This is a genomic window from Neisseria brasiliensis (genome assembly GCF_009671065.1).
Taxonomy (GTDB): domain Bacteria; phylum Pseudomonadota; class Gammaproteobacteria; order Burkholderiales; family Neisseriaceae; genus Neisseria; species Neisseria brasiliensis.
The window spans coordinates 455350-513020 of sequence record NZ_CP046027.1 but is presented as its reverse complement, the minus strand read 5'-3'; the positions used below and the strand labels follow the sequence as shown (position 1 = coordinate 513020).

Annotated in this window: 49 protein-coding genes and 1 pseudogene (2 of these 50 only partly in view); 31 read left to right on the top strand and 19 right to left on the bottom strand. The window is 49.7% G+C overall.

Features of this window, described 5'->3' with window-relative positions:
* Positions 1–1418 carry the end of an aminomethyl-transferring glycine dehydrogenase gene (gene gcvP, locus GJV52_RS02655; RefSeq protein WP_100562433.1) on the top strand. Its footprint begins 1432 nt before the window's first position, so the window shows 1418 of its 2850 coding nt (coding positions 1433–2850); its start codon lies off the left edge, out of view; the stop codon is at positions 1416–1418.
* A gap of 256 nt (positions 1419–1674) precedes the next feature.
* Positions 1675–2424 carry a glycosyltransferase family 2 protein gene (locus tag GJV52_RS02650; RefSeq protein ID WP_369832049.1) on the top strand — a complete coding sequence of 250 codons (750 nt, stop codon included), beginning with the start codon at positions 1675–1677 and terminating at the stop codon, positions 2422–2424.
* A gap of 76 nt (positions 2425–2500) precedes the next feature.
* On the opposite strand, the gene GJV52_RS02645 is transcribed toward GJV52_RS02650, so the two are convergent.
* Positions 2501–3643 (bottom strand): extracellular solute-binding protein, encoded by a 1143-nt coding sequence (locus GJV52_RS02645; RefSeq protein ID WP_095503344.1) that lies wholly within the window; start codon positions 3641–3643, stop codon positions 2501–2503.
* A 309-nt stretch (positions 3644–3952) separates the two neighbouring features.
* Between GJV52_RS02645 and rpsT the strand changes: the two genes are divergently transcribed.
* From rpsT to lpxH, 5 genes are all read left to right on the top strand, one after another.
* The gene (gene rpsT, locus GJV52_RS02640) at positions 3953–4216 is read left to right on the top strand and encodes a 30S ribosomal protein S20 (RefSeq protein ID WP_096294658.1); all 264 of its coding nucleotides are present in this window, start codon (positions 3953–3955) and stop codon (positions 4214–4216) included.
* Positions 4217–4455: 239 nt separating this feature from the next.
* A complete protein-coding gene (locus GJV52_RS02635) occupies positions 4456–5601 on the top strand; it encodes a phospholipase A (protein WP_100562437.1) in 1146 nt (381 codons plus the stop codon).
* A gap of 160 nt (positions 5602–5761) precedes the next feature.
* Positions 5762–6460 carry a DUF502 domain-containing protein gene (locus GJV52_RS02630; RefSeq protein WP_095503347.1) on the top strand — a complete coding sequence of 233 codons (699 nt, stop codon included), beginning with the start codon at positions 5762–5764 and terminating at the stop codon, positions 6458–6460.
* A 78-nt stretch (positions 6461–6538) separates the two neighbouring features.
* Complete coding sequence (gene aspS / locus GJV52_RS02625; protein ID WP_100562439.1) at positions 6539–8347, top strand: aspartate--tRNA ligase; 1809 nt, start codon at positions 6539–6541, stop codon at positions 8345–8347.
* A 111-nt stretch (positions 8348–8458) separates the two neighbouring features.
* Positions 8459–9166: a UDP-2,3-diacylglucosamine diphosphatase gene (gene lpxH, locus GJV52_RS02620; protein ID WP_095503368.1), complete on the top strand. Its 708-nt coding sequence runs from the start codon at positions 8459–8461 to the stop codon at positions 9164–9166.
* Between the two features lie 294 nt (positions 9167–9460).
* Here lpxH and GJV52_RS02615 read toward each other — a convergent pair whose 3' ends face one another.
* The 3 genes from GJV52_RS02615 to secA form a co-directional block, all read right to left on the bottom strand.
* On the bottom strand, positions 9461–9922 hold the full coding sequence (locus GJV52_RS02615) for a ProQ/FINO family protein (protein WP_095503349.1): 462 nt from the start codon (positions 9920–9922) through the stop codon (positions 9461–9463).
* A gap of 155 nt (positions 9923–10077) precedes the next feature.
* Positions 10078–11175, bottom strand: coding sequence for a chorismate synthase (aroC, locus tag GJV52_RS02605; protein WP_100562441.1), 1098 nt, complete (start codon positions 11173–11175; stop codon positions 10078–10080).
* Between the two features lie 104 nt (positions 11176–11279).
* The gene (secA, locus tag GJV52_RS02600; protein ID WP_100562443.1) at positions 11280–14036 is read right to left on the bottom strand and encodes a preprotein translocase subunit SecA; all 2757 of its coding nucleotides are present in this window, start codon (positions 14034–14036) and stop codon (positions 11280–11282) included.
* 152 nt (positions 14037–14188) lie between these two features.
* On the opposite strand from secA, the gene GJV52_RS02595 reads away from it, so the two are divergent.
* The 7 genes and pseudogenes from GJV52_RS02595 (at position 14189) to argF (ending at position 19707) form a co-directional block, all read left to right on the top strand.
* Positions 14189–14617, top strand: a complete 429-nt coding sequence (locus tag GJV52_RS02595; protein ID WP_095503352.1) for a DciA family protein — start codon at positions 14189–14191, stop codon at positions 14615–14617.
* A gap of 219 nt (positions 14618–14836) precedes the next feature.
* Entirely contained in the window at positions 14837–15418 is a 582-nt protein-coding gene (azu, locus tag GJV52_RS02590; RefSeq protein WP_095503353.1) for an azurin, read from the top strand.
* Between the two features lie 120 nt (positions 15419–15538).
* Positions 15539–16048: a hemerythrin domain-containing protein gene (locus tag GJV52_RS02585; RefSeq protein ID WP_095503354.1), complete on the top strand. Its 510-nt coding sequence runs from the start codon at positions 15539–15541 to the stop codon at positions 16046–16048.
* Between the two features lie 98 nt (positions 16049–16146).
* The gene (locus tag GJV52_RS02580) at positions 16147–16764 is read left to right on the top strand and encodes an HI_0552 family protein (RefSeq protein WP_100562445.1); all 618 of its coding nucleotides are present in this window, start codon (positions 16147–16149) and stop codon (positions 16762–16764) included.
* A 149-nt stretch (positions 16765–16913) separates the two neighbouring features.
* Positions 16914–18047 carry a succinyl-diaminopimelate desuccinylase gene (dapE, locus tag GJV52_RS02575; RefSeq protein ID WP_100562447.1) on the top strand — a complete coding sequence of 378 codons (1134 nt, stop codon included), beginning with the start codon at positions 16914–16916 and terminating at the stop codon, positions 18045–18047.
* A 75-nt stretch (positions 18048–18122) separates the two neighbouring features.
* Positions 18123–18629 (top strand): annotated as a pseudogene (locus GJV52_RS02570) (methylated-DNA--[protein]-cysteine S-methyltransferase); the annotation flags it as partial.
* Between the two features lie 82 nt (positions 18630–18711).
* Positions 18712–19707: an ornithine carbamoyltransferase gene (gene argF / locus GJV52_RS02565; RefSeq protein WP_100562449.1), complete on the top strand. Its 996-nt coding sequence runs from the start codon at positions 18712–18714 to the stop codon at positions 19705–19707.
* A 79-nt stretch (positions 19708–19786) separates the two neighbouring features.
* Here argF and GJV52_RS02560 read toward each other — a convergent pair whose 3' ends face one another.
* The 5 genes from GJV52_RS02560 to GJV52_RS02540 all read right to left on the bottom strand — a co-directional run bounded on the left by GJV52_RS02560 (position 19787) and on the right by GJV52_RS02540 (position 26587).
* Positions 19787–21442, bottom strand: coding sequence for a multidrug ABC transporter permease/ATP-binding protein (locus GJV52_RS02560; protein WP_100562451.1), 1656 nt, complete (start codon positions 21440–21442; stop codon positions 19787–19789).
* A 56-nt stretch (positions 21443–21498) separates the two neighbouring features.
* Positions 21499–22752 carry a glutamyl-tRNA reductase gene (hemA, locus tag GJV52_RS02555; RefSeq protein ID WP_100562453.1) on the bottom strand — a complete coding sequence of 418 codons (1254 nt, stop codon included), beginning with the start codon at positions 22750–22752 and terminating at the stop codon, positions 21499–21501.
* Between the two features lie 188 nt (positions 22753–22940).
* A complete protein-coding gene (rpoH, locus tag GJV52_RS02550) occupies positions 22941–23804 on the bottom strand; it encodes an RNA polymerase sigma factor RpoH (RefSeq protein ID WP_095503369.1) in 864 nt (287 codons plus the stop codon).
* 294 nt (positions 23805–24098) lie between these two features.
* A complete protein-coding gene (gene lnt / locus GJV52_RS02545) occupies positions 24099–25643 on the bottom strand; it encodes an apolipoprotein N-acyltransferase (protein WP_100562456.1) in 1545 nt (514 codons plus the stop codon).
* A gap of 71 nt (positions 25644–25714) precedes the next feature.
* Positions 25715–26587: a DUF808 domain-containing protein gene (locus GJV52_RS02540; RefSeq protein ID WP_095503362.1), complete on the bottom strand. Its 873-nt coding sequence runs from the start codon at positions 26585–26587 to the stop codon at positions 25715–25717.
* Positions 26588–26876: 289 nt separating this feature from the next.
* On the opposite strand from GJV52_RS02540, the gene GJV52_RS02535 reads away from it, so the two are divergent.
* A complete protein-coding gene (locus GJV52_RS02535) occupies positions 26877–28607 on the top strand; it encodes a potassium/proton antiporter (protein ID WP_195690061.1) in 1731 nt (576 codons plus the stop codon).
* A 218-nt stretch (positions 28608–28825) separates the two neighbouring features.
* On the opposite strand, the gene nagZ is transcribed toward GJV52_RS02535, so the two are convergent.
* From nagZ to nth, 4 genes are all read right to left on the bottom strand, one after another.
* Positions 28826–29878: a beta-N-acetylhexosaminidase gene (gene nagZ, locus GJV52_RS02530; protein WP_195690076.1), complete on the bottom strand. Its 1053-nt coding sequence runs from the start codon at positions 29876–29878 to the stop codon at positions 28826–28828.
* An 86-nt stretch (positions 29879–29964) separates the two neighbouring features.
* On the bottom strand, positions 29965–31488 hold the full coding sequence (locus GJV52_RS02525) for a Na+/H+ antiporter NhaC family protein (RefSeq protein ID WP_100562460.1): 1524 nt from the start codon (positions 31486–31488) through the stop codon (positions 29965–29967).
* Positions 31489–31836: 348 nt separating this feature from the next.
* Positions 31837–33351, bottom strand: coding sequence for a DegQ family serine endoprotease (locus tag GJV52_RS02520; protein WP_100562463.1), 1515 nt, complete (start codon positions 33349–33351; stop codon positions 31837–31839).
* Positions 33352–33569: 218 nt separating this feature from the next.
* Entirely contained in the window at positions 33570–34208 is a 639-nt protein-coding gene (gene nth, locus GJV52_RS02515; protein WP_095501942.1) for an endonuclease III, read from the bottom strand.
* Positions 34209–34420: 212 nt separating this feature from the next.
* Between nth and catA the strand changes: the two genes are divergently transcribed.
* On the top strand, positions 34421–35044 hold the full coding sequence (gene catA, locus GJV52_RS02510; protein ID WP_064083394.1) for a type A chloramphenicol O-acetyltransferase: 624 nt from the start codon (positions 34421–34423) through the stop codon (positions 35042–35044).
* A 210-nt stretch (positions 35045–35254) separates the two neighbouring features.
* Here the strand turns inward: catA and hemC are convergent, their stop codons facing one another.
* Positions 35255–36190: a hydroxymethylbilane synthase gene (gene hemC, locus GJV52_RS02505; RefSeq protein ID WP_095501941.1), complete on the bottom strand. Its 936-nt coding sequence runs from the start codon at positions 36188–36190 to the stop codon at positions 35255–35257.
* A gap of 237 nt (positions 36191–36427) precedes the next feature.
* Here hemC and ybeY point away from each other — a divergent pair, with 237 nt between their 5' ends.
* Both ybeY and GJV52_RS02495 read left to right on the top strand, forming a co-directional pair.
* The gene (gene ybeY / locus GJV52_RS02500) at positions 36428–36943 is read left to right on the top strand and encodes an rRNA maturation RNase YbeY (RefSeq protein WP_095501940.1); all 516 of its coding nucleotides are present in this window, start codon (positions 36428–36430) and stop codon (positions 36941–36943) included.
* A 1-nt stretch (position 36944) separates the two neighbouring features.
* Entirely contained in the window at positions 36945–37775 is an 831-nt protein-coding gene (locus tag GJV52_RS02495) for an HlyC/CorC family transporter (protein ID WP_095501939.1), read from the top strand.
* 66 nt (positions 37776–37841) lie between these two features.
* Here the strand turns inward: GJV52_RS02495 and GJV52_RS02490 are convergent, their stop codons facing one another.
* Complete coding sequence (locus tag GJV52_RS02490) at positions 37842–38297, bottom strand: type IV pilin protein (RefSeq protein WP_095501938.1); 456 nt, start codon at positions 38295–38297, stop codon at positions 37842–37844.
* Between the two features lie 81 nt (positions 38298–38378).
* Positions 38379–38870 (bottom strand): type IV pilin protein, encoded by a 492-nt coding sequence (locus GJV52_RS02485; RefSeq protein WP_095501937.1) that lies wholly within the window; start codon positions 38868–38870, stop codon positions 38379–38381.
* Positions 38871–39224: 354 nt separating this feature from the next.
* Between GJV52_RS02485 and GJV52_RS02480 the strand changes: the two genes are divergently transcribed.
* From GJV52_RS02480 to GJV52_RS02420, 13 genes are all read left to right on the top strand, one after another.
* Positions 39225–40400, top strand: a complete 1176-nt coding sequence (locus GJV52_RS02480; protein ID WP_095502704.1) for an efflux RND transporter periplasmic adaptor subunit — start codon at positions 39225–39227, stop codon at positions 40398–40400.
* Positions 40401–40488: 88 nt separating this feature from the next.
* The gene (locus tag GJV52_RS02475; RefSeq protein WP_100562465.1) at positions 40489–42423 is read left to right on the top strand and encodes a MacB family efflux pump subunit; all 1935 of its coding nucleotides are present in this window, start codon (positions 40489–40491) and stop codon (positions 42421–42423) included.
* A gap of 56 nt (positions 42424–42479) precedes the next feature.
* Entirely contained in the window at positions 42480–43862 is a 1383-nt protein-coding gene (locus tag GJV52_RS02470; RefSeq protein WP_100562467.1) for a TolC family protein, read from the top strand.
* A 125-nt stretch (positions 43863–43987) separates the two neighbouring features.
* Positions 43988–44776 carry a DNA repair protein RecO gene (gene recO / locus GJV52_RS02465; protein WP_100562493.1) on the top strand — a complete coding sequence of 263 codons (789 nt, stop codon included), beginning with the start codon at positions 43988–43990 and terminating at the stop codon, positions 44774–44776.
* Between the two features lie 83 nt (positions 44777–44859).
* On the top strand, positions 44860–45591 hold the full coding sequence (gene pdxJ / locus GJV52_RS02460) for a pyridoxine 5'-phosphate synthase (protein WP_095502701.1): 732 nt from the start codon (positions 44860–44862) through the stop codon (positions 45589–45591).
* A 58-nt stretch (positions 45592–45649) separates the two neighbouring features.
* Positions 45650–46027 carry a holo-ACP synthase gene (gene acpS, locus GJV52_RS02455; RefSeq protein ID WP_100562469.1) on the top strand — a complete coding sequence of 126 codons (378 nt, stop codon included), beginning with the start codon at positions 45650–45652 and terminating at the stop codon, positions 46025–46027.
* A 118-nt stretch (positions 46028–46145) separates the two neighbouring features.
* Entirely contained in the window at positions 46146–46952 is an 807-nt protein-coding gene (locus GJV52_RS02450) for an NUDIX domain-containing protein (RefSeq protein WP_095502699.1), read from the top strand.
* A gap of 2 nt (positions 46953–46954) precedes the next feature.
* Positions 46955–47380, top strand: a complete 426-nt coding sequence (locus GJV52_RS02445) for a hypothetical protein (protein ID WP_100562471.1) — start codon at positions 46955–46957, stop codon at positions 47378–47380.
* Between the two features lie 314 nt (positions 47381–47694).
* Entirely contained in the window at positions 47695–48837 is a 1143-nt protein-coding gene (locus GJV52_RS02440) for a THUMP domain-containing class I SAM-dependent RNA methyltransferase (protein ID WP_095502705.1), read from the top strand.
* Positions 48838–49132: 295 nt separating this feature from the next.
* Positions 49133–49660 carry a thioredoxin family protein gene (locus tag GJV52_RS02435; protein WP_095502697.1) on the top strand — a complete coding sequence of 176 codons (528 nt, stop codon included), beginning with the start codon at positions 49133–49135 and terminating at the stop codon, positions 49658–49660.
* Between the two features lie 289 nt (positions 49661–49949).
* Positions 49950–53066, top strand: a complete 3117-nt coding sequence (gene fdnG / locus GJV52_RS02430) for a formate dehydrogenase-N subunit alpha (RefSeq protein ID WP_100562473.1) — start codon at positions 49950–49952, stop codon at positions 53064–53066.
* Between the two features lie 11 nt (positions 53067–53077).
* On the top strand, positions 53078–53992 hold the full coding sequence (gene fdxH / locus GJV52_RS02425) for a formate dehydrogenase subunit beta (RefSeq protein WP_100562475.1): 915 nt from the start codon (positions 53078–53080) through the stop codon (positions 53990–53992).
* Complete coding sequence (locus GJV52_RS02420) at positions 53992–54663, top strand: formate dehydrogenase subunit gamma (RefSeq protein ID WP_154143208.1); 672 nt, start codon at positions 53992–53994, stop codon at positions 54661–54663. The genes fdxH and GJV52_RS02420 overlap by 1 nt, the downstream gene beginning before the upstream one ends.
* A gap of 92 nt (positions 54664–54755) precedes the next feature.
* On the opposite strand, the gene GJV52_RS02415 is transcribed toward GJV52_RS02420, so the two are convergent.
* From GJV52_RS02415 to GJV52_RS02405, 3 genes are all read right to left on the bottom strand, one after another.
* Positions 54756–55547, bottom strand: coding sequence for a formate/nitrite transporter family protein (locus tag GJV52_RS02415; RefSeq protein ID WP_100562477.1), 792 nt, complete (start codon positions 55545–55547; stop codon positions 54756–54758).
* Between the two features lie 143 nt (positions 55548–55690).
* Entirely contained in the window at positions 55691–57076 is a 1386-nt protein-coding gene (gene pntB / locus GJV52_RS02410; RefSeq protein ID WP_100562480.1) for a Re/Si-specific NAD(P)(+) transhydrogenase subunit beta, read from the bottom strand.
* Positions 57077–57087: 11 nt separating this feature from the next.
* On the bottom strand, positions 57088–57671 hold the 3' end of the coding sequence (locus tag GJV52_RS02405; protein ID WP_095502691.1) for a Re/Si-specific NAD(P)(+) transhydrogenase subunit alpha. It continues 958 nt past the right edge of the window; the window shows 584 of its 1542 coding nt (coding positions 959–1542); its start codon lies off the right edge, out of view; it ends in the stop codon at positions 57088–57090.

Here is a 57671-nt window from a genome sequence, read left to right as displayed (position 1 = left end):
GCTACCTGAAAAAGCTGGAAGAGCGCGATTTGGCGATGAACCGCGGCATGATTTCGCTCGGCAGCTGCACCATGAAGCTCAACGCCACCAGCGAGATGATTCCGATTACCTGGCCGGAATTTGCCAATCTGCATCCGTTTGCACCGAGCGAACAAACCGAGGGCTACCGCGAATTGCTGCAAGGTTTGCAAACCCAGCTTGAAGCGATTACCGGTTTCGATGCCATCAGCCTGCAACCCAATTCCGGCGCATCAGGCGAATACACCGGCTTGTTGGCCATTCGCCGCTACCACGAAGCCAACGGCGACACTGAACGCAACGTCTGTCTGATTCCGCAATCAGCACACGGCACCAACCCTGCTACCGCCGCCATGCTCGGCATGAAAATCATCGTGGTGAAAACTGATGAAAACGGCAACGTCGATGTCGCCGATTTGCAGCAAAAAGCCGAGCAAAACAAAGACCATCTCGGCGCGCTGATGATTACCTATCCGTCCACCCACGGCGTGTACGAAGAAGGCATCCGTGATATCTGCCGCATTATCCACGACAACGGCGGCCAAGTGTATATGGACGGCGCGAACATGAACGCCCAAGTCGGCATCATGCAGCCGGCAGAAGTGGGGGCGGACGTGTTGCACATGAATCTGCACAAAACCTTCTGCATTCCACATGGCGGCGGCGGCCCGGGCATGGGGCCAATCGGTTTGAAAGCCCATCTGGCACCGTTTGCGCCAAGCCATGTTGTCGCGCCGGTCGAAGGTGCAACCGAAGGCATGAGTGCCGTATCTGCCGCGCCGTATGGTTCGGCCGGGATTTTACCGATTACTTGGATGTACATCACCATGATGGGCAAACAAGGTATGCGCCAAGCCACTGAATGGGCGTTGCTCAATGCCAACTACGTCGCCCAAGCCTTGAGCGAAGATTATCCGATTCTCTACACCGGCAAAAACGGCCGCGTGGCGCACGAATGTATCGTTGATTTACGCCCACTCAAAGCCGAAAGCGGCATCACCGAAACCGACATCGCCAAGCGCCTGATGGACTACGGTTTCCACGCACCGACCGTTTCCTTCCCCGTGGCCGGTACACTGATGATCGAGCCGACCGAATCAGAAAGCAAAGCCGAACTCGACCGCTTCATCGCCGCACTCAAAGCCATCAAGCAGGAAGTGTTGAAAGTACAAAACGGCGACTGGCCGAAAGACGACAATCCGCTGGTCAATGCGCCGCATACCTCGTTTAACGTCACCGCCGAAGAATGGACGCACCCATACAGCCGCGAAGAAGCCGTGTTCCCACTGGCGTATGTGCGTGAAAACAAATTCTGGCCGAGCGTGAACCGTGTGGACGATGTGTATGGCGACCGCAATTTGGTGTGTTCTTGCCCACCGATGGAAGCGTATGAGGATTGATTCGGGTAGGGCAGGTGTGAACCTGCCTTATGTTGAATCATAGAAAATGCCGTCTGAAAAATGTTTTTCAGACGGCATTTTTTCATTATTTGATTTTATCATTGAATTTATTTTAATTTGGTAATCAATTGATTTTTATTAAGAATAATCTTCTATGGGTATGTAGGGTATAAATATTGAGGAGAAACAATAAAACGGTTAAAATCCAAACAATTATTTTAGAGATGGAAAAAGTGCAATACCTGCAATTAGTGTATTGATTTTGGCTAAAAATGAAGAAAACAATATCCAAGACTGTATTGAAAGTTGTAATTTTGCTCAAGAAGTTGTCGTAATTGATGATTTTAGTACAGATAAAACAGTTGAAATTGCAGAAAAATGTGGTGCCAAAGTCATACAGAGAGCAATGAATGGTGATTGGGGCGGGCAACAAACGTTTGCAATTGAGCAGGCTGAAAGTGAGTGGATATTTTTTATTGATGCTGATGAGCGCTGTACACAGGAATTAGGTCAAGAAATTATTCAAACAGTGGCAAGAGGAGAAGAATTTGGATTTTGGGTTAAACGAATAAACCATTTCCAGCGTAAAATCGTGAAGCATGGGCCGTTGAGTCCCGATTGGGTTTGCCGTTTGATGCCACGTCAGGGTAGTAGGGTTGAAGGATTTGTTCATCCTAAAATTATTCATCAATTTGCCGATCGAAAACTCAATGCACCGATGTTGCATTTTACTTATGAGACTTGGGAGCAATATTTACGGAAAATGAATCAATATTCAACATTGTCCGCTGAAAAATATAAAAAAGAAGGAAGAGAATACCATTTTTTGATAGATATAGTATTACGCCCATTATTTGCATTTGTGAAGATGTATATCTTGAAACGTGGATTTTTAGATGGGGTGCTTGGTTATATTCTGGCAAAAAATTATGCAAATTATACAATGAATAAGTATGTCAAATTAAAGTATTTGAATACAAGTGCTCCCAAAAATAGAAATTTTTAAAGTGTTGATAATAAAAGAAATGCCGTCTGAAAAATATTTTACAGACGGCATTTTTAGTAAACAAAACCAAAGCGGATTAGTTGGTACCCACTTTAATTTTTTGCCACAGGCTGACGGTCAGTTTCTTCGCGTCAGAACCCATTTGCGGCATCACGAAACCGTTTTGCATGTCTTCCGCAGTTGGGAAGATTGAGCGGGTTTCCACCAACTCTTTCGGCATTTTTTCACGCGCCGGCAAGCTGGCCGGGGCGAAGGTTACGGCGATGCCGTTTTTTGCTGCGATGTCGGCATCCAAAGTGTAGTTGATGTATTTGTGGGCGTTGTCAATGTTTTTCGCATCGGCAGGAATCAACCAAGATTCAATCCAGAAGCCCATGCCTTTAGGGGTCAAGACTTCGATGCCGACATTGTTGTTGACTTCTTCTGAACGGGCTTTGGCCAAGTTCAAGTCGCCACCGTTACCAGCTGCCAAACACACGTCGCCGCGTGCCAATTCGTCAATCACTGAAGGGCTGAAGCGTTTCACGTCAGGGCGAACGGCTTTCAATACTTCGGCTGCGGCATTGATGTCGTCAGTGCTGGTGCCTTTAGGGTCTTTGCCCAAGTAGTTCAATACAATCGGGAACATTTCAGACGGCGTATCCCACAAGGCGATGCCGCATGATTTCAGTTTGTTGGTGTATTCTGGTTTGAACAATAAGTCCCAGCCGTTTTCAGGCAATTGGCCGCCCAGCAGTTCTTTACCCTTGGCGGTGATGGCCAAAGTGTTCACACCTGAGAAGTAAGGTACGGCGTATTCGTTGCCCGGGTCGGCTGTTTCCAGCATTTTCAACAGCTCAGGGTCGATGTTTTTATAGTTTGGAATCAGGTCTTTATTGACTTTTTGATAAGCACCAGCTTCAATTTGGCGCGGCAAAAAGGCGATACCCGGTACAACGAGGTCGTAGCCTGATTTGCCGGTCAGCATTTTGGCTTCGAGAGTTTCGTTGTTTTCATACAAATCATAGGTCAGCTTCAAATTGTTTTGTTTTTTGAAGTCTTCAACAGTGGTTTCGTCCACGTAGTTTGACCAGTTGTAGATATTTAAGGTATCGGTAGCGGTTGCTTCAGCATTGGCAGCAGGCGCGCTGCCTGCTTGAGGTTGCTCGGCTTGTTTCTCGCCACCGCCGCACGCGGCCAGTGAAAATGCGGCCAATACGGCTAATACGGATTTTTTCATACGGGTTGGTTTCCTGATGAAAGAGTTAAAATTAAAAAGAAACAGACTTGCCCCATAAACACCCCGGCAAGCTGCAAGGTCATTGTAATGTAAGCTTAATCAAAATCAAAGCCATATCGGGAAATTTATGCAAAAAAATTCTATCGGCAGCTTTGGAAAGGTGGGGATGTGGCAGGTGGGTGGTGTGGTTTTTGGGCGAACACACGGCGCGAATCGGTAAGTTTGCAGAGAAAAGACTTGCATATAGGGGCAATCGTCTTTAAAATTGCGCGTTTACAGAATTTATTTTTCATTCAGGAGATATTCAATATGGCAAACAGCGCACAAGCCCGTAAACGTGCCCGCCAGTCGGTTAAACAACGCGCCCACAACGCTAGCTTGCGTACTGCATTCCGCACTGCAATCAAAAAAGTGTTGAAAGCTGTTGAAGCTGGTGACAAAGCTGCTGCTCAAGCAACTTACCGCGAATCAGTAAAAATTATTGACCGCATTGCTGATAAAGGCGTGTTCCACAAAAACAAAGCTGCTCGTCACAAGAGCCGTTTGTCTGCTAAAGTAAAAGCCTTGGCTTAATCTTTTGCAGCCAGCCGCATAAGGCGGCAACTCTGTAGGTGGCGACACCTGCACTAAGCGATTGCCCCTGACCGCGAAGGTATTTCAGGGGCATTGCTGCATCTTACAGACAGTGATTATTTTTCAGACGGCCTAATTAAATCCATGCCGTCTGAAAAATAAGAACGCATATCGGGTGAATTCGAATAATCCAGCCAAGCAAAAGCCGGTGGGTTAGCGGATTGACGTAAACGGTGAACATGATGTTGAAACATTATTTATGGGTAGGGGCAGGTTGCGTATTGGCCACGCCTGCTGCTTGGGCTTTGGATACGGCAGCCTTGCAATGTGCTGCTATGACCGATAACGCCATGCGTTTGGCTTGTTACGATAAGATTTATGCGGCGCAGTTGCCGCCTGCACAACCGGTGGCAACTTTGGATACCTTAGAAACCAAGCAGCCGGTGGATTTGGCGCAGACGGTCAATGCCAGCATTGAAAATAAAGAAACCACCATTGTTTTCGATGAAAAGGCCAATGAGAATTTGCTTTCCGAATCCGCTTTGCGCGATGCGGCTGAAGCCTATACGCCGTTGAGCATAATGTATGATTTGGATGTCAATGACGCGCGTGGCATTTTGACGGTGCGCGAACATAACCCAATGTATCTGATGCCTGCTTGGTATAATTCTAGTCCGAATTACTATCCGGAATCGCCTTCGCGTGGTGTGACCACGGCAGAAAAGTTTACCGAGCAAAAACGGCTTGAGACCAAAATGCAGGTTTCGTTTAAAAGCAAGTTGATGGAAGACGTGTTTAAAACTCGTGCGGATTTGTGGTTTGGCTACACGCAAAAATCCGATTGGCAGTTGTATAACCAAGGGTGGAAATCGGCGCCGTTTCGTAATACCGATTACGAGCCGGAAATTTTCCTGACCCAGCCAGTGAAGCTTGATTTGCCGTTTGGCGGTAAATTGCGCATGGTTGGTGCCGGTTTTGCCCATCAATCCAATGGTCAAAGCCGACCAGAATCGCGCTCGTGGAACCGTATTTACGCCATGGCCGGTATGGAATGGGATAAATTGACCGTGATTCCACGCGTTTGGGTGCGCACTGATGCCAATGGTGATGAAGACGATAATCCGGATATTTCCGATTACATGGGTTATGGCGATTTGAAAGTGCAATACCGCTTAAACGACAAGCAAAACATCTATTCTGTGTTGCGCTACAATCCGAAAACCGGCCATGGTGCGGTGGAAGCGGCTTACACCTTCCCGATTAAGGGTAAACTCAAAGGTGTGGTACGCGGTTTTCACGGCTATGGCGAGAGTTTAATCGACTATAACCACAAGCAAAACGGCATTGGTTTCGGTCTAATGTTTAATGATTGGGACGGCATTTAAACCGAGATTGGCGAAAGCAGTTCAACAGGTTTGTGTGCATAGCTCGTGCAAGCATAAGCGTTTATGCCACAAACCATGAAAAACACTCGTTTCTTACCGCCCAAACGCGTATAATAGTGCGTTTGGGCGGTCATATTGCGTATTTGACGGATAGGAAAACATGGCAGAACAACCAGCGGAAAGCGGTAAAATTGCTAAATCATTGAAAAGATACCTGATTACGGGTGTTTTGGTGTGGCTGCCGATTGCGGTCACCATTTGGGTGATTACCTACATCGTCACCGCCGCCGACCAATTGATTAATCTCTTGCCGGCGCATTGGCAGCCACAGCATTTCTTAGGCTTCAATATTCCCGGCTTGGGTGTGATTGTGGCGATTGTGGTGTTGTTTGTCACCGGCCTTTTTGGTGCCAACGTTTTGGGCAAACGCATCATTTCCGCTTGGGATGGCATACTCGGCCGCATTCCGGTGGTGAAATCGATTTATTCCAGCGTGAAAAAAGTGTCGGAATCTTTGCTGTCCGACAGCAGCCGTTCGTTTAAAACGCCCGTACTCGTGCCTTTTCCGCAGCCGAATATTTGGACGCTGGCCTTTGTTTCCGGCCATATTCCCGATTCGGTCAAAGCCTCGCTACCGCAAGGGGAAGAATACGTTTCAGTATATGTGCCGACCACGCCCAACCCAACCGGCGGCTATTACATCATGGTGAAAAAAAGCGATATCCGTGAGCTCAGCATGAGCGTGGACGAAGCCCTGAAATATGTGATTTCGCTGGGCATGGTGATGCCTGATGAGCATGTGCCAGAAGTATTGGTAGATGATGCGGGCAAGCCTTTATCGGAACCTAATCAACATTAAGTAATTCAGGCCGTCTGAATCTTTCAGACGGCATAACCATTTCAAACCAAATTAAATCAAACACAAAAAGGTGATTTTATGCGTACCAACTATTGCGGCTTAATCAGCGAGCAATATTTAGACCAAACCGTAACCGTCAAAGGTTGGGTGCATCGTCGTCGCGACCACGGCGGCGTGATTTTTATCGACTTGCGCGACCGCGAAGGCATCGTTCAAGTCGTGATCGATCCAGATACCAAAGAAGCATTTGAAACTGCCGATTCTGCGCGTAACGAATACGTTTTGAGCATTACCGGTCGCGTGCGCAACCGTCCGGAAGGCACGACCAACGACAAAATGGTATCAGGCAAAATCGAAATCTTGGCCAAAGAAATCGAAGTATTGAATGCTGCTGCCACGCCACCGTTCCAAATCGACGATGAAAATATCAGCGAAAACGTACGCCTGACCAACCGTGTGATTGATTTGCGCCGTCCGGTGATGCAAAACAACCTGAAACTGCGCTACAAAGTCGCTATGGGCGTGCGCCGTTTCTTGGACGACCAAGGCTTTATCGACATCGAAACACCGATGTTGACCCGCTCGACCCCTGAAGGCGCGCGTGACTATTTGGTGCCAAGCCGTGTGCATCCGGGCGAGTTTTTCGCCTTGCCGCAATCACCGCAATTATTCAAACAATTGCTGATGGTGGCCGGTTTCGACCGCTATTACCAAATCACCAAGTGTTTCCGCGATGAAGACTTGCGTGCCGACCGTCAACCTGAATTTACCCAAATCGACTTGGAAACCTCGTTTTTGAACGAGGACGAAATCATGGACATCACCGAAGCGATGGCCAAAAAAGTATTCCAAGACGCCATTGGCGTAGAATTGGGCGATTTCCCACGCATGCCGTTTAGCGAAGCCATGTTCTATTATGGTTCCGACAAACCGGATTTGCGCATCAGCCTGAAATTCACTGAATTGACCGACTTGATGAAAACGGAAGAATTCAAAGTATTCCGTGGCGCAGCCGACATGAAAGGCGGCCGCGTGGTGGCCTTGCGTGTGCCGGGCGGTGCCAAATTGAGCCGTAAAGAAATCGACGATTACACCAAATTTGTCGGCATTTACGGTGCCAAAGGCTTGGCTTACATCAAAGTAAACGATGTGACCAACTTGAGCAACGGCGAAGACAGCGGCTTGCAATCGCCGATTGTGAAATTCCTGTCTGAAAACGCGTTGAAAGAAATCATCGCCCAAACCGAAGCACAAAACGGCGACATCATTTTCTTCGGTGCCGACAAAGCCAAAATCGTGAACGAAGCCATCGGCGCATTGCGCATCAAAGTGGGCTTGGAACACGGTAAAGAAAACGGCTATTTCACCGATGAATGGAAACCGTTGTGGGTGGTTGACTTTCCGATGTTCGAATACGACGACGAAGCAGACCGCTACATCGCCGTGCACCATCCGTTTACCGCACCGAAAGAAGGTCATGAAGACCTGATGGAAAGCCAGCCGGAAAACTGCTTGGCACGCGCTTACGATATGGTGTTGAACGGCTGGGAAATCGGTGGTGGCTCAATCCGTATCCATCGCGCTGATGTACAGGAAAAAGTGTTTGCCGCGCTGAAAATTACGCCGGAAGAGCAGCAAGAAAAATTCGGCTTCCTGCTGGATAACCTGAAATTCGGTGCGCCGCCGCATGGTGGTTTGGCCTTCGGTCTCGACCGCTTGGTAACCTTGATGACCGGTGCCGAATCGATTCGCGACGTGATTGCCTTCCCGAAAACCCAACGTGCGCAATGTCTGCTGACCAACGCGCCAAACGTGGTGGACGACAAGCAGTTGCGCGAATTGAGCCTGCGTTTGCGCCAAAAAGCGACCGAAAACAAAGAAGCTTAATATTCGCTTAGATCAAAGGCCGTCTGAAAGAGTGATTCTTTCAGACGGCCTTTATATACACAGGCCATCTGAAAATTTATAATGGCTGAAATTGATTTAATGAACCATTCTATGCCGATTTATTTTATTGCTGACTTACATTTGAGCGAATCACGCCCCGAGCTGACGGCGCTGTTTCTGCGTTTTATGCAAGAAAAAGCACCGCAGGCGCAGGCGGTGTATATTTTGGGTGATTTGTTTGACTTTTGGGTCGGCGATGATGAAACGTCGCCCTTGATTGATTCGGTGCAACAAGCCATTCGCAAGGTAAGCGACGGGGGTGTGGCCTGTTATTTTCAACATGGCAACCGTGATTTCATGATTGGTGAACGCTTTGCGCGTGCGTGCGGCATGAAGCTGCTGCCCGATTATCAGGTGGTGGATTTATTCGGCCAGCAAGCTTTGCTGTGTCATGGCGATACTTTGTGTATTGACGATGTGCGCTATCAGCAATTTCGCAAAAAAGTGCATCAAAAATGGCGGCAGAAGCTGTTTCTAATGCTGCCGTTGTCGGTACGCTTGAAAATCGCCCATAAAATCCGCCACGCCAGCAAGCAGGACAAACAGCAAAAATCGGCTGAAATCATGGACGTGAATCCTGAATTTACGGCACAAATCGTCAAGCAATATGGTGTGCCGCTGTTGATTCATGGGCATACGCATCGGGAAAATATCCATGTAAATGAGGATTTTACCCGCATTGTGTTGGGTGATTGGAAAGCCGATTATGCTTCGGTATTAAGCGTGGATGAACAAGGGTTTCGGTTTGTCAGAGAGTAATAAAAAGAGTGGCACAATCTGAGACCTTTGCAAAACTCTTTCAAAAGCTAGCCCCCAAAACCGACGTCATTCCCGCGCAGGCGGGAATCCATTTTTTAACGTAGCAAGCTTTTGAATAAAATAGGTTTCTTAGATATTGCGATGGATTCCCGCCTGCGCGGGAATGACGGCCTTTAGAGTTTTTATGGGTGGTTCTTGATGTTTTGAAAAGGTTTCAATCTGCGTAAACCATAAAAAGGCCGTCTGAAATCGAAAATTTTCAGACGGCCTTTTTGATATATCGAAAACACGTGATTATGCTTCAGTTTGCGTTTCAGTAGTGGGTGCAGTTTCGGCGGCAGCCACTTCAGCAGCAGGTGCTTCAGCCTGTTCAGCAGCTTTGGCTGCTTGGCGTTCTGCTTGCGTGGCCATGGCTTGTTGCACGGCAGGGTGTTGTTGCGCAATGGCTTGTTCTTCCGGGCTCACTTCGCCTTTAAAACGGTTGTTCAAATCAAAGCGTTTACCGCCGCGAGCCAATGCTTTCAGATAACGCGGGCGGCGGCAGTGGTTTGCCAATACGCGGGCAATCAGACTGGCGTCGTATTGCGGCAGGGCGGCAACTAAGTCTTGGTCGATACCGACAGCCAGCGGTTTGAAGCGCTTGAATACGTCGTATTTGCTGTAAATATGATCGGCAATCATGTCGGTTTGTTTCTTTTTGCTCATGGTTTGGACGGCGGTTTTGAGTGCGGCGCCCAAAGCGGTTTCTTGTGTCATGTTGTCTGTATTCCTGTCAGTCTGAAGCCGTGCGCTCCCTAGTACACGGCGAATGCTTGCCATTGTAGTATAAAGCGGCTGATTTGGCGAAGCTTTTGTGTGTGAATTTGTTCAGACGGCCTGATTTATCTTGATAGGCCGTCTGAATATGTGGATTATTTGAAACGGGCAATGTCGGGCGTGTTGACGCGAACATCGGCATTTTGGGCGCGGTGGCGCAAGGCATGATCCATTAGCACCAAAGCCAACATGGCTTCGGCAATTGGCGCAGCACGCAAGCCGACGCAAGGGTCGTGGCGGCCGTGGGTGGCGATTTCAACCGGATTGCCGTCGATGTCGATGCTGCGGCGTGGTGTGGCAATCGAGCTGGTCGGCTTGATGGCGATGTTAACGTGAATGTCTTGTCCGGTGGAAATACCGCCGAGGATACCACCGGCATGGTTGCTCAAAAAGCCTTGTGGAGTGAGTTCGTCACCGTGTTCGCTGCCGCGTTGTGCCACGCAATCAAAACCGGCACCGATTTCCACGCCTTTAACGGCATTGATGTTCATCATGGCGTGGGCGATATCGGCATCCAAGCGGTCGAACACCGGTTCGCCTAAGCCGACCGGAATGTTTTTGGCTTCGATGTGCAGCTTCGCACCAACGGAATCCAGCGATTTGCGCACGCTGTCCATATAGTTTTCTAATTCTTCGATTTGGTTTTGGTTGGCCGCGAAGAACGGATTTTGGCTGATGAATTCCAAGCTTTCAAAGCGGATGGCTTTTTCGCCGACTTGGGTCACATAGCCAATGATCTCTGTGCCAAATTGTTCTTTCAACCATTTTTTCGCCACGGCACCGGCGGCCACGCGCGCGGCGGTTTCGCGGGCGGAAGAGCGACCGCCGCCACGGTAATCACGCGTGCCGTATTTGTGCCAGTATGCGTAATCGGCGTGACCGGGGCGGAATTGCTGCGCGATGTTGCCATAGTCTTTGCTGCGCTGGTCGGTGTTGCGAATCAGCAGGGCAATCGGTGTGCCGGTGGTTTTGCCTTCGAACACGCCGGACAAGATTTCCACTTGGTCGGCTTCGCGGCGTTGGGTAACGTGGCGGCTGGTGCCGGGTTTGCGGCGGTCAAGATCGGCTTGAATGTCGGCTTCGGTCAGCGACAATCCGGGTGGGCAGCCGTCAATAATGCAGCCCAAAGCGGGGCCGTGGCTTTCGCCGAAGGTGGTGACGGTGAAGAGTTGTCCGAAAGTGTTGCCTGCCATAATTCTGCTCTAAAAATGTTGTTAAACGAATGGGCTGAATTTTAACATAAAGGCCGTCTGAAACGGATTTTGTTTTCAGACGGCCTTGATTTATTTTTAATCAATCAGCTCAATTTGCCGTGGCATTGCTTGTATTTCAAGCCGCTGCCGCATGGGCATGGGTCGTTGCGGTGAATGATTTGACCTTTGGCAGCAAGGGCTTCGGGGCTGAAGTCGTTGCCGGCCGGATTGAAGGCGCCAGCAGCCAAGTCGCTCTTCGATTCACCGAGCAATTCTTCGATATCAGGCGCATCGGAATGCATTTCCTGCATATCGGTGATTTGTTGGGCAGAAAAGTCTTCGGCAGGGGTATCATTGCGCTCGATTTGCACCGAAGTCAGCAGCGACGCAATGTTGTGCTTGATGCCGCTCCACAGGTTTTCAAACATAGCAAAAGCTTCGCGTTTGTATTCTTGCTTCGGATTTTTTTGCGCGTAGCTGCGCAAGTGAATGCCTTGGCGCAGGTAATCCATCGCCGCCAAGTGTTCTCGCCATTGGTTGTCGATGACTTGCAGCATAACATTGCGCTCAAAGTCGGCCATTTGCTGTTTGCCGACCAATTCGACTTTTTCCGCGTATTCGGTTTCGATGTGGTCAATCAAACGCTCTTTCACATCTTGGCCGTCTAAGGTGTTGTCGGCTTGCAACCAGCCGGCGATGTCGGCATTCAGGCGGAAATCGGCCAGCAATTTGCTTTGCAGCGTCGGCAAATCCCATTGCTCTTCCATAGTATCCGGCGGCATGTGGGCATCGACCAAATCGCTGATGACTTCGGCGCGGATGTCTTTGGTTAAGTCGGTAACGTCTTTGTTGGTCAGGATTTCGTTGCGTTGGTGGTAAATCACTTTACGCTGGTCATTGGCCACGTCATCGTATTCCAAAACTTGTTTACGCATGTCGAAGTTGCGGCCTTCGACTTTGCGTTGTGCGCCTTCGATTTGGCGGGTCAGCATGCCGTGTTCGATAGCAACGCCACGTTCCGGTGCCAAGCGGTTGAGAATGGCGGCGGCGCGGTCAAGCGCGAACAGGCGCAATAATGGGTCTTCAAACGACAAGTAGAAACGGCTCGAACCCGGGTCGCCTTGACGGCCAGCACGACCACGCAACTGGTTGTCGATACGGCGGCTTTCGTGGCGCTCGGTGCCGATAATGTGCAAACCGCCCGCAGCAACCACTTGGTCATGCTCGGCTTGCCAGCCGTTTTCCAAAGCGGCGATTTGTGCGGCTTTGTCTTCATCGCTCAAGCTTTCGTCGGCTTGGATGGCATCGGTTTGGTGTTTCAAGTTGCCGCCCAACACGATGTCGGTACCGCGGCCGGCCATGTTGGTGGCTACAGTAATCGCCCCCACTTTACCGGCTTGCGCCACGATTAAGGCTTCGCGTTCGTGTTCTTTGGCGTTCAAGACATTGTGCGGCAGACCGGCTTCGGTCAGCATGCGCGACACCAATTCGGAATTTTCAATGCTGGTGGTGCCGACCAAGACCGGTTGGCCTTTGTTGTAGCATTCTTGAATGTCTTTGACCACGGCTTCAAATTTTTCGTCGGTCGAACGGAAAATCTGGTCGTTGAAGTCTTTACGCTGAATCGGGCGGTTGGTCGGAATAATCACCGTTTCCAAGCCGTAAATGCTTTGGAATTCAAATGCTTCGGTATCGGCGGTACCGGTCATGCCCGATAATTTGGTGTACAGACGGAAATAGTTTTGGAAGGTGATGGATGCTAGCGTTTGGTTTTCGCGCTTGATTTCCACACCTTCTTTGGCTTCAACGGCTTGGTGCAAGCCTTCAGACCAGCGGCGGCCGGCCATCAGACGGCCTGTGAATTCATCGACAATCACGATTTCGTCGTCTTGAATCACATAATGCTGATCCAAGTGGAACAAAGTATGCGCGCGTAATGCGGCCATCAGGTGGTGCATCAGCGCGATGTTGCCGGCAGAGTAGAGCGAGTCGTTTTCGGCCAGTAAGCCCATTTGGGTGAGGATCTGCTCGGCGTGTTCGTGACCTGCTTCGCTCAAAATTACTTGGTGCGCTTTTTCATCGACCCAGTAATCGCCTTCGCCGTCTTCGGTTTCTTGGCGGATTAAGTGCGCCGGAACGCTGTCCATCACTTGATAAAGCTGCACATTGTCGTCGGCTTGGCCGGAAATAATCAGCGGGGTACGCGCTTCGTCAATCAAAATGGAATCGACTTCATCGACCACGGCAAAATTCAAATCGCGCTGAACTTTGTCGTATTGGTCGGTAACCATATTGTCGCGCAGGTAGTCGAAACCGAATTCGTTGTTGGTGCCGTAGGTGATGTCGGATCCGTAAGCGGTTTGGCGGTAGAAAGGCTCCATGTCGGACACAATCACGCCCACGCTTAAGCCTAAGAAGTTATACAAAGGCTCCATAATGCCCGCGTCGCGTGCGGCCAAGTAATCGTTGACAGTCACGACGTGAACGCCTTTGCCGGACAGAGCATTGAGGTAAACGGCCAGCGTGGCGACCAAGGTTTTACCCTCGCCGGTACGCATTTCGGCGATTTTGCCGTTGTGCAGCACCATACCGCCGATGAGCTGCACGTCAAAGTGGCGCATGCCCAAGACACGGCGGCTGGCTTCGCGGCAGACGGCAAACGCTTCGACCAAGATGTCGTCTAAAGTCGCGCCATCGGCCAAGCGTTGTTTGAATTCTGCGGTTTTCCCTTGTAATGCCTCATCGCTCAAAGCCTGCATGTCAGCTTCAAGGGCATTGATTTTCGCAACGGATTTACGGTATTGTTTCAGCAAGCGGTCGTTGCGGCTGCCGAAGATTTTCTTTGCAATGTTTGTCAGCATGAATGGTTCCTGCGCCTGATATAAAATAGTGGCGAAAGCTGGATTTTAACACAAGCGATAGTGTAAGGTAGTCATGCCGTCTGAAATAGAGACAGTTTTACCGTATTTCAATATTCGTTGACAAAATCACCGATAAAAAGGCCGTCTGAAACATGAATTTAGAACAATTGGGCAAACGCGACCGGCATTTGCAGGCATTGTTGCAACAAGCGCAACAGTGGCATAGGTTGGATCAGGAAGTGAAAAATATCCTGCCCGCCAACTTGCGCGCGCATTTTCAGACGGCCTGTGTTGAAAATGGCAAACTGGTTTTGCTGGCGGCCAATAATATGGCTTCTTCGCGCCTGAAAATGATTTTGCCCTCGCTGCTGCCGCAATTGAAGCTGTTGCACGCAGATATTGCCGATGTGCAAGTAAGAGTATTGCCCAAACCGCCCAAGCCCGAGCGTAAAAATACATTGCAATTAAGCGATGTGGCTTTGCAGAGTTTTGAAGACACCGCTGCTAAACTGCAGGAACAGCATCCAAAATTGGCCGAACGCTTAGAACAGTTGGCTAAAAAGCATTATCGACAAAGATAATTTGTTAAATAATGTTAGTGTGACAATGAAAAAATAGCCTAATTAAATAGAATGAATTCTCATTTTGTAAGCAGGTGTAAATCTTCATTTAAACTTTGATTTAAATCAAAGTTTATAGCAGAATAAAGTCGCATACTTCTCTTTTGTCACAGAAGGCATGGCGCCTTTTGGCACAAATATTTTGGATAACTGAAACATTCTCATCATTAGGAGATATACATGAAAGCTTATTTGGCTCTGATTTCTGCCGCTGTTATCGGTTTGGCGGCCTGCTCACAAGAACCTGCTGCTCCGGCTGCCCCTGCTAGCGAGCCTGCGCCTGCTGCCGAAGCCTCTGCCCCTGCAGAAGCCGCACCTGCTGAAGCTGCTCCGGCTTCTGAAGCGGCTGCCCCAGCTGCCGACGCTGCTGCTGCCGGTAACTGTGAAGTCGTGGTTGAATCAAACGACGCTATGCAGTTCAACACCAAAGATATCCAAGTTAGCAAAGCATGTTCTGAATTCACCATCACATTGAAACATGTTGGTACTCAGCCTAAAGCCAGCATGGGTCACAACTTGGTGATCACCAAAGCTGAAGACCAAGACGGCGTATTCAAAGACGGCGTGGCTGCAGGTCCTGATGCTGAATATGTAAAAGCTGGTGATGAGCGTATCGTAGCACACACCAAATTAATCGGTGGCGGTGAGGAAGACACCATCAAAATCGACCCTGCTAAATTGGCAGACGGCAACTACAAATTTGCTTGTACCTTCCCAGGCCACGGTGCTTTGATGAACGGTACCATCACTTTGGTTGACTAGTCTTTTTGCACAACCGATATGAATCGAACAGCCTGCCTAGTTGCGGGCTGTTTTACTTTATCGCGCAACAAAAAGCGTAGAATAAAACAACAAGGCCGTCTGAACATAAGGAACCTCATCATGAATCCCTTCAACACCCAAAGTGTGACCTTTGCCGAACCCATCGACATGCTCTATGCCTGCCACGACAAAGTGCGCCGTTTTTGCAGCCAAGTAAAAATGCTGCCCGAATATATTGCTGAAAACGGCCGCAATGATGTGGTGCTGCAGGCGACGCGCCAAATCAGTCAATATTTCAACGTGGCCGCGCCGTTGCATCATGAAGACGAAGAAGAAAATTTCTTTCCGTTGCTGTTGCAATACGCCCCACAAGCGCAGGAAAGCATTGACGAATTATTGCGCCAACACGAAAGCCTGCATGCCAACTGGTCGGCAGTGGCAGAGGAGTTTGCCCGCTTGGAAGAAGATGCGGATTATCCGTTAAACACCGACGTATTGCAGCGCTTTACCGCCGGATACGATGTGCATTTGGATATTGAAGAACCCTTATTTGAAATGGGCAAAACCTTTATCCCGAAAGAAAAGCTGACCGAAATCGGCGAGATTATGGCGGCGAGAAGACGCAAATAATGCTTAGAAATGATTGTTTGATGGTTTCAGACGGCCTTAACACACGCTAGGCCGTCTGAAAGCGCAAACCGTTTATTTATCCCATAAAGAGAATCCCCATGCTCACCCCGCAAAGCAGCGAACTTTTCGACATTCCCTTTTATCAGTTTGCCCAAATGAAAAAACACGCGCCGGAAATGATTGAGCCGACCAAAGCCGCGTATAAACACCATTGGCAGATTTGGCGCGAACTTATCGGGCGCGTGGCCGATGATTTGGGCGAACCCTTCGCACCGCCACACATCGAGCGCTGGTGTAACGGCTGGCAGGTGCGCGCGCACTTTTTCGCCTATTTCAAATACGCGCAATACCAAGATTCCGCCGCGATTATTTCCGTGTTGCTCAACCGCCGCCGCCTTACCGTCAGCCTCGATTGGCATTGCTACAAAGCCGGCGTGTCGCCCATTGCTTTGCCGCAGTACAACCAATGGCTGGACGAATTAGACGCGCAAAAATACGCTGCTTTCGATATTTGGCACGGTGCAGAAGACGAATACGCCGATTACGCCACCGTGGCCGACACGCCGTCTGAAAACATCAGCCTGCAGCATCAAGATGATTTTTTCTGCATCGGCAAACACATTGAGCGCGCGGATTTGGGCAAGCAAGATGTGCAGCAATGGATTGTGAATGCGATAGAAGAATTGATTCCGTTGTATGAAGCCTGTTTTAAATAAAGAAAGTCATTTCAGACGGCCTGTTGCGAGTTGCCAGATAAAGCGCATCTCGTTATCATCACAAGCATTCTCAGGCCGTCTGAACAGCGGAATGCGTTTTCTTTCAGATGGCCTCAATCTAAAAAATACCATTGAAAATAAAGCACAAAATGACTGAAACCCAATCCCTAGACCTTGCCAAGCAACTCATTGCCCGTCCGTCTGTCACTCCCGATGACCAAAATTGCCAGCAGCTTTTGGCCGAACGCCTGCAAAAAATTGGTTTTACCATTGAAGAAATGAATTTCGGCGACACCAAAAACATCTGGGCGCGCCGCGGTACCACTGCGCCGGTGTTGTGTTTTGCCGGACACACCGATGTGGTGCCGACCGGTCCTTTGGAAAAATGGGATTCGCCGCCGTTTGAACCGACCGAGCGCGAAGGGCGTTTATATGGGCGCGGTGCGGCTGATATGAAAACCAGCATTGCCTGTTTCGTCACCGCTTGCGAGCGATTTGTGGCCGAGCATCCCGACCATCAAGGCAGCATTGCGCTGCTGATTACTTCCGATGAAGAAGGTGACGCGCACGATGGCACTACTAAGGTTGTGGACATATTGAAAGCCCGAGGCGAGTTGATTGATTATTGTATTGTCGGAGAACCGACCGCGACGAAAGTATTGGGCGATATGCTGAAAAACGGCCGTCGCGGCTCGCTTTCGGGCAATTTGACCGTTAAAGGCAAACAAGGCCACATCGCTTATCCGCATTTGGCGGTGAATCCCGTGCACACCTTTGCCCCGGCCTTGCTCGCGCTCACAAAAGAAGTATGGGACGAGGGCAACGATTATTTCCCACCGACCAGCTTCCAGATTTCCAACATCAACGGCGGTACCGGCGCCACCAACGTGATTCCGGGCGAACTCAACGTCAAATTCAATTTCCGTTTTTCGACCGAGTCCACCGAAGAGAACCTGAAACAGCGTGTGCACGATATTCTCGACCATTGCGGCGTGCAGTACGATTTAGCATGGTCTTGTTCCGGCCAGCCGTTCCTAACCCAAGCCGGCCGCTTAACCGACGTGGCACGCGCTACGATTCAGCAAATCTGCGGCGTGGAAGCCGAATTGTCCACCAGCGGCGGCACTTCAGACGGCCGTTTCATCAAAGCCATTGCGGCTGAATTGATTGAATTGGGTCCGAGCAACGCCACCATTCATCAGCTTAATGAAAATGTGTTGTTGGACGATATTCCGAAATTATCCGCGATTTATGAAGGCATGATGGCGGAATTGTTGAGATAATGAAGGCCGTCTGAAATGAACCCTGCCGATTTGCGTTTTGCCCATTGCGACGATTACACCGCCACCTTAAACGTGGCACGGCTGGACACGCCCATCGGCAAAATCTTGGCCGTGTTCAGCAGCGAAGGTTTGTGTTTGCTTGAATTTGCCGATCAAGACCAATTGCAGCGCGAATTGAACCATCTGCATCAAGCTTTGTCAGCCAATTTCAGTTGGCAAAAAAGCGCGTATCATGATGAATTTCAAAAGGAATTGGCTGAGTATTTCGCAGGCCGTCTGAAAACATTCAACACGCCGCTGCACATGGTCGGCACCGATTTTCAAAAGCAGGTGTGGGAGGTGTTGCTGACCATTCCCTACGGCGCAACCTTAAGCTACAAAGAGCAGGCGCAGCAGTTGGGCAATGTGAAGGCCATCCGCGCGGTCGCTGCGGCCAACGGGCAAAACAAAGTGTCGATTCTGATTCCGTGCCACCGCGTGATTGGCAGTGACGGCAAGTTGGTCGGCTACGGCGGCGGCATGACGCGCAAACGTTTTTTGCTGGATTTGGAAAGCGGCATGGAGCAGGGAACGCTGTTTTAAAGTTTCAGACGGCCTTGTTTGCAATCAGGCCGTCTGAAAAAAGATTTGAATCATTTGAAAACATAACGATAGAGAGAGTGCCATGAATCTCAAAAACCGCCATTTTTTAAAGCTGCTCGATTTCAGCCAAGATGAAATCCTGCATTATTTGAAGCTTGCCGCCGAACTCAAAGCCGCCAAAAAAGCAGGCAAAGAAGTGCAGCAGATGAAAGGCAAAAACATTGCGCTGATTTTTGAAAAAACATCCACCCGCACACGTTGCGCTTTTGAAGTAGCGGCGCGCGATCAAGGCGCGGGCGTGACCTATCTCGAGCCGACCGGCAGTCAAATCGGCCATAAAGAAAGCATCAAAGATACTGCGCGCGTGTTGGGTCGCATGTATGACGGCATTGAATACCGCGGTTTCGGGCAGGAAATTGTCGAAGAATTGGCCAAATACGCCGGCGTACCCGTGTTCAACGGCTTGACCAACGAATTCCACCCGACACAAATGCTGGCCGATGCGCTGACCATGCAGGAACACAGCGACAAACCGCTTCATCAAGTGGCTTATGCTTATGTCGGTGACGCGCGTTACAACATGGCCAATTCATTGTTGATTCTGGGCGCGAAACTCGGCATGGACGTGCGCATCGGTGCACCAAAAGCCTTGTGGCCGTCTGAAGACATCGTGGCGCAAGCCAAAGCCGTGGCAGCGGAAACCGGTGCGAAAATCTTGCTGACCGAAAACGCCAAAGAAGCCGTCAACGGCGTGGATTTTATCCACACCGACGTATGGGTGAGCATGGGCGAGCCGAAAGAAGTGTGGCAGGAGCGCATCGATTTGCTCAAAGCCTACCGCGTCACGCCTGAGCTGATGGCCGCTTCAGGCAATGCACAAGTGAAATTCATGCACTGTCTGCCTGCTTTCCACAACCGTGAAACCACCGTCGGCGAATGGATTTATGAAACTTTCGGCCTTAACGGCGTGGAAGTAACCGAAGACGTGTTCGAAAGCGAAGCCAGTATTGTGTTTGACCAAGCGGAAAACCGCATGCACACGATTAAAGCAGTGATGGTGGCTGCACTGGGTGAGTAAGGTTTAAGAATAAAATCAAGGCCGTCTGAAACATGATTGTTCAGACGGTCTTTTGTTGTTGATTGGTTTTCAGAAGAAATCAACCTTCACGGCTGTGTTCATCAGCTACTTTCACCGCTTCTTCAGCATTAAATTCGCTCAACACGCCTTGTTTCATCGAGATAATCCGTTCGGCGTGATGGAAATATTTGTCATCGTGGCTGATGGCGAAGACAGTGTAGCCTTGTTGCTGCAAAAGCGGCAGCAGTTCTTCGTAAAACACGCGGCGGAAATGCGGGTCTTGGTCGGCTGCCCATTCGTCGAGAATCAGCATGCTGCGGTTTTCTAATGCTGCCGCCAACAGGCCGAGACGTTTCTTTTGCCCCTGCGATAATTTGCTGTTGAGAATGCGGTTTTTTTCAAGTTTTACTTTGTCGCTCAATTGCAGGCGGTCGAGCCAGCGGGCAATCATTTCGGCAGAAGCATCTTCGCCCATGTTGTCGACCAGTTGGTCGAATAAATGAAAATCGGTGAATACGCTGGCAAAAAGTTGGCGGTAGGCATCGCGGTTGTGTTCGGTGATTTCGATGTCGTCCACAAAGATTTTGCCCGAAGTCGGGATGTACAAACCGGCCAAAATCATCGACAGCGTGGATTTGCCTGATCCGTTGCCGCCGATGAGAAAAACGGTTTCATGGCGACGAAGTGTGAGATTCACCGGCTGCAATGCGAATGATTGCCCGCCTTGTTCGGGGTAGGTGTAGGTGATATTTTCCAAACGGATGGTCTGCCATTCAGATGGCATGTGATGATGGCTGTGAAACTTTGGGTGGTATGCCGTTAAACCGAGATTGTTCAGTGCTTCGAGTGCCACTTTGCTGTTCATCAGCATGGGAAACGCGCCGATGGCTTGCGACAGCGGCGAGCGCATAAACAAAACAGTCATGGTGACGGTTGCTGCATCGGTCAGGCTCGCCCACTGATGATACACCGATAAATAAAAAATAATGCCGACTGCCGCCAGCATGGCGGTGTTGCCCCAGTTAATTGCCAAGGCATGCAGACTATCGGCACGCACCGCCCAGCTACGGTTATTTTGTGCGGCGGTAGTGAAGTCTTCGCGATAGAAGCGCTCGGCGCGGTAGCGGTTGAGCGTTAGCTCTTTATGACCGTCGAGGCTGGTTTCATAATGGGTGTAAAGCTCGTCTTCAAAACCACGCATTTTACGGAAGCTTTGGAACACGTGTTTGACAATCAGATTGGTGCCGACAATCATCAGCAGCAACACGACAGCGGTAACCAGAAAAAGCTTGGGTGACAGCCACGCCAAATACAGGCTACAACCGACGGTAAACAATACGCCTTGTGTAAACTCGGGCAAGCGGGTAAATGCCATGCTCAACGAGCGGATGTCGTTCGACAAGCTGGCCAGTAGTTTTGGTTTGCCCGTCAGCTGGATTTGCGCTTCTTGCGAATCCATAATCCGCTTCAAAAGCTGCGTGCGCATTTCAAACACAAACTGATGACCAATACGCGACAGGCGGATTTGCGACCAAGTGGCCACTACCAAATAAGCCAGTAACAGTAAGCCGAACGGCCACATCAAGCCACTGATCGCGCCGGCTTCACTTTGCAGCAGATAAGTGTTGATAAACATTAATACGCCGATGCCGAACAGGCCGGACAGCAAGGTCAGGCCGAACATAATCAGAAAAGGCTTACGGTATTGCCGGTAGATAAGGGAAATGATGTTCATGTATAAAGCAGTAGGAATGCCAAGGCCGTCTGAACGATTCAGACGGCCTTGATGATTTATTCATGATTGTCCAAATGGTAAATTTGGGCAACAGTGTCGATGATGTCGTTGTCGGAAGAGCCGGCTTTGTTGAGCGCACGGGTAGGCGAGTGAAGCAATTTATTGGTCAATTGAATGGATAAACGCTCCAATACTTCTTCGGCCGACGTGCCTTTGGCCAATTGTTTCATGGCGTTTTCCAATACTTGGCGGCGGGCGCGTTCGCCTTCGTCACGCAATGCGCGAATCAGCGGCACGCTTTGGCGGCTTTTCTGCCATTCGACAAATTCACCGACTTTTTCTTCCACCATGGCTTCGGCAGCGGAAGCGGCTTTTTGGCGTGCTTCTTTGCCGCTTTGCACGATGTCCTGCATATCGTCCACGGTGTAGAGATAGGCATCGTTTAATTCGCTGACTTCTTCTTCAATGTCGCGTGGCACGGCTAAATCGAGCATGAACACAGGCATGTGGTAACGTTTTTTTAATGCACGTTCGACCATGCCTTTGCCGACAATCGGCAATTGGCTGGCGGTGGACGACACAATCACGTCGTACTCATGCATGATGTCCGGCAGTTGGCTCAATAAGCACGGCTCGGCGTTGACGCTGAGTTTGTCGCACAATTCCTGCGCGCGCGGCAGGGTGCGGTTGGCGACGGTAATCAGACGCGGATTTTTGGCGGCAAAATAAGTGGCCACTAATTCAATCATTTCGCCCGCGCCGATAAACAAGACATTTAAATCGGCAATGTCGGGGAAGATTTGTTCGGCCATTTTTACCGAAGCAGACGCCATCGATACCGAATTTTCGCCCACGGCGGTATCGGTACGCACTTCTTTGGCGACGGCAAATGTTTTTTGGAACAAGGCATTCAGGTTGCTGTTGATGCTTTCTTGTTCTTGCGCGATGCGCACGGCATCTTTGATTTGGCCGAGAATTTGTGGTTCGCCCAATACCATCGAATCTAAGCCACAGGCTACGCGGAAGGCATGGCGCACGGTTTCGTTGCTGTCGAAGGTGTAGAGATAAGGGCGGATTTCATCGGCGGGCAAGTCGTGGTATTGCGCCAGCCATTCGATGATTTCTTCGGTGTCGCCGACGCAATAAAGCTCGGTGCGGTTGCAGGTGGACAAAATTACCGCTTCTTTGGCCGCATCGCTGCTGGCCAAGCTTTGCACGGCATCAGGCAGGCTTGCCGCAGCAAAAGCCAGCTTTTCGCGTATGCTCAAAGGCGCAGTTTGATGGTTGAGTCCGACGGCGGTAAGTTGCATGGGAATGTTAAGAATAGGGTAGTGTGCGTGAAGGCGTTATTATAGCGTAAGTTGGTTTTAAAAAGAATGTTTTGCGGCTTATGCAATCTGTTTGATTGCTAAATTTTAGCAGAAAATGGTTGGGCTAAATGATTGAACGGATAGAAAAAGGCCGTCTGAAATGATTCAGACGGCCTTTGATTTTGGTTTTAAACTGCTTCGGCTTCTTCAGCCAAGAAGCCGCGCAATTTTTGCATGGCTTTGGCTTCGATTTGGCGGATGCGCTCGGCCGATACACCGTATTCGGCAGCCAATTCGTGCAGAGTCAAACCGCCATCGTCTTGCAACCAGCGGCTTTCAACGATGTGACGGCTGCGGTCGTCCAGTTGTGCCAAGGCATTTTGCAGGCCATCGGTTTGCAGCGCGTAATGGGCTTGCTTGGCGATTTGCTGGGTCGGCTCGGTTTCGTTATCGGCTAACCAGTCGATTGGGGCGAAGTTGTCTTCGTCATCGTTACTGTCGGCCAAAATGCCAATATCGTGGCCGGTCATGCGTTGTTCCATTTCCAATACTTCGGAAAGTTTTACGCCCAAATCATCGGCGATGTCTTGCGCTTCTTTCGGCGACAAGGCATTCAGGCTTTTACGCATGCTGCGCAGATTGAAAAATAGTTTGCGTTGCGGCTTGGTGGTGGCTACACGCACCAAGCGCCAGTTGCGCAGAATAAATTCGTGGATTTCGGCTTTAATCCAATGCACGGCAAATGAGAACAAGCGCGCGCCACGGCTTGGTTCGTAGCGTTTCACTGCTTTCATCAGGCCGATGTTGCCTTCTTGAATCAAGTCGGCTTGGTTCAGGCCGTAGCCATCGTAACCGCGGGCGATGGACACCACCACGCGCAAGTGGGAAAGAATCAATTGTTTAGCGGCGTTTAAATCGCCTTTTTGTTGGCGTTCTGCCAGTTGGGTTTCTTCTTCGGCAGAAAGCATTGGAATATTGTTCACGGTATGAATGTATTGCTCCAAGCTACCGTTACCGCTGTGGATTACTGGTAATGCAAAAGCGTTATTCATCATTAAGTGGCTTTCCTTGTTATGCGCGCCAGCCGGTAATCAGCAAGCGCTTAAGAATGTGTGGCGAAGTAGTATAACACTACTGTTTTGATATGGCTATTAGACCGCTTTTTTGTGTTATGTTGTATGTGCGATAGGTTAAATTTTGTATTTTTAAAAATATGATTAATTTTTAATATTTGAGTGTTTTTCTCGGGAATAGATTTATTATAGAACAATTTATGGGTGATGTAAATTCAGACGGCCTGATAAACAATCAGTCTATCAGGCCGTCTGAACAGTGTAGTGAAGGGCTTATTCTTGCTTGTTGCGCAGGGCGAAAAGCAGTAAGGCTGCGGCGCTGAGTAGGCCAATGAGCCACCAAGAGCCGCCCATTTTCATGTAAGGCGTTTCACCGATATGGCCTTTAATATGGCCTTCCAATACGGTTTCGGTATTGGCTTCGGCTTCGCTGATGATGCTGCCTTTAGGCGAAATAATCGCGGTGGCGCCGGTGTTGGTGGCGCGCACCATATAGCGGCCTAATTCCATCGCGCGCGCTTGCGACTGCTGCAATTGCTGATACATGGCGTTGGAATCGCCATACCATGCCATATTGCTGACGTTGGCCAGTAGGGTGGATTGGCGGGCAGTGGCGATTAATTCGTCGCCAAAACCGTCTTCATAGCAGATGTTGAACGCCACACGCTGGTCTTTCATGACCAAAGGCGCTTGGCCTTCGCCGCCTTTGCGGAAGTCAGCTAGCGGCATGTTCATCATGCGGTAAAGCACGTTGGTGATGGCGGGTAAGGGTTTGTATTCGCCAAACGGCACCAAATGGTTTTTGGCGTAATACGGGATTTCTTCGGCGGTGGTGTTGTTGTAGTTGCTTAAGTTAATCACGGCATTTTCATAGCCGTTGCCATCACGTGTGTATTGGCTGATGCCCAAAGCCAGCGCGCTGCCGTTGCTTTGTGCTTGGGCGGCAAAGGTGCTCAATACTTCTTCCGGCAGGGTTTGGCGCATTTCCGGAATGGCGGTTTCCGGCAAAATCACGATGTCGGCACGGGTTTTGCTCAGCTGCTCGTAATACTTTTGAATGGTCGGAACGATTTGGTCTTCCTGCCATTTGATGTGTTGTTCGATATTGCCTTGCAGCAGGGCGACGGTGTTGGTGCTGCCGTCCGGTTCGGTAAATTCGGCTTCTTGGGCGATGTAGCCGACGGTGCACAAAGCCACGCCGCAACATAAAGGCATGAGCCGGTTTTTCAGACGGCCTGCGTTATCGACCAACAATACCAACCATGCGCCAATGCAGGCGGTGGCAAAGGTCACCAAATGAATGCCGCCGATGGGTGCGAAGCCGGCCAGCGGGCTGGTTTTGGTGATTTGTGAATAACCTAATGCGCCCCAGCCGAAACCGGTCAAGAAACGTTCGCGGGCAAACTCGGTTAGCGTCCATAAAATCGGCAGCACAATACCGATTTTAATCCAGCGCGGAAAGTGGAATTTTTTCCATAACCAAAAACACAGGGCAGGGTAGAGCGCCAAAAATGCCGGCAGCAACACTGTCATTGGAATAGCATAAAGATTCGGCAGGCCGGCAACTTCGTGCAAGGCAGTATGAATCCAGTAAAACTGGGACACATAAGCAAAAAAGCCGAACACATAAGCCGTTGAAGCAGCCACGCGCGGGCGCAGCTCAATCAGGCGGATCAGAGCGCCGAATAGCAGTGGCATCAGCCAGAAATGATAATAAGGGGCAAAGGCGAGCGGCGTAGCACTACCGATAACGATGACCAGCGGCCAATAGAGCAGCGGCTTTTGCCAATATGTTTCGAGTTTACGGAGAATCTTCATGCGTTAAGTGACAAGAAAGAGTGGAGGCCGTCTGAAGGCTTTAGGTTTCAGACGGCCTTACGGCACACAAATCAATGTTTTTTAGAGAATACTTTCATCAAAGGCAATACCACGGCGCACACCGCCGCACCGGTCAGTACACCGACCACTAAGTTGGCCACTTGTGCCATCAGGCCGGTATCCCAATGATGGGCGTGCAGGAAATCGTGTACTGGGCCGAAGTTGTGGGCGATGATACCGCCGCCGACCAAGAACATCGCCAGAGTGCCGACCACGCTCAATGCGCGCATAAACCACGGCATGAAAGCGATGATGCCACGGCCAAAGGCTTTGGCAGCGCTGCTGCCTTTTTCGATTAGGCGCAAACCTAAATCATCGAGCTTAACAATGATGGCAACCAAGCCGTACACAATCACGGTCATGCCGATGCCGATGGCCGACATCACCAAAGACTTGGTCAGCACGCCGTAGGCGCTTACCACGCCCAAGGCGATGATGATGATTTCGGCCGACAAAATAAAGTCGGTGCGGATGGCGCCGGTGATTTTGGCTTTTTCATCAAAAATTTCATCGCTGGCGTGCGAAGCGGCTTCATTGTCGTCGTTTTTGTGCAAAAATTTATGCAGCAGCTTTTCCACGCCTTCAAAACACAAATACGCGCCGCCAATCATCAATAAAGGCGTAATCGCAGCCGGTAGGAAAATAGATAACAATAAAGCCGCCGGTACCAAAATGACTTTATTAATCAGCGAGCCTTTGGCCACTGCCCATACAATCGGCAATTCGCGTTCGGCAGAAGCACCGGTCACTTGGTTGGCATTCAAGGCCAAATCGTCGCCGACCACGCCGGCAGTTTTCTTGGCGGCCATTTTGGTCATTAAGGCCACGTCGTCCAATACGGCGGTAATGTCGTCAAGCAGGGTAAATAGGGAAGCAAAAGCCATTTTGAATGGTTCCTAATAAAGAAAAAGTCATGATTTTCCGCTAAGCTAGGTTTGATTGGCGACCAGTTGACGCATAAATCTGCCTTTAGCGAAACCCACTATTATAGCTGAAAATTATACGGATTTTATCATTCAGACGGCCTTTAATTTAATTAAAGGAAAGAAAAGATTATTAAGTGGTTGCCAATTGCATGGTATGACATGTGCTAAAATTCCCCATAATCGGCCGATAACGCCATAAATCGCTGTTTTCCCCCTTAACTTCCAGCAGATCAGGAGAAATAAAAACGTGGATTGGATGAATATCTTATTCCTGCTCGGCGGCGCGCTGCTGTTTTTGAGTGTGGTTTCCACCACACTGTCGGCGCGTTTGGGTATGCCCTTGCTGTTGGTGTTTTTGGGGGTTGGCATTTTGGCCGGTGAAGAGGGGATAGGCGGCATTGAGTTTGACAATTTTGTCTCGGCCAACTTCATTTGCCAGCTTGCTTTGGCGGTGATTTTGCTGGATGGTGGATTGCGCACGCGTTTTCAGAGCTTCCATATCGGTTTGAAACCGGCGGCGGTGTTGGCAACATGGGGTGTGTTTGCCAGCGTAGCTTTGTTAGGTATTTTCACCACGCTTTATTTGGATGTGGATTGGCGCTTTGGTTTACTGATGGCGGCGATTGTCGGCTCGACCGACGCCGGTGCGGTATTCAGTCTGTTGCGCAACAGCGGCGTGCGCTTGAATCAGCGTGTGCAAGCGACGCTGGAAATTGAATCCGGTGCCAACGACCCAATGGCGATTTTCTTGGTGACTGCGGTCATTGCCATGATGGTTAAGCCGGATGAGGGCGGCGTGATGTCGTTTGTGTGGATGTTGCTGCTACAAATCGGCTTTGGTTTGCTGATGGGCTTTATCGGTGGCAAATTGCTGGCCAAGCTGGTACGCCGTCTGAATCTGCCGGAAGGTTTGTATGCCTTGATGATTGTATCGGGTGGTTTGCTGGTGTTTTCGTTTACCAACTTGATTGGCGGCAGCGGCTTTTTGGCGGTGTATTTGGCCGGCGTATTGGTGGGCAATCAGCACAACCACGCGACGGAACACGTTTTACGCGTGATGGACGGCTTAGCATGGCTGGCTCAGGCAACCATGTTTGTCGTGTTGGGTTTGCTGGTAACACCGTCGAGTGTGTTGGAGCGTGGTTCTGATGCGATGGTATTGGCGGCATTTTTGATGTTGGTGGCGCGACCGATTGCAGTGTTTACCGGCTTGTGGCCGTTTAATTACAGCGTGCGTGAAAAGGCATACATCAGTTGGCTGGGTTTGCGCGGTGCAGTGCCGATTACGCTGGCGATGATGCCATTGGTGATGGGTGTACCCAATTCGCGGGCATTGTTTGACGTGGCATTTGCGGTGGTGGTGTTGTCACTGCTGATTCAGGGCACAACCATTCCGGTGATGGCGCGCTTGCTGAAAGTGGCCATGCCGCCGAAGCCGGAGCCAACCGACAGCCGCGATATTTGGTTGGCGGAAAAAGAAGCAGTGCGCATGACATCGTTTAAAGTGGTGAAGCAATCCGAAGCAGAAGGCGTGCATCCCGATGATGTGGCGCCAATTTCAGCCAGCTTCGACCGCCGCTGTTTTGCACTGATTCGCGAAGGACACCGAATCGAGTTGCAAAGCGATACCAAGCTGAAAAAAGACGACATTGCTTGGTATATCCTGCCTGATGATCAGGTCGAAAATATGGCCTATTACTTTACTGAAACCGATAAGAGCGTGTTGCTGAATTTCGATTATTTTGGCGAATTTTCATTTGATCCGGTTAGCCGTGCCGGTGATTTGGCGAAGGCTTATGGTTTGAAATTGCAGCCGAACGAAGAGAGTTTGAGCTTGAGCGAATTATTTGAGCTGCGTTCGGAAAGCACCAAATGGGTGGAGGGCGACCGCGTGAGCATTGGTGAATTTGAGCTGACGATTAAAGAATTGAATAAAGACGGCAGCATTAAATTGATGGGTATGAAGTTCCCTGATTAAACAATGAGCTGTTTATATGAATCGAGGCCGTCTGAAATGTTTCAGACGGCCTCGATTTATTTTTCAGGCTGAGGCCTTTGCAAAACCCCAGATTTGAGTGCAGTTCGAAGTTAAAGCAGCACAGAAAGTGCAGACATATCACAAAGATAGGCAAGCTTTCGAGCAGCGCATAACGAAGAAATGTGCCAAAGATGGGGAATTTGCAAAGGTCTCAAGCTTTAAAACGCTTCACCAACTTTCACGCCGTTGGCAACATCTTTCGGTGTCGCCAGTTGGGCAGTTAAGGCTTGTGCGGCTTTGAATTCATTACTCTGCATCATCGCTTCGGCGGCTTCGGTGCTCAAGGTGTTGGCCATATAAGCCCAACGTGCGGCCAAGTGCGGATTATGCGGCATGTCGAAATCTTCGCGCAGTTCATCGACTAAGTCAGGGCGGTTGCACACCAATGCAATATCGCAGCCGGCGGCAAACGCGCTTTGAACGCGCGCTTTAATGCCACCCGCGCTGCCCGCGCCTTCCATGGTGAGGTCGTCTGAAAAAATCACGCCGTCAAAACCAATATCTTGGCGCAAGATTTGTTTCAGCCATTTTTCTGAAAAACCGGCCGGATTCGGGGCGATTCGTGGATAAACCACATGCGCAGGCATCACCGCAGCCATGCCTGCATCGCTGAGTTTGCCGAACGGAATCATATCGGCGGCCTGTAAATCGGCCAAGCAGCGGTCGTCTTGCGGCTGGGTGAGGTGGCTGTCGCCTTTGACAAAGCCGTGGCCGGGGAAGTGTTTGCCGCAGGATTTCATGCCGCCTTTATTTAAACCTTTTTGCAAGGCCAAGGCCAATTCGGTGACGATGTCGGCATTTTCGTGAAAGCTGCGGTTGCCGATAACGGCGCATTGCCCCCAATCCAAATCCAATACCGGTGTGAACGATAAATCCACGCCGCAGGCGCTCAATTCGGTTGCCAATACCCAGCCCACTTGTTCGGCTTGGGTTTTGGCGGCGGCTTCGCCTTGGTTGTCCCAAATTTCGCCCAATACGCGCATGGCCGGCAGGCGTGTGAAACCGTTAATAAAACGCTGTACGCGGCCGCCTTCGTGGTCGACGGCAATAATCAGCTCTGGCGTGCGCAAGGCTTTGATGTCGCGGATTAAGGCTTTGAGTTGCGGCACGTTGTCAAAATTTCGGCGAAACAGAATCACGCCGCCGATGGCAGGGTCGAGCAGGCGTTGTTTTTCTTCGTCGGTCAATGCAAACGCATTCACATCGGCCATCACCGGGCCGCGTTCCATCACGGTTTGGGTCATTTTGTTTCCTTTATTGCAAAACGTTTCAGACGGCCTTGAGGCTGTCTGAACAATTAAGCGGCAAGTGCGGCTTTTTTGCTGCGCAACACCAAAATCAATACCGCCAGCACCACGGCAGTCACGCCGAAGCCGAGCAGGGCGGAATGGGTGAAGCCCAGTACCAGATAGCCGCTGGCGGCTGCGGCAGCCACGGTCAGTGCGTAAGGCAGCTGCGAAGTGACGTGGTCGATGTGGTTACATTGTGCGCCGGTGGAGGACAGAATAGTGGTATCGGAAATCGGTGAGCAATGGTCACCACACACCGCGCCGGCCATCACTGCCGACAAGCAAGGGATAATCAGGCTCGGGTCGATTTTCACCGCCATGGCCGCAGCAATCGGCAACATAATGCCGAAGGTGCCCCAACTGGTGCCGGTGGCAAATGCCATTACGCTGCCCAAGGCAAACAGAATTACCGGTAAAAAGCCCGGGTGGATGTTGCCCGCGACTAAGGTGGATAAAAATTCGCCGGTGCGCATTTCGCTGACCACGGTGCTGATCAGCCACGCCAAAATCAGAATGCTGATGGCGCCAAACATCGATTTCATGCCTTCCCAAATCGCTTTTGGGTAAACATGGGCTTCGATGGTGCCGACTGTGCAGAACAATACTGCCAACACGCCCAACACGCCGCCGAATACCAATGAAGTGTTCACATCGGTGTTTTCAAATGCGCCTAAAATGCTGAAGCTTTCTAAGGCTTGTGCGCCGGTGTAGAGCATGGCGGAAATGGTGGCGAAAATCAGCACCAATACCGGAATAATCAGCGCAAACACGCGGCCTTTCGAGCCGTCTGAAACGGCTTGTTCTTCATGTGTTTCGTTCAGGGCTTGTTGCTCGAAGCGGCTCATCGAACCGATGTCGAACGAGAAATACGCCACAAAAAACACCATCAACAGCGCAAACAAGGCGTAATAGTTCATCGCGCTCATGGCGATAAACGTGCCCATCGGCGTGTATTCAGTGATGTTGTAGGTCACCAGCAAGCCTGCCAACGTGGCGATAATCGAAGCCCCCCAGCTGGAAACCGGCATCAGCACACACATCGGTGCAGCGGTGGAGTCCAAAATATAAGCCAATTTGGCACGCGATACTTTGAAGCGGTCGGTCACCGGACGGGCAATCGCGCCCACGGCCAAGCTGTGGAAATAGTCATCAATAAAGGTCACGAATACCAAGCAGGCGGTCAACATTTTGGCGCCGCGACGGCTTTGAATGTGTTGTCTTGCCCAGTCGGCAAATGCTTGATTACTGCCTGAATAAGTCAGCAAAGAAGTAAAAATACCCAATAATAACAAGAAAATCAGTATTTTGAGTTTACCCAGCGACCATTCGCCATCAGCCCAAACCAATGATATAGCAATGTCTTTAAAGTGGGTCAGGGCATTGAGCGGGTTGCCGCCGGTGAGCATCAATACGCCGACGATGATGCCGATGGCCAGAGAGAGTAAAACGCGGCGGGTAATCACGGCCAGCGCCAGCGCCAGAAATGCCGGAATCACCGACATAAAAGAGCTTGAGTAATCGATTAATTGCATAAAATAAAAGGATAAAGTGTCAATGAAATTAGTCTGTTTCAGACGGAATAATGTGTATGAATAAGGTCGAGACCTTTGTAAAACTCGTAAATTTTCAAAAATCTTTAAACCGTCATTCCCGCGTAGGCGGGAATCCAGAACGTAAAATTACTGAAATAATTAAATATTCCTGAAAACTCTAAGTCTGGATTCCCGCCTACGCGGGAATGACGGGCATAGTTTTCTTGGTTTAAATTGAGTTTTGCAAAGCCTCATGCCGTCTGAAAAAGCATTAAGGCTAAACGGCAAAATACCCGCCATTTCAAAAATAACGGGTATTTTATCATTACTTTACAAGTTTATGCCGTTTTATTGCAGATTCAAGGCCAAGAAGAGAGTATCGCCGCCGCGACGTACCAGCAGTGGGACATTTTTACCGGCGCTGATTAAGGCACTGCGGAAGCTTGATTCGTCATTCACCGACATTTGCCCTACCGCCATGATTTCGTCGCCGCGCTTCAAACCGGCACGTTCGGCCGCACCGCTTGCGCGGGCGACGATTAAGCGTTGTGTGTTATCGGTGGCTTGAGTCTGCAGGGTCAGACCGGCTTCTTCTATCATAAAGGTTTGTACATCATTGGGTGACATCAAGTTTCCCATTTCAGCTTGAGCGCTAGGCGATGATGTCCCCGTACTTCCTAAGGTTACAGTGATGGCAATTTTCTCACCGTTGCGCCACACTTCCAGTGTTACTTCTTTCCCCGGGGTCATGGCGCCGACCATGACCGGTAAGTCGCTGGAAGCGCGCACTTCTTCACCATTTACACTGCGCACAATGTCACCTACCTGCAAACCGGCTTGCTGCGCGGGGCTGTTTGGCATCACTTTGGCAATCAAAGCGCCGCTGGCACGGTCTAAGTTGAACGATTTTGCCAAGTCGTAAGAGACTTCTTGGATAATCACACCCAATTGGCCGCGCTGCACTTTGCCGCTGGTTTTCAGCTGTTCGGCCACATTCATCGCCACATCAATCGGAATGGCGAACGAAATGCCCATAAAGCCACCGCTGCGGCTGTAGATTTGTGAATTGATGCCGACCACTTGGCCTTTAAGGTTAAACAATGGTCCACCCGAGTTGCCCGGGTTGATGGCGACGTCGGTTTGGATAAACGGGGTGTAGTGTTCGTTCGGCAGACTACGGCCTTTCGCCGACACAATGCCTGAAGTGACGCTGTTGTCAAAGCCAAACGGTGCGCCGATAGCCGCCACCCATTCGCCCGGTTTGAGCATTTTGGGATCCCCGATTTTGACAGTCGGGAGATTGTCGGCCTCGATTTTCAATAAAGCCACATCAGATTGCTGGTCGGAACCAATCAGCTTGGCGGTGTATTCGCGTTTGTCGTTGAGCAATACTTTGATGTTGCCCATACCTGCAACAACGTGGGTATTGGTGAGAATGTAGCCGTCGGGGCTGATGATAAAACCTGAGCCGAAGTTCAGCTCGCTGCTGTCGGCTTCTTCTTGAGGCATATCGGGCAGATTGGGTACCAAGCGTTTAAAAAATTCATAGAATGGATCGTTATCCGGAAATTGACTGAGATCCATACCGCTTTCTTCAGCACGCTGCTGGCTGCGCTTGGCTGCCGTGGCTTGAATATTGACCACGGTTTGCCCTTCGTTTTGTACCAATTGGGCAAAATCAGGCAGCAACATACCGATGCTGCCGTCGTCTTTTTGCGGCTCAATGCGTTGAACCAGTTCTTTTTCTTCGTCTTGGGTGTTGTCGTTACTGAAAAAACTGCCGGCTTTGTCACACGCGCTCAACGCCAGTGCGGAGGCGATGGCTAAAGCCATATATCTTTTGGTATTTTTTGTCACAGTCATTCCTTGTTATGCAGTATCTGTTTTATCGGGTTGCAGTTTGTCAATCAGACGGAAGGGCAAGATGCCCGCAATACCCCTAATTCGAATGGATAGGGGCAATTTTACCGATTATGGACATTTTTTCAAGCATTTCATTTTCAATGGAAAAGGCCGTCTGAAACGTTTCAGACGGCCTCAAAGCCCCCTATATTTTATTCTGAATCATGCTGCGGGCGAATTTAATTAACAATATTTTTCGCCTTCCATTCGCACAAATCGTTAATGATGCATTGTTCACATTGCGGCTTGAGCGCTTTGCAGGTGTAGCGGCCGTGTAGAATCAGCCAATGGTGCGCGTCCATCAAAAATTCTTTCGGGATAAAGCGTATGAGTTTGTCTTCCACTTCGCGCACGTCTTTGCCCGGGGCGATTTTGGTGCGGTTGGATACGCGGAAAATGTGGGTGTCGACAGCCATCACCGGCCAGCCGAAAGCGGTGTTGAGCACCACATTGGCAGTTTTGCGGCCGACACCCGGCAGCGCTTCCAATGCCGCGCGGTCTTCGGGCACTTTGCCACCGTGTTGCTCCAGCAAAATGCGGCAGGTTTGCATGATGTGTTTGGATTTGGTTTTGTAAAGGCCGATGGTTTGGGTGTATTCCATCACGCCGTCTAAGCCTAAGTCCAGCATGGCTTGCGGGGTGTTGGCGACAGGAAACAGCTTGGCCGTGGCTTTGTTTACGCCGACATCGGTGGCTTGTGCCGACAGTAACACGGCAATCAGTAATTCAAATGGCGAACTAAAATTCAGCTCGGTGGTCGGGTGCGGATTGGCGGCGCGGAAACGCTCGAAAATTTCTTGGCGGATGTGTTTGTTCATGGTGTGTTTTTATTAAAATATTTGCGCGTTATTTTGGAAGATTATGATAAAAAGAATGTGTTTGATATTGAAGAATACATCAGAAGAAAAGGCAAAGTTAAGATGAATAGAAATACAGTAATTACAAGATTGTAATATTTTCTGTTATAGCTTTACGTGACATGGGTATATATGATATAATAGAATAAATTTGAATTTGGGAGGACGCAAAAATGTTTTTTGAAAAAATTGATAAAAATAGTTGGAAACGAAATGAGTATTTTGAACATTACTTTACGAATATACCTTGCACATACAGTATGACTGTTAAATTGGATATTACACAAATAAAAAAGAAACGAATGAAATTATACCCTGCGATGCTTTATTATCTTGCAACGATTGTAAACCGTCATTCAGAGTTTAGAACGGCAATTAATCAGGAGGGTGAACTGGGAATATATGACGAGATGATACCCAGCTATACCATATTCCATGAGGACACAGAGACATTTTCCAACCTTTGGACACCATACATACCAGATTTTGAAGCATTTTCTATGGCGTATGCGAATGATATGCAAAGGTATGGAAGCAATTATGGAATGATAGGAAAACCAGATATACCAGAAAATGTTTTTAATGTATCGATGATACCATGGTCAACCTTCGATAGCTTTAATCTGAATTTGCAGAAAGGATATGATTATTTGATTCCTATTTTTACGATGGGGAAATATTACAGAGATGATGAAAAAATCATACTTCCTCTCGCCATCCAAGTGCATCATGCAGTGTGTGATGGATTTCATATCTGCCGTTTTGTCAATGAACTGCAAGAATTGATAAATAATTAAATCCCAGTTTGTCGAACTGAATATAAGATATTAAAGACGATAGAAAAGCAACATCTATCGTCTTTTTTTAATGCCTATTTTCAATTTATATTGCGATCAATAAATAGGAAAAACTCGCACGAGTTGCTAACTAGTATTTTAATAGCAAAAAGGCCGTCTGAAACGTATGTTTTCAGACGGCCTGTCTAACTATTTAAACCAATAAACAGTTTACGCAGATTCTTTCAAAACAGCTTCAATCAATTCCATTGCACCATCATCGGCCAAGCGTTTGGCCACTGCGCGGCCTAATGAATCGGCGTATTCTGACGGCGCTTGGGCATCGGCTTCAAGAATGGTGGAGCCGTCAGGATGGCCGACCAAGCCGCGCAGGGTCAGCAAGCCATTTTCTTCGGTGCAATATGCGGCCAGCGGCACTTGGCAGCTGCCGCCCAAAGCACGGGCTAAGGCACGTTCGGCGGTAACGCAGGCGTGGGTAATATCGTGGTTGAGCGGTTTCAATACTTCCAGCAAGTCTTCGCGGTGGGCGGCGATTTCAATGCCCAACGCACCTTGTCCGGCGGCAGGCAGGCTGACGGTATCGGAAATAATCAGACGAATGCGGTCGTCCAAGCCCAAACGCTGCAAACCGGCGGCGGCAAGAATAATCGCATCGTATTCACCGTTATCAAGTTTGCCCAAACGGGTTTGCAGGTTACCGCGCAAAGGTTTAATCACCAAGTGCGGATAGCGTGCGCGCAATTGTGCTTCGCGGCGCAGGCTGGCCGTGCCGACTACCGCGCCTTTGGGCAAGTCTTCCAAGCGTTCGTATTGGTTGGACACAAACGCGTCAAACGGATTGGCGCGTTCGCCAATCGCAGCCAGCGCGAAACCTTCCGGCAAATCCATCGGCACATCTTTAATCGAATGTACCGCCAAATCAGCGCGGCCGTCTTGCAGGGCTTGTTCCAATTCTTTGATAAACAGTCCCTTACCGCCGATTTTGGAAAGGGTTTTATCTAAAATCTGGTCGCCGCGCGTGGTCATGCCTAAGATTTGCACGTCGCAGTCGGGATAAAGGGCTTTCAGACGGCCTTGAATATGTTTGGCCTGCCACATGGCCAACAGGCTTTCGCGGCTGGCAATCACAAGTTTTTTCGGGTTCATAAGCTTGTTTCGTCAAAGTCGGAATGGGTAGAAGTTTAACACAAACTTTCTATCATGACCGCTTTCTGATGGCCGTCTGAAAGGTAGAATAAGCGTCTCAGACAGGAAATTTTGCCGCGAATACCACATCATTAAGCGCTTGGCATGGCGCTTCGGTGTGAAGAAGATTTCATCCGCAAACGCTTCATGTTATATTGTGGGTGCAATCCGCTTTATCCCTCTAAAATCTCGATTTACATGAAACGCGCCAAAAAATATCCTTTTCTGTCATTACAACGTCAACGTTTTCATTTAAACTTTGACAACGCTTCTTCCGCCGATTCGGTGCCGTCTGAACACGATTTTTACCGCTGGGCTTTTGCCGCATTGAAAGACAAATACCGCCACGCCGAAATCAGCCTGATTTTGCTCGATGAAGAAGAAGCCCGTGCTTACAACCGCGATTACCGTGGCAAAGATTACGCCACCAATGTATTGAGCTTTGCCTTAAACGAAGGTGAAATTATGCCGCATCAGTTTTCAGACGGCCTCTATGGCGACTTGATTATCTGCCCGCAAGTGGTGCTGAAAGAAGCAAAAGAGCAGGGTAAAACGCCCGAGCAGCACTTTGCTCATCTTACTATGCACGGCACTTTGCATTTAATGGGCTACGATCATATCGAAGACCATGAAGCTGAACTCATGGAAGCCACCGAAATCCGCCTGATGCAGGCCGCAGGTTATCCCAACCCTTATCAAGAGGACGAACATTAATATGGACGACACGCAGTCGAAACCTAATTTTTTTGAACGTTTGGTTTCCCGTTTGACCGGTGAACCTGATTCCGCCGAAGATGTCATCAGCCTGCTGCGTCAGGCGCATGCGCAAGAAGTATTTGATGCCGATACCTTTGCCCGCTTGGAAAAAGTATTGGATTTTACCGAATTGGAAGTGCGTGATGCGATGATTTCGCGCAGCCAAATGAACGTGATTAAGGAAAACGACAGCCTTGAGCGCATTGTCGCCTACATCATCGAAACCGCGCATTCCCGCTTTCCGGTGATTGGTGAAGACAAAGACCAAGTATTAGGTATTTTGCATGCCAAAGATTTGTTGAAATACATGTTCAACGCCGAGCAATTCAATCTACAATCTATCTTGCGACCGGCCGTGTTCGTGCCTGAAGGTAAGTCGCTGAATACCTTATTGAAAGAATTCCGTGAGCAGCGCAACCACATGGCAATTGTGATTGACGAATACGGCGGCACATCCGGCTTGGTCACCTTTGAAGACATCATCGAGCAAATCGTCGGCGATATTGAAGATGAGTTTGACGAAGACGAAAGCGCCGACAATATTTTTGCCGTATCGGCCGAACGCTGGCGCATTCACGCTGTGACTGAAATCGAAGACATCAACGAGTTTTTCGGCACCGATTACAGCAATGAAGAAGTCGATACCATCGGCGGCTTAGTGATTCAAGAATTCGGCTATTTGCCGGTGCGCGGTGAGAAAGTGGTCATCGGGCCACTGCAATTTACTGTCGCCCGCGCGGATAACCGCCGCCTGCATACTTTGATGGCCGTGAAAGCCAAAGAAGAATAAGCGATTAATTATATGATAAAGGCCGTCTGAAGCAATTAGGGTTTCAGACGGCCTTTTTATTGAATTTCAAGGTTGATAAATGCTGCATTCTTTATCTGTGCCTTTAAAAAACGCATCATCATTGTCGCATGAACTGGCGGAGGTTTCGCAGATAAACGTCGTTAACGATTCATCGATTTTCAATACGCGTGGTTCGTTTTGGCTATTGAACGCAACGGCTTTCAGCGTAAATTTATTGTCGTGTGCGCCCTTGGCATTGTTGTTGGGGCGGATGCAGAATTTGTCGGTAGCCGTAATAGGTAAGGCAGGCCAAGTCGTTGAAGTTTGCTTGAACGAGCCTTTCTGCTGGTAAAAGCGTTCCATAAATTGCCCGTTTTGCACCAGCGCAGCATGTGCAGCGCGTAAATCTGCTTTTTTAATATAGATTTGATAAGCAGGATAGGCGATAGCGGCCAAGATGCCCAACATGACAATAACGATTAAAAGCTGAATCAAGGAAAAGCCGGATTGTGAAAATCGCATAATATAATCACTGGTAAAATGTTTACTTAAGTGAATATATTATGCGATTTTAATTGGGGTGTAAATCAGGATGAGGTGGATTTAATCTTTTACTTCTTCATTGGGGTAGGCTTCTTCATAACCTGGACAAACTTCATTTCTTTTACTGTTGACTGCCCAAAAAATACCACTATCGTCGTAATAGATAGAACAGGTTTCGTTGGGATTGGTTTCTTTATTAGGTTTCGCTTCTAGGATGAAACCGGAATGAGAAGGATTGATATCCTGCTCATCTTCGCAAGTATTATCATCAGAGTCGCAACAGGTGGAGGGCTTATGATCTTTAAAGCTAATATCAAAATATTTATTTTTATGGGTCAAAAAGCTTGGCTCAATACAGGCAAAAGTTCCCTTTTGCGTGTAATAACGCTCTAAATTTTTTGCATTTTCCGCCAGCTCGCTGCGCACATTAGCCAAGCGAGTATTGCGGATAAATGATTGGAATGAAGGCATGGCGATGGTGGCAAGTAAGGCCAAAATCACAATTACAATTAAAAGTTCGATTAAATTAAAGCCGGATTGTCTGGTTTTCATAAGTAAGTGACTATCAATATTGTTATATTTAACGATGCCTTTAAAAGGCTTTGTTGTTTACTATTATAAATTCTTTCTTGCATTTGGTATGTATAGATAAATCGCGGATTTGGGAAAATATGTTAAAGCGGTGCAATATTTTGGAAAACTTATATATTAAAAATAATTAAAAATAATTAAAAATAATTAAAAATAATGAGTTATTTTTATAAAAGCATTTCTCTGGGCTTGGCTGGGGAAATGAAATCCAGTAAAATTTTCCCGTTTTTAAAATTTATTCCAAATAACTGTTGGCATTGTGCGACAAAAATCTTCAGCCGCACGCGAACATGCAAATCAGGCAGCTAAAAAATCATGGCAAAAACAATCAAATGGGTGTTGGGTGCGGCAATCGTAGCCGCGCTGGCTTATGCGGCATGGAGCTATTTCAAACCGGCCGATAAGGTGAATTACATTACCGAGCCGGTGAAGCGCACCAGCATTCGCCAAACTGTTTCCGCGACCGGTGAAATTTCACCGTCAAACTTGGTGGAAGTCGGCGCGCAGGCTTCCGGCCAGATTAAAAAGCTGTATGTCAAACTGGGTCAGGAAATCCAAAAAGGCGACCGAATCGCGGATATTGATTCCACCACGCAAACCAATACCTTAAACACCGAAAAAGCCAAGCTCGATACCTATAAAGCGCAATTGGCATCTGCTGAAATCGCATTGCGTAGCGCCGATAAAAAATACAAACGCGAAGCTGCATTGTGGAAAGAAGATGCGACTTCCAAACAAGAATTGGAAGATGCCGAAGATGCTTTAGCGGCTGCCAAAGCGCAAGTAACGCAACTGAAATCGTCCATCCGTCAAACGCAGATTTCCATCAACACCGCCGAAGCCGACTTGGGCTACACCCGCATTATCGCACCGATGAATGGTACCGTCGTGGCGATTCCGGTGGAAGAAGGTCAAACCGTCAACGCCAACCAAACCACGCCGACAATTATCCAGTTGGCCAATTTGGAAGTGATGCTCAATAAAATGCAGATTGCCGAGGGCGACATCACCAAGGTAAAAGCCGGCCAGCCGATTTCGTTTACCATTTTGTCCGAATCGGATGCACCGTTTACCGCGCAACTGGACAGCATCGACCCCGGCTTGACGACCATGTCGCAAGGCAGCTACAGTAACAGCACCGACACCACCGAAAGCGCGATTTACTACTACGCCCGCGCCTTGGTGCCGAATGAAGAAGGCAAACTTGCCATCGGTATGACCACACAAAACACCATTGAAATCAATGCGGCAGAAGATGTGTTGACCGTGCCGACCATCACCATTAAAAAAGACCGCGAAGGCAAATCCTTTGTGCGCGTGTTGGAGCAGGACGGCCAAGCCGTGCGCAAAGACATCACCACCGGCTTGAAAGACAGCATGAATACCGAAGTGAAAAGCGGTTTGAACGAAGGCGACAAAGTGATTGTTTCCGAGACCGGTTCATCCGACAAACCGCAAAGCGGCAACCGCCGTATGGGCCCGCCGATGTAAGTCGGATGGTCTCACTCAGGCCGTCTGAATGATTTGATTGATTTTGTTTTCAGACGGCCTCATTCCAACCACACTTTGGTAAGCACACATGAGTTTAATTGAATGCACTGACATCAACCGCTATTTCGGCAGCGGCGAAAACCGCGTCCACGTCTTGAAAAACGTGAGCCTGAAAGTGGAAAAAGGCGATTTTGTGGCGATTATCGGCCAATCCGGTTCGGGCAAATCGACCCTGATGAATATTCTCGGCTGTCTCGACAGTGCGACCACCGGTTCTTATAAAATCGACGGCATCGAAACGTCGCAAATGAATCCCGACCAATTGGCTGCCTTGCGCCGCAGCCGTTTCGGTTTTATTTTCCAACGCTACAACCTGCTCAGCTCGCTCACCGCGCGTGACAATGTCGCCTTGCCGGCGGTGTATGTCGGCGTTGATCAGAAAGAGCGTTCTGCACGTGCGGAAAAGCTGCTGCACGACTTGGGCTTGGAAAGCAAAGAAGGCAACAAGCCCAGCGAATTGTCCGGCGGCCAGCAGCAGCGCGTGTCGATTGCGCGCGCTCTGATGAATGGCGGCGAGATTATTTTTGCTGACGAACCGACCGGCGCATTGGATACCGCCAGTGGCAAAAATGTGATGGAAATTCTGCATAAGCTGCATTCAGACGGCCACACCATCATTATGGTGACACACGACCCGGGCATCGCCGCCAATGCCAACCGCGTGATTGAAATTCGTGACGGCGAGATTATTGCCGATACCAGCAAAACTGCCGACATTCCGCCTAGCCAAGTGCAGGCGGTGAAAGAGAAGGCTTCGTGGTCGTTTTATTATGATCAGTTTATGGAAGCATTCAAAATGTCGGTGCACGCGATTTTTGCGCACAAAATGCGTTCGCTGCTGACCATGCTCGGCATCATCATCGGCATCGCTTCGGTGGTGTCGGTGGTCGCGCTGGGTAACGGTTCGCAGCAGAAAATCATGGCCGACATCAATGCCATGGGTACCAACACCATCACTATTTTCCCCGGCAAAGGCTTCGGCGACCGCCGATCCAGCCGCATTAAAACACTGACCATTAATGATGCCTTGGCCATCGGCAAACAAAGTTACGTCGATTCCGCCACGCCGCAAACCTCTTCAGGCGGCACCCTGACCTACCGCAATACCGACCTGACCGGCCAGCTTTACGGCGTGGGCGAACAATATTTTGATGTACTCGGTCTGACCTTGGCCGAAGGGCGCTTGTTTGACGAAAGTGATGTCAAAGAAGACGCGCAAGTGGTGGTAATTGATAAAAATACTCAATCCAAGCTTTTTGGCGATGAAAATCCTTTGGGTAAAGTGTTGCTGTTCAAAAAGCGGCCGCTGACGGTGATTGGCGTGATGGACGATCAAACCAACAATTTTGGCAGCTCCGACAGCCTGATGCTGTGGTCGCCTTACACCACCGTGATGCATCAAATCACCGGTGAGAGCCACACCAATTCAATTGTGGTGAAAATCAAAGACGATGCGGATACACAAGCTGCTGAAAAAGGCTTGACCGAATTGTTGACCGTGCGCCACGGTACAGAAGACTTTTTCATGCGCAACAGCGACAGCATCAAGCAAACCGTGGAAAGCACCACCGGCACGATGAAGCTGCTGATTTCCAGCATTGCCTTGATTTCGTTGGTAGTCGGCGGTATCGGTGTGATGAACATCATGCTGGTATCGGTAACCGAGCGCACTAAAGAAATCGGCGTGCGCATGGCCATTGGTGCGCGACGCAGCAATATTTTGCAGCAGTTTTTGATTGAAGCCGTGTTGATTTGCTTAATTGGTGGCTTGGTTGGCGTGGCGATTTCGGGCGCAATCGGTTTGGTGTTCAACCATTTTGTCACCGATTTCCCGATGAGCTTTTCTACCTTGTCGATTGTCGGCGCGGTGTTGTGTTCGACCGTGATCGGCGTGGCTTTCGGCTTTATGCCGGCCAACCGCGCGTCGCAACTCAATCCGATTGATGCCTTGGCACAAGATTAACTTTTTCAGACGGCCTCTATCATTCAGGCCGTCTGAAACATCAGAATGATGAATCCATGAACAGCAAAACTTTTTTTCAGACGGCCTCTGTGTTGGCCGTATCGTTGGCCTTAAGCGCGTGTGCGGTCAACCCCAAAGTGAACACGCCGAGCTTGAACGGCAATACACACATCATGAGCGAAGCCGAAGCGGCCGAGCGCTATCAGATTAACGGCGACTGGTGGGAAATCTATCAAAACGTCCAACTCAATGCCGTGATTCAGCAGGCTTTAGACAACAACATCGATTTGAAACAAGCCGCGATTTCAGTCAACCGCGCCTTGTATCAGGCCAATATTTTGGGCGCGAACTTGGTGCCGTCGTTTAACGGCTCGGTCGGCGCGTCAGCTTCTAAAAATCTCAAATCCGGCAGCAGCAACAACAGCTTCAGCAGCCAATTGGGCTTGAGTTACGAACTCGATTTATGGCAGCGTTTGAGTGCGACTGCCGATGCACAGGTTTGGGAATACCGCGCTACGCAGGAAGACTTGGCCAACACGCGCCTAACCTTGGTAAACAATGTTGCCGATGCCTATTTCAACATCGCCTACATCAACGAAGCCATCGCCTTAACCCAACAATCGCTAAAGCAGTATCAGGAAATCGCCCGCATCGCCGATGCCAAATACCGCCACGGCAAGGCCGATTCCAGCCAAAGCACGCAGGCGAAACAATCTTTGCTGAGCGCGCAAAATAATTTATTGTCACTGCAAAACAGCCGTGATGCGCTCGAGCAAACCTTGCGCAATCTGCTGAATCTGAAGCCGGGCGAAGCCATCGCCGCGGAGCCGTCAGCATACCGCTTGCTGGCGGTGAAAGGCGTGGATTTGAATGTGCCGATTTCAGTATTGGGCAACCGTCCTGATTTGCGCGCAGCGGAATACCGTTTGCAATCATCGGTACAAACCTTGGCGGCGCAGCAGCGCAGTTGGTATCCGAGCATCACTGTAGGTGCAACTTTTAGTACCAAATCAAGTCAGGCGCGTACTATGTTTGACATACCGTTTTTGGGCAGTTCGGCGCAAATCAATCTGCCGTTTTTAGATTGGAAAACGCTGCAATGGGAAGACAAAGATGCCCAAGCGCGTTTTGATAGCGCGGCATTGAATTTCGAGCAGGCGTTAACCACCGCGCTGAATGAAGTCAACACTAATTATTTGGCCTACCAAAACGCGCAAGCCACTTTGAACAACACCCGCCAGCGTTATGCCTTGGATCAGAAAAACAGCCGCTATTACCAAGTGCGCTACCAACACGGCAAAAACGAGTTGAAAGACTGGCTCGAAGCCTTAAACAGCGAATACAGCTCGGCGCAAAACGTCTTAAACCAACGCTATGACGTGTTGAAATACGAAAACATGGTGTATAAAGCCATGGCAGGGCGCTACACGCCGAAATAAGGTGCTTGATGTATCAAGGCCGTCTGAAAAATACTTCACGATTTTTCAGGCGGCCTCGTTTTATTTTCATCACCCTTTTATTTGAAAACCGTTATAATTCCTTCATTCTGTTCAGCCACAAAACCATGTCCAACCACCGCATCAACCACGAACCCGTTTTCATGCTCGCCTCCGCGCCTTGGCGCGAAAGCAGTCTGTGGCTGGAAGTGTACAGTCGCCGCTACGGTCGCGTGGCTTTGTTGGCACGCAGCGCCCGCAAGCGCATGAGCGAATTGCGCGGTGTGTTGGTGCCGTTTGTGCCGATGAGCGCGTCGTGGTATGGCAGCCAAGAACTCAAAACGCTGCACCGTGCCGAATGGTTGGGTGGTTGGCCGCAACCGCAAGGACGGGCTTTGTTCAGCGGCTTGTATGTTAATGAGCTGATGCTGAAACTCACTGCACGCGAAGACCCGATGCCCGAGTTGTACGACATCTTTGCCGAGACCATGCAAACCCTGTGCCGCGAGCCGAACCACATCGCCGCTTTACGCCGCTTTGAATGGCAATTGCTGCACCATTCGGGCTATGCGCTGGATTTGCAGCATGATGTTCACGGAAATGAAATTGACCCTGAGGCACAATATTGGCTGCGCCCCGAAGAAGCCTTATTACCGCTGGCCGAAGCCAACGGCTTGGGCAATCAGCAGCAAATTGGCATTGCGGTTAACGGCAGCAGCTTAATCCAATTGCGCCAAGGCGGGTTTTCAGACGGCATCAGTTTGCAACAGGCTTTAAAAATCAATCGCTTGCTGATTGATTTTCACATTCCCGAAGGCATTAAATCGCGGCAGGTATTGCAGCAGTTGCAGCAGTTTGATTTGGATCCGCTGTCGTTCAGAAGGCATGAAGCCGCCGAGCATCCGCAGGCCGTCTGAATCAGCAACCAACCCACTCTATTTTTTCAGACGGCCTTGATGATGAACAGGCCGTCTGAAACCGAATCAGCGAAAGGAAACCCATGTTATTAGGCGTTAACATCGACCACGTCGCCACCGTCCGCAATGCACGCGGCACGATTTATCCGAGTCCGGTAGAAGCCGCGCTCATCGCCGAAACCCACGGTGCGGATTTGATTACGCTGCATTTGCGTGAAGACCGCCGCCACATCAAAGATGCCGATGTGTTCGCCGTGAAAAATGCCATCCGCACGCGCCTGAATCTGGAAATGGCGCTGACCGAAGAAATGCTGGAAAATGCGCTAAACGTTATGCCGGAAGATGTGTGCATTGTGCCCGAAAAGCGTCAAGAGGTGACTACTGAAGGCGGTTTGGACGTGTTGGCGCAGCAGGAGAAAATCGCCCGATTCACGCGCACGCTCACTGACGCCGGTATCCGCGTATCGCTGTTTATCGATGCCGATCAGGCGCAGATTCAGGCGGCCAAAGACATCGGTGCCCCCGTGATTGAACTGCATACCGGTGCCTATGCTGATGCGCATACGCCGTCTGAACAGGTGCAGCAGTTGGCGCGGATTGAAGAAGGCGCGCATTTTGCCGATGAGTCGGGTTTGGTCGTCAATGCCGGGCATGGCTTGACTATTCATAATGTCACACCGATTGCTCGCATTGCCGCGATTCAAGAATTAAACATCGGCCACGCGCTCATCGCCCAAGCCGTGTTTTTAGGTTTGCCCGAAGCGATTCGTCAAATGAAAGACGTGATGTTTAAAGCGCGTTTGTTGGCAAAATAATGTAGCCGTCAGAGATTTCAGACGGCCTGTTACTTGCAAAGATAATAAGGAGAACCCCATGATTTATGGTATCGGCACCGACATCGTTTCCCTGAAACGTATCATCCGACTGAATAAAAAATTCGGCCAAGCCTTTGCCGAACGCATTCTCAGTCCTGAAGAATTGATGGAGTTCCCCCAAGCCGGCAAACCGGTGAATTATCTGGCCAAGCGTTTCGCCGCCAAAGAAGCGTTTGCCAAAGCCGTCGGCACCGGTATTCGCGGTGCGGTGTCGTTCCGCAACATCGGCATCGGCCACGACGAAATGGGCAAGCCCGAATTTTTCTACGCGCCGGTGCTGGAAAAATGGCTCAAAGAGCAGGGCATCAGCCACGTCAGCTTGAGCATGGCCGATGAAGAAGATACCGTCTTGGCTTTTGTGATTGCCGAAAAATAACACCACTTCATGCGCGGGCAAGCAAGGTTTGCCGGCGCATGTTCAATGACGTTCAGACGGCCTTAACGTATTGCGTAACAAGGCCGTCTGAAAATTTATATCGATTACCCCAAACATCATGACCACATCAGATCCACGCCCCTTAATCCGCGTTGTTGCCGGTATTTTACTCAATGCCGACGGCGATTATTTGCTCAGCTCACGCCCAGAAGGCAAGCCTTATGCCGGCTATTGGGAGTTTGCCGGCGGTAAAGTGGAAGCGGGCGAAACCGAGTTTCAAGCTTTGCAGCGCGAACTGGAGGAAGAACTCGGCATCCGCATTCATCACGCCACGCCGTGGCTGACCAAAATCCACGCCTACGAACATGCCCATGTGCATTTGCGTTTTTTACGGGTGGAAGCCGACGAATGGTCGGGCGAATTGCAGGCCAAAGAAGGGCAGACGTGGTCATGGCAGAAAGCGGGCGATTTTACCGTGTCGCCGATGTTGCCCGCCAATGGCGCGTTGCTGCAATCGCTTTCCGTGCCGCGCGAATTGTCAGGCCGTCTGAAAAGCGGTTTACGCGGGTTTAACCGCATGGGCAAATACCGTGTGGTGCCGTATCATCTGGCCGAGCCGCAGCATGAACATATTTTGATTGAAGAACCTGAATTGCGTAAGCTTGGCAAAATGCCGTCTGCGCAAAGCGTGTGGGTCGTGGTAGAAACTGCTGAACAATGGCGCAATGTGCAGGATGCCGATGTAGTGGTGTGGCGCGTGCAAAACCAAGCTGCTGCCGAAGCCGCTTTGCGCACCTTGCAACAGGGCGTGTCTATGCCCGTGGTGATTGCCGCTTTGCCTGATTGGGCGGTGCAGTATCAAGCGCAATGGCGACAAGCGGGCGCGCATGCGGTGGTGGTTGATGATGAGGTTGAGGCCGTCTGAATATGAGTCAAAACAAAAAGTTAATCATCGTTGGCGTATTGCTGCTGGCGTTTGCCGCCGTCAAACTCATCGCCTTGGATTGGTGGCAGCAGCAACAGCCGCAAGCCCAGCAGGCCGAATGCCAAGTCACGCAGGGTTGTACCTTACCCAATGGGGTATATGTCAAATTCAGCGATAAAGTTGAAGCCAAGAAACCCTTTGATATTGCATTGAACAATGTACCGGAAGCGGTTCAGGAAGTTACCGTCAGCTTTAGCATGAAAGACATGGATATGGGCTTCAACCGCTTCAATATCCGCCGCCAAGACGACGGCACATGGGCGGCGAAGAAAATCCGTTTGCCGATGTGTGTTGAAAACCGCCATGATTATTTGGCCGATATCAACATCGATGGCGAAGTGTTTCAGACGGCCTTTACAGCCGAGTAGTCGAGACCTTTGCAAAACCTCAGATTTGAGTGCAGTTCGAAGTTAGAGCAGCGCAGAAAGCGCAGACATATCACTTAGATAGGCAAGCTTTCGAGCAGCGCATAACGAAGAAATGTGCCAAAGATGGGGAGTTTTGCAAAGGTCTCGAGCCGTCTGAAAACCGATTCCATCAATGCCGTCTGAAATAAATGGTTTCAGACGGCCTTTTGTTTAAAAAATCCTGAAAAATAAATATCTTACTTTTATAATCTACGCTATAATTCACCTCTTTATTGACACGCAGAAAGCCTGTGTGGCCGACCCAGAAAGGAATCATCATGACGCAATACGCCTTATTCATCACTTGTCCGCGCGGTTTGGAAACGCCGTTGACCGACGAACTCGCCTCCCTGAATATTCAAGACATTCAAGCCACCGATGGCGGCGTGGCCTGCAAAGCCAGCATGGAGCAGGTTTACCGCATCAATCTGCATTCGCGTACCGCCAGCCGCGTGCTGCTGCGCCTGACCAAAGGCAGCTACCGCAGTGAGCAGGATATTTATAAATTAGCCAAAAACATCAATTGGTTCAACTGGTTCACGCTGGAGCAAACCTTTAAAGTAAAGGTGGAAGGTAAGCGCGCCAATGTCAAAAGCTTGGATTTTGTCGGTCTGAAAATCAAAGATGCGCTGTGTGATTCGTTCCGCGATATTTATGATGCACGCCCGAGCGTGGGCAAAATTCGCCCCGATGTGCGCGTGCATGCGTTTATGGATGAGCGCAATATCGAGATTTTTATCGACACTTCCGGCGAAGCCCTGTTCAAACGCGGCTACCGTGAAGACACCGGCGAAGCGCCGTTGCGTGAAAACTTGGCTGCCGGTTTGCTGTTGCTGGCCGGATACGACGGCTCACAACCGTTTCAAGACCCATTCTGCGGCAGCGGCACCTTAGCCATTGAAGCGGCATGGATTGCCGGCCGCCGTGCGCCGGGTTTGATGCGCCGTTTCGGTTTTGAAAAGCTGCAAAATTTCGACAAAGCCGCGTGGGTGAAAATCCGCCAAGAAGCGCGTGAACAAATCGTGCCGGTTACCGCGCCGATTGCCGGTAGCGACAACGACCGCCACATGATTCGCGCTGCCGAACACAATGCTGAGGCGGCCGAAGTGGCTGAGTTTATCCGTTTTGAAGTGAAAGACGCGCAAAATGCCCGCCCGAATGGCGACAATGGCATCATGATTTCCAATCCACCTTATGGCGTGCGCTTGGCAGAAATGCAGGCTTTGCAGGCGCTGTATCCGCAGTTGGGTTCATGGCTGAAGCAGCATTATGCAGGCTGGTTGATCGGTATGTTTACCGGCGATCGTGATATGCCGAAATTCATGCGTTTGTCGCCGAAGCGCAAAATCCCGTTGTACAACGGTAATTTGGATTGCCGCCTGTTCTTGATGGATATGGTAAAGGGTTCTAACCGATAGAATAGGTGAGGCCGTCTGAAAACATAAGTTTCAGACGGCCCTGAGACCTTTGCAAATTCCCCATCTTTGGCACATTTCTTCGTTATGCGCTGCTCGAAAGCTTGCCTATCTAAGTGATATGTCTGCGCTTTCTGCGCTGCTCTAACTTCGAACTGTACTCAAAGCTGAGGTTTTGCAAAGGTCTCAGCCTTTTCAATTGCGTTTTATCAAATCATCATCAAATATTTAAATTTTTGTTGTCAAACGGGTTTATACTGATTCAATAAGATATTCATTATCCAATGAGGAGCTTGCCATGAAAATCGCTATGTTGTCACTTGCTGCCATCTTATTGCTAGGCGCGTGCAGCCATCATCAAGAACTGGATAAGTTAAAAAGCGAATTGTCGGAAGCGCAAACGGCGGTGAAGCTTTCTGCGGCTAATACCAAGCGTTTGGAAGATACGTATTCCGATATGTATTTTGAACTCAACAGTCTGACCGTAGAAAACTTCAAAGCCAAAGTGGCGAAAGGCGATAAATTTTATGCCTATATCGGCCGCCCGAGCTGTGGCGATTGCAGCGCATTCGAGCCGATGTTCAAACGCTACATCGCCCAATATCAGCTCAACGATAAAATCTATTTTGTTAACGTACACCGCCTGCATCAGGATAAAGCCACGTGGGCAGCATTCAAGCAGCAATATGGTTTGAGCGGTACGCCGGTATTGGCAGCTTATGGTGCAGGTCGTCAGTTGAATAAATTAGACTTGGAAGACAACGGCGGCAAATTGAGCGCCGAAGATTTGGAAAAATGGTTGGATGCAAACCGTTTGCGTCGTTGAATAGCCGTTTAATCAAAGCATAAATAAAAGGCCGTCTGAAATGAATATGTTTCAGACGGCCTTTTATTTAATCCTGATAAAATCACTCAGATATTAATAATAAAAATCAATTAAAACGGATTTAAAATAAAGTTAGACTATCAATGTCGAATGACTTACAATTGACTACAGTAGTTTTAATTTGTCGAAATATAATACTAAAGTATTAGCTTTAAAGTATTATTACAAAAACAAAAACATAGTGAGGCCGTCTGAAAATGCGGCTTCCTAATCAAGCAGGAACACAACCATGAATGTATCAAGACGGCAGTTTTTTAAAGTAACGGCCGCCGGTGCCGGCGCGTCGGGTTTGGCCGTAATGGGCATGATGCCGACCAACGCTTGGGCGGAGGTGCGCCAGTATAAACTTTTGCGCGCTACTGAAACGCGTAACAACTGTACTTATTGTTCCGTAGGTTGCGGTACGATTTTGTACAGCATGGGCGACGGTGCCAAAAATGCCAAAAAAGTGATTTTCCACATCGAAGGCGACCCGGATCATCCGGTGAGCCGTGGTTCATTGTGTCCGAAAGGCGCAGGCTTGTTGGATTTTGTACACAGCCCGAACCGTTTGCATTTTCCGGAAGTGCGCGAGCCGTTTACTAATGAATGGAAACGCATCTCTTGGCACGATGCCTTAACCCGCATTGCCAAGCATCTGAAAAAAGACCGTGACGAAAACTTAATCGTCAACAATGAAAACGGCGTGCCGGTACACCGCTTGCCTACCGTGGCCATGCTGACGGCTTCTGCTGCTTCGAACGAAACCGGTATCCTGACCCAAAAATGGATGCGTGCGTTGGGTATTGTAGCCACCGATGCGCAGGCGCGCGTGTGTCACGGCCCGACCGTATCTGCTTTGGCTTCGACTTTCGGCCGCGGTGCGATGACCAACACCTTTATGGACATCCAGCATGCCGACTTCATCATGGTGATGGGCGGTAATGCGGCAGAGGCACACCCAGTGGGCTTCAAATGGGTGATTGAAGCGAAAAAGAAAAAGGGCACCAAGTTATATGTGGTTGACCCGCGCTTCAACCGTACCGCTGCGGTATCTGATTTCTACGCGCCTATCCGCTCGGGTAGTGATATCGCGTTTTTGGGTGCATTGATTAACTGGCTGATTGAAAACGATAAAATCCAATGGGAATACGTAAAAGCTTATACCAATGCGAGCTTTATCGTTTCCGAAGGTTTTGACTTTGATGAGGGCTTATTCTCGGGTGCTGCCGAGTTCAAGGCGCCTGAAGCCAAACAAGGTGAGCAACAGCCTGAAGTGACCAGCCGTACCGGCAACCGTAAGAACTACTACGACAATGAAACGTGGTTCTACGAATTGGATGCCAATGGTCACGCCAAAACCGACCCTACCTTGCAAGATCCGCGTTGCGTGTTCCAAATGTTGAAAAAACATTACTCACGCTACACGCTGGATGTGATGGAAACCACTTGCGGTACCAGCAAGGAAGATTTCTTGAAAATCGCCGAAGCATGGGGTGAAACCTCTGCGCCGAATAAAGCCGGTACCATTCTGTATGCATTGGGCTGGACACAGCATACTTACGGCTCGCAAATCATCCGTACCATGGCGATGGTTCAATTGCTGTTGGGTAACATCGGTATGGCAGGTGGCGGTGTGAACGCATTGCGTGGCCACTCTAACATTCAAGGTCTGTCTGACTTGGGCTTGTTGTCAACTTCATTGCCGGGCTACCTGACCCTGCCAAACGAAGACAACCACCCGACTTTCCAAGACTATATTGCCAAGCAAACCCCTAAAGCATTGCAAGCCAATCAGTTGAACTATTGGAGCAATACGCCTGCATTCTTCGTCAGCTTCCTGAAATGGATGTACGGTGAAAACGCTACCAAAGAAAACAACTGGGGCTACGACTGGCTGCCGAAGTGGGACAAAATGTATGACATTTTGCAAGCCACTGAATTGATGTATCAAGGCAAAGTAAACGGCTTATTGGTGCAAGGCTTTAACGCGCAAGGCTCATTCCCTGATGCTAGCCGTGTGACCGAAGCATTCTCTAAGCTGAAATACATGGTCGTGATGGATCCACTGAAAACCGAAACCGCCTCTTTCTGGGAAAACCACGGTGAAGCGCATGATGTTGATCCGTCTAAAATCCAAACGGAAGTCTTCCGCTTGCCGACGCCATGTTTCGCAGAAGAAGCCGGTTCGATTGTGAACTCTTCACGCTGGTTGCAGTGGCACCACCCGGGTCAAAACCCTCCGGGCGAAGCCTTGCCTGACTTGGACATTTTGGGCGAATTGTACATTTTGCTGAAAGAAATGTACGAAAAAGAAGGCGGTACTGCGCCTGAGCCGATTACCAAGCTGGCATGGCACTATAAAAACCCAGTGGCGCCTACACCGGAAGAAATGGCCAAAGAATCCAATGGTTATGCCTTGGCAGACATCAAAGATGCCAATGGCAATGTGATCCGTAAAAAAGGCGAATTGCTCGACGGCTTCTCGCAATTGCGTGATGACGGTACCACCGAGTGTGCTACTTGGATTTTCTCAGGTTCATGGACACAAGCCGGTAACCAAATGGACCGTCGTGACAACACCGATACCGGTTTGGGCAACACTCCACGCTGGGCATGGGCATGGCCTGCCAACCGCCGTATTCTGTACAACCGCGCATCCTTGGATCCGAACGGTAAACCTTGGGATCCGAACCGCGTGTTGATTGAGTGGGACGGTAAAAAATGGACTGGTGCCGACGTAGCCGACTTTAAAGGCGATGAAGCACCGGGCAGCGGTATGAATCCGTTCATTATGAACGAAGAAGGTGTGGGTCGTCTGTTTGCACAACGCAAGCTGGTTGACGGTCCGTTCCCAGAGCACTACGAGCCTTTGGAATCACCGATTGGCACCAACCCGCTGCATCCGAAAGTGGTTCAATCACCTGCCATGCGTTTGTTTGACAGCGTGAAAGACCGTATCGGTACGGCTGAAGAGTTCCCATATGTCGGCACCACTTACCGCCTGACTGAACACTTCCAATTCTGGACCAAGTCTGTGAAGCTGCTGATGATTGCCCAGCCTGAGCAATTCATCGAAATCAGTGAAGAATTGGCTGCCGAAAAAGGCATTAAGAAAGGCGATTGGGTCAAAGTTAGCTCCAAACGTGCGTATATCAAGGCCAAAGCCGTGGTAACGAAACGTGTGAAACCATTGACCATCAATGGTAAAACCGTTCACCAAGTCGGTATTCCGTTGCACGGCGGTTGGGAAAACGTATCAGGTCAGAAGCAGTATATCGTGAACACGCTGACGCCTTTCGTGGGCGACTGTAACACGCAAACGCCTGAATACAAAACCTTCTTGGTTAATATTGAGAAAGCGTAAGGAGCGGAACAATGGCATTACAATCATTAGATATCAAACGCCGCTCTGCAACATCGGGTATTACGCCATCGCCTCAGGTGCGTAAACCGGTTGAAGTGGCAAAATTAATCGACGTCAGCACCTGTATCGGCTGTAAAGCCTGTCAGGTGGCGTGTTCGGAATGGAACGACATCCGTGACGAAATCGGTGAAAACGTCGGCGTATACGACAACCCGATTGATTTGACCGCAAAAAGCTGGACAGTGATGCGCTTCAGTGAAACCGAAGAAAACGGCAAACTGGAATGGCTGATTCGTAAAGACGGCTGTATGCACTGTGCCGATCCGGGCTGTCTGAAAGCGTGTCCTTCACCGGGTGCGATTATTCAGTATGAAAACGGTATCGTCGATTTCCATCAGGAAAACTGTATCGGCTGCGGCTACTGTATTTCAGGCTGTCCGTTTAACATTCCGCGCATCAACAAAGAAGACAACCGTGCGTACAAATGTACCTTGTGTTCAGACCGCGTGGCTGTCGGTCAAGAGCCTGCTTGCGTGAAAACCTGTCCGACCGGCGCGATTCAGTTCGGCAGCAAAGAGCACATGAAAGAAGTGGCTCAAGAGCGCATTAAAGACTTGAACAACCGCGGCTACCAAAATGCCGGTCTGTATGACCCGCAAGGGGTAGGCGGTACGCACGTGATGTATGTCTTGCACCATGCCGACAAACCTAACCTTTACAACGGCTTGCCTGAAAATCCAAGCATCAGCCCAACCGTGAAAGTATGGAAAGGTTTGCTCAAGCCTTTGGCAACATTCGGTATTGCTGCGGCAGCGGTTGCCGGTTGGATGCACTACATTACCGTAGGCCCTAACCGCGAAGACGAAGATAAACCTGAAGTCATCGGCAAAGACGGTAAAATCTTGCACGGTGAGGAGGATGCATAATGAAACCAAAGTTAATTCAGCGTTACAAACGCAGTGAACGCATCAATCACTGGGTTGTTGCCTTGTGTTTTATTTTGCTGGCCATTTCCGGTTTGGCATTCTTCTATCCGGCATTTTTCTGGTTGACCGGCATTTTTGGTACGCCGCAATTGGCGCGGATTTTGCACCCGTTTATCGGTGTGGTGATGTTTATCGGCTTTTTCATTCAGTTTTTCCGTTACTGGAAATTCAACTTCTTCGATAAAGAAGATGTGAAATGGATGAAGTCGGTGACCACCATTTTGAAAGGCCATGAAGTGGGTGACGTCGGCAAATACAACGGCGGTCAGAAAGGCATGTTCTGGTTGATGACGGCTTGTATGCTGGTATTGGTGATTACCGGTGTCATCGCATGGCGTCCGTATTTTGCCGAGATGTTCCCGATCCCGGTGATTCGTTTGGCGTTGTTGTTCCATGCCGGTGCCGCGATTGTTTTGATTGCCGGTATTATCGTGCACGTTTACGCAGCGATTTGGGTTAAGGGCACGGTTCGCGCCATGACCGAAGGTGTGGTTTCGCAACAATGGGCGAAGAAACACCACCCAAGATGGTATCGTGAAGTGATGGCCAAAACCGATGAAAAAACGGTTGAAACGCCAATCACCGATGTCAACAATCAACACAAACTGTAATGGTTTAGCCTAGCCTGAGCATTATCATCGGGTTATGGCATAGTAAAAGGCCGTCTGAAAAATATTTTTTCAGACGGCCTTTTGTTGTTTGATTAATGTGCAGAATCAGCTGCTTGTGCCTGTTTACGGTAAGCCAATACATAAAGCATGCCGACGAATACTGAGCCGCCGACTGCATTACCCAAATAAACCGACACCATATTGTGCATAAACTGCGCCCAAGAAATATCGGCGCCGCCCCAAATCGCTGCCGGAATCACAAACATATTGGCGACAACGTGTTGAAAACCGATTAATACGAAAATCATAATCGGAAACCAAATCGCCAAAATCTTACCGCCGTAAGTATGCGCACCGTAGCACAACCATGCGCCCATCGCCACCATCCAGTTACAACCAATGCCGGATACGAAAGCATGCGCAAAATCCGCCGATACTTTGGTTTGCGCCACGGCAATGGTTTCATGCAAGTAGCAGCCTTCGGTCAAACCCAAAAAATGGCCGAAAAACCATGCCACAAAAAATGCGCCGAGCACATTCGCCAGCGATACAATCAGCCAATTACGCAGCCATTTGGCGGTGGTAATCTTTTTCATCATCACGGCCACAGGCAACACCATCATATTGCTGGTAATTAATTCTGCGCCGCCCAATAAAATACAAATCAGGCCGATGGGGAAAACCGCTGCGCCGAGTAGGGTAGCCAAGCTGCCCATTTCTTCCGGCATACCACCGACCACGCGGATGTAGGCCAGATAGCCGATGGAAATAAATGCGCCACCCAAAAAGCCCAAGACGCTCAGTTGCAGCGCGTCGCCGTTGCCTTTTGCGACGCCTTTATCAGCGGTCGCGCGCAGGATTTCATGCGGGTATAAATCACTCATGTTTGTTGTCCGTATCGAATACAAGCATTATTTTACGGTGGCAGAATGCTATCGCGCTTGATATAACTCAAGGGTGTATTTTTGTTATTCCATGTAATTGAGGCCGTCTGAAACGTTTCAGACGGCCTCAAGTTGATTTCGGCTTATTTCTTCAGTTCGGCCAAAATATCATCGACGGTTTTCTTCGCATCGCCGAAACACATCACGCTGTTTTCATTGAAGAACAGCGGATTTTGCACGCCGGCGTAACCGGTATTCATCGAGCGTTTGAACACAACCACTTCTTTAGCATTCCACACTTCCAACACCGGCATGCCGGCAATCGGTGAATTCGGGTCGGTTTGCGCGGCAGGGTTGACGGTGTCGTTGGCACCAATCACCAATACCACGTCGGTTTCGGCGAAATCATCATTGATTTCATCCATTTCCAACACGATGTCGTAAGGAACTTTGGCTTCGGCCAGCAATACGTTCATGTGACCCGGCAAGCGGCCGGCGACAGGGTGGATACCGAAGCGCACTTGCGTACCGTTTTGGCGCAGCAGCTCGGTGATTTCAGCCACCGGATATTGCGCTTGTGCCACCGCCATGCCGTAGCCCGGCGTGATGATGACGCTGGACGCGTCTTTCAGCAAAGCGGCTACACCGGCAGCATCGATTTCGCGGTATTCGCCCACTTCGCCGCTGCCCGTTGCGGCTGCCGTGCTGTCTGAACCAAAACCGCCGGCAATCACGGAAATAAACGAGCGGTTCATCGCTTTACACATGATGTACGACAGAATCGCACCGCTGGAACCGACCAGCGCACCGGTCACAATCAGCAAATCGTTAGACAGCATAAAGCCCGCTGCTGCCGCTGCCCAGCCGGAGTATGAGTTCAGCATCGACACCACCACCGGCATGTCCGCTCCGCCGATGGAAGCGACCAAATGCCAGCCGAAAGCCAAGGCAATCAAGGTCATCACAATCAGGGCGAACCAGCTGCCGTCGGCTGATACAAACACCAACAGCAAAATAAACGACACCACCAAAGCGGCCAAATTCAGCTTATGCTTGGCCGGCAGTTGCAGCGGTTTGCTGCTGATTTTGCCGTTGAGTTTGCCAAAGGCCACAATCGAGCCGGTAAACGTCACCGCACCGATGAAAACACCCAAGAATACTTCCACCAAGTGAATGGTGTGCATATCCGAAGGTACATCACCCGGGTAAATAAAGCTGTTGAAACCAACCAACACCGCGGCCAAGCCGACGAAGCTGTGCAATAGGGCAATCAGCTCGGGCATTTCGGTCATCTCGACTTTTTTGGCTTTGTAGATACCGATGGCGGCACCGGCAGCCATTGCCAACACAACCCAGAAAAGGCCGGAAGACTGCTCACTGAAAATGGTGGCAAATAAGGCAATCGCCATGCCGACCATGCCGGAATAACAGCCTTGCTTGGCGGTTTCCTGTTTTGACAAACCGGCCAGCGCGAAAATAAATAAAATTGCGGCGACGATGTAGGCCGCAGTAACCAAACCTAAAGACATATCGTAACCCCTTATCCTTTGCGGAACATATTCAACATGCGGCGGGTAACATAGAAGCCGCCGAAGATATTAATGCTGACAATTAATACCGCGATAAACGCCAAAAACGACACAAAGCCGTGACCTTGGCCGATTTGCAGCAGCGCACCGACCACGATAATGCCCGAAATCGCATTGGTCACCGACATCAGTGGTGTGTGCAGCGAGTGCGATACGTTCCACACTACGTAATAGCCAATCACACAAGCCAAAACGAACACGATAAAGTGGTTCAGAAAGGCAGCAGGGGCGACGGCACCAATCCACAAAATCAGAATCGCGCCAATCACCGCAGGGGCGAGTTTTTTCCACAATGGAACAGGTTTCGGCTCAGGTTTGGCCATCGGCGCGGCTTTTTCAGACGGCTTGGCTTGCGGCTGGGCGGAAACTTGAATCGCAGGCGGCGGGAAAGTGATTTCGCCATCGCGCGTCACGGTCATGTTACGGATAATCACATCGTCAAAATCCAGCGTGATTTCGCCGTCTTTATTCGGGCTGAGCAGTTTGGCCAAGTTCACCAAATTGGTGGCGTAAAGCTGGGAAGATTGTCCCGCCA

What these genes read in the sequence shown, in the direction of transcription:
- GJV52_RS02645 (WP_095503344.1), bottom strand. Translation starts at nt 3,643, where the DNA reads ATGAAAAAATCCGTATTAGCCGTATTGGCCGCATTTTCACTGGCCGCG.
- rpsT (WP_096294658.1), top strand. Translation starts at nt 3,953, where the DNA reads ATGGCAAACAGCGCACAAGCCCGTAAACGTGCCCGCCAGTCGGTTAAA.
- GJV52_RS02635 (WP_100562437.1), top strand. Translation starts at nt 4,456, where the DNA reads ATGATGTTGAAACATTATTTATGGGTAGGGGCAGGTTGCGTATTGGCC.
- GJV52_RS02630 (WP_095503347.1), top strand. Translation starts at nt 5,762, where the DNA reads ATGGCAGAACAACCAGCGGAAAGCGGTAAAATTGCTAAATCATTGAAA.
- aspS (WP_100562439.1), top strand. Translation starts at nt 6,539, where the DNA reads ATGCGTACCAACTATTGCGGCTTAATCAGCGAGCAATATTTAGACCAA.
- lpxH (WP_095503368.1), top strand. Translation starts at nt 8,459, where the DNA reads ATGCCGATTTATTTTATTGCTGACTTACATTTGAGCGAATCACGCCCC.
- GJV52_RS02615 (WP_095503349.1), bottom strand. Translation starts at nt 9,922, where the DNA reads ATGACACAAGAAACCGCTTTGGGCGCCGCACTCAAAACCGCCGTCCAA.
- aroC (WP_100562441.1), bottom strand. Translation starts at nt 11,175, where the DNA reads ATGGCAGGCAACACTTTCGGACAACTCTTCACCGTCACCACCTTCGGC.
- secA (WP_100562443.1), bottom strand. Translation starts at nt 14,036, where the DNA reads ATGCTGACAAACATTGCAAAGAAAATCTTCGGCAGCCGCAACGACCGC.
- GJV52_RS02595 (WP_095503352.1), top strand. Translation starts at nt 14,189, where the DNA reads ATGAATTTAGAACAATTGGGCAAACGCGACCGGCATTTGCAGGCATTG.
- azu (WP_095503353.1), top strand. Translation starts at nt 14,837, where the DNA reads ATGAAAGCTTATTTGGCTCTGATTTCTGCCGCTGTTATCGGTTTGGCG.
- GJV52_RS02585 (WP_095503354.1), top strand. Translation starts at nt 15,539, where the DNA reads ATGAATCCCTTCAACACCCAAAGTGTGACCTTTGCCGAACCCATCGAC.
- GJV52_RS02580 (WP_100562445.1), top strand. Translation starts at nt 16,147, where the DNA reads ATGCTCACCCCGCAAAGCAGCGAACTTTTCGACATTCCCTTTTATCAG.
- dapE (WP_100562447.1), top strand. Translation starts at nt 16,914, where the DNA reads ATGACTGAAACCCAATCCCTAGACCTTGCCAAGCAACTCATTGCCCGT.
- argF (WP_100562449.1), top strand. Translation starts at nt 18,712, where the DNA reads ATGAATCTCAAAAACCGCCATTTTTTAAAGCTGCTCGATTTCAGCCAA.
- GJV52_RS02560 (WP_100562451.1), bottom strand. Translation starts at nt 21,442, where the DNA reads ATGAACATCATTTCCCTTATCTACCGGCAATACCGTAAGCCTTTTCTG.
- hemA (WP_100562453.1), bottom strand. Translation starts at nt 22,752, where the DNA reads ATGCAACTTACCGCCGTCGGACTCAACCATCAAACTGCGCCTTTGAGC.
- rpoH (WP_095503369.1), bottom strand. Translation starts at nt 23,804, where the DNA reads ATGAATAACGCTTTTGCATTACCAGTAATCCACAGCGGTAACGGTAGC.
- lnt (WP_100562456.1), bottom strand. Translation starts at nt 25,643, where the DNA reads ATGAAGATTCTCCGTAAACTCGAAACATATTGGCAAAAGCCGCTGCTC.
- GJV52_RS02540 (WP_095503362.1), bottom strand. Translation starts at nt 26,587, where the DNA reads ATGGCTTTTGCTTCCCTATTTACCCTGCTTGACGACATTACCGCCGTA.
- nagZ (WP_195690076.1), bottom strand. Translation starts at nt 29,878, where the DNA reads ATGGCCGATGTGAATGCGTTTGCATTGACCGACGAAGAAAAACAACGC.
- GJV52_RS02525 (WP_100562460.1), bottom strand. Translation starts at nt 31,488, where the DNA reads ATGCAATTAATCGATTACTCAAGCTCTTTTATGTCGGTGATTCCGGCA.
- GJV52_RS02520 (WP_100562463.1), bottom strand. Translation starts at nt 33,351, where the DNA reads ATGACTGTGACAAAAAATACCAAAAGATATATGGCTTTAGCCATCGCC.
- nth (WP_095501942.1), bottom strand. Translation starts at nt 34,208, where the DNA reads ATGAACAAACACATCCGCCAAGAAATTTTCGAGCGTTTCCGCGCCGCC.
- catA (WP_064083394.1), top strand. Translation starts at nt 34,421, where the DNA reads ATGTTTTTTGAAAAAATTGATAAAAATAGTTGGAAACGAAATGAGTAT.
- hemC (WP_095501941.1), bottom strand. Translation starts at nt 36,190, where the DNA reads ATGAACCCGAAAAAACTTGTGATTGCCAGCCGCGAAAGCCTGTTGGCC.
- ybeY (WP_095501940.1), top strand. Translation starts at nt 36,428, where the DNA reads ATGAAACGCGCCAAAAAATATCCTTTTCTGTCATTACAACGTCAACGT.
- GJV52_RS02495 (WP_095501939.1), top strand. Translation starts at nt 36,945, where the DNA reads ATGGACGACACGCAGTCGAAACCTAATTTTTTTGAACGTTTGGTTTCC.
- GJV52_RS02490 (WP_095501938.1), bottom strand. Translation starts at nt 38,297, where the DNA reads ATGCGATTTTCACAATCCGGCTTTTCCTTGATTCAGCTTTTAATCGTT.
- GJV52_RS02485 (WP_095501937.1), bottom strand. Translation starts at nt 38,870, where the DNA reads ATGAAAACCAGACAATCCGGCTTTAATTTAATCGAACTTTTAATTGTA.
- GJV52_RS02480 (WP_095502704.1), top strand. Translation starts at nt 39,225, where the DNA reads ATGGCAAAAACAATCAAATGGGTGTTGGGTGCGGCAATCGTAGCCGCG.
- GJV52_RS02475 (WP_100562465.1), top strand. Translation starts at nt 40,489, where the DNA reads ATGAGTTTAATTGAATGCACTGACATCAACCGCTATTTCGGCAGCGGC.
- GJV52_RS02470 (WP_100562467.1), top strand. Translation starts at nt 42,480, where the DNA reads ATGAACAGCAAAACTTTTTTTCAGACGGCCTCTGTGTTGGCCGTATCG.
- recO (WP_100562493.1), top strand. Translation starts at nt 43,988, where the DNA reads ATGTCCAACCACCGCATCAACCACGAACCCGTTTTCATGCTCGCCTCC.
- pdxJ (WP_095502701.1), top strand. Translation starts at nt 44,860, where the DNA reads ATGTTATTAGGCGTTAACATCGACCACGTCGCCACCGTCCGCAATGCA.
- acpS (WP_100562469.1), top strand. Translation starts at nt 45,650, where the DNA reads ATGATTTATGGTATCGGCACCGACATCGTTTCCCTGAAACGTATCATC.
- GJV52_RS02450 (WP_095502699.1), top strand. Translation starts at nt 46,146, where the DNA reads ATGACCACATCAGATCCACGCCCCTTAATCCGCGTTGTTGCCGGTATT.
- GJV52_RS02445 (WP_100562471.1), top strand. Translation starts at nt 46,955, where the DNA reads ATGAGTCAAAACAAAAAGTTAATCATCGTTGGCGTATTGCTGCTGGCG.
- GJV52_RS02435 (WP_095502697.1), top strand. Translation starts at nt 49,133, where the DNA reads ATGAAAATCGCTATGTTGTCACTTGCTGCCATCTTATTGCTAGGCGCG.
- fdnG (WP_100562473.1), top strand. Translation starts at nt 49,950, where the DNA reads ATGAATGTATCAAGACGGCAGTTTTTTAAAGTAACGGCCGCCGGTGCC.
- fdxH (WP_100562475.1), top strand. Translation starts at nt 53,078, where the DNA reads ATGGCATTACAATCATTAGATATCAAACGCCGCTCTGCAACATCGGGT.
- GJV52_RS02420 (WP_154143208.1), top strand. Translation starts at nt 53,992, where the DNA reads ATGAAACCAAAGTTAATTCAGCGTTACAAACGCAGTGAACGCATCAAT.
- GJV52_RS02415 (WP_100562477.1), bottom strand. Translation starts at nt 55,547, where the DNA reads ATGAGTGATTTATACCCGCATGAAATCCTGCGCGCGACCGCTGATAAA.
- pntB (WP_100562480.1), bottom strand. Translation starts at nt 57,076, where the DNA reads ATGTCTTTAGGTTTGGTTACTGCGGCCTACATCGTCGCCGCAATTTTA.